Source organism: Paenibacillus qinlingensis (genome assembly GCF_013204845.1).
Taxonomy (GTDB): Bacteria; Bacillota; Bacilli; order Paenibacillales; family NBRC-103111; genus Paenibacillus_E; species Paenibacillus_E qinlingensis.
In genome coordinates this window covers 1-57,671 of the sequence record NZ_JABMKY010000027.1, presented here as the reverse complement: position 1 = coordinate 57,671, position 57,671 = coordinate 1, and the positions used below count along the sequence as shown (strand labels likewise).

50 protein-coding genes (1 of these 50 running past the window's edge) are annotated in these 57,671 nt (G+C 48.7%); 29 read left to right on the top strand and 21 right to left on the bottom strand.

Features of this window, described 5'->3' with window-relative positions:
- Positions 1-423 carry the end of a M23 family metallopeptidase gene (locus HQN88_RS38225; RefSeq protein WP_173119711.1) on the top strand. It extends 1,032 nt beyond the left edge of the window, so only the last 423 of its 1,455 coding nucleotides appear in the window; the start codon falls outside the window, past its left edge; its stop codon occupies positions 421-423.
- A gap of 551 nt (positions 424-974) precedes the next feature.
- Entirely contained in the window at positions 975-3,305 is a 2,331-nt protein-coding gene (locus HQN88_RS31405) for an ATP-dependent DNA helicase (RefSeq protein WP_173119709.1), read from the top strand.
- 61 nt (positions 3,306-3,366) lie between these two features.
- Here HQN88_RS31405 and HQN88_RS31400 read toward each other — a convergent pair whose 3' ends face one another.
- From HQN88_RS31400 to HQN88_RS31375, 6 genes are all read right to left on the bottom strand, one after another.
- Positions 3,367-4,530, bottom strand: a complete 1,164-nt coding sequence (locus HQN88_RS31400; protein WP_173119707.1) for an iron-containing alcohol dehydrogenase — start codon at positions 4,528-4,530, stop codon at positions 3,367-3,369.
- Between the two features lie 189 nt (positions 4,531-4,719).
- The gene (locus tag HQN88_RS31395; RefSeq protein WP_173119705.1) at positions 4,720-5,445 is read right to left on the bottom strand and encodes an SDR family NAD(P)-dependent oxidoreductase; all 726 of its coding nucleotides are present in this window, start codon (positions 5,443-5,445) and stop codon (positions 4,720-4,722) included.
- A gap of 55 nt (positions 5,446-5,500) precedes the next feature.
- A complete protein-coding gene (locus tag HQN88_RS31390) occupies positions 5,501-7,033 on the bottom strand; it encodes an extracellular solute-binding protein (protein ID WP_173119703.1) in 1,533 nt (510 codons plus the stop codon).
- A gap of 71 nt (positions 7,034-7,104) precedes the next feature.
- A complete protein-coding gene (locus HQN88_RS31385; RefSeq protein ID WP_173119701.1) occupies positions 7,105-7,983 on the bottom strand; it encodes a carbohydrate ABC transporter permease in 879 nt (292 codons plus the stop codon).
- Positions 7,984-8,000: 17 nt separating this feature from the next.
- Complete coding sequence (locus HQN88_RS31380) at positions 8,001-8,957, bottom strand: ABC transporter permease (protein ID WP_420794146.1); 957 nt, start codon at positions 8,955-8,957, stop codon at positions 8,001-8,003.
- 238 nt (positions 8,958-9,195) lie between these two features.
- Positions 9,196-11,454 (bottom strand): helix-turn-helix domain-containing protein, encoded by a 2,259-nt coding sequence (locus tag HQN88_RS31375; protein WP_173119699.1) that lies wholly within the window; start codon positions 11,452-11,454, stop codon positions 9,196-9,198.
- A 191-nt stretch (positions 11,455-11,645) separates the two neighbouring features.
- Here HQN88_RS31375 and HQN88_RS31370 point away from each other — a divergent pair, with 191 nt between their 5' ends.
- From HQN88_RS31370 to HQN88_RS31360, 3 genes are all read left to right on the top strand, one after another.
- Positions 11,646-12,698 (top strand): GGDEF domain-containing protein, encoded by a 1,053-nt coding sequence (locus HQN88_RS31370; protein WP_173119697.1) that lies wholly within the window; start codon positions 11,646-11,648, stop codon positions 12,696-12,698.
- 2 nt (positions 12,699-12,700) lie between these two features.
- Positions 12,701-13,096: a VOC family protein gene (locus HQN88_RS31365; RefSeq protein ID WP_173119695.1), complete on the top strand. Its 396-nt coding sequence runs from the start codon at positions 12,701-12,703 to the stop codon at positions 13,094-13,096.
- A 492-nt stretch (positions 13,097-13,588) separates the two neighbouring features.
- A complete protein-coding gene (locus HQN88_RS31360) occupies positions 13,589-15,373 on the top strand; it encodes an ABC transporter ATP-binding protein (protein ID WP_173119823.1) in 1,785 nt (594 codons plus the stop codon).
- 34 nt (positions 15,374-15,407) lie between these two features.
- On the opposite strand, the gene HQN88_RS31355 is transcribed toward HQN88_RS31360, so the two are convergent.
- The gene (locus HQN88_RS31355) at positions 15,408-17,684 is read right to left on the bottom strand and encodes a helix-turn-helix domain-containing protein (RefSeq protein WP_173119693.1); all 2,277 of its coding nucleotides are present in this window, start codon (positions 17,682-17,684) and stop codon (positions 15,408-15,410) included.
- 330 nt (positions 17,685-18,014) lie between these two features.
- Here HQN88_RS31355 and HQN88_RS31350 point away from each other — a divergent pair, with 330 nt between their 5' ends.
- The 6 genes from HQN88_RS31350 to HQN88_RS31325 are packed head-to-tail and all read left to right on the top strand — an operon-like array spanning position 18,015 to position 24,074.
- Positions 18,015-19,541: an extracellular solute-binding protein gene (locus HQN88_RS31350; protein ID WP_173119691.1), complete on the top strand. Its 1,527-nt coding sequence runs from the start codon at positions 18,015-18,017 to the stop codon at positions 19,539-19,541.
- Between the two features lie 48 nt (positions 19,542-19,589).
- Complete coding sequence (locus tag HQN88_RS31345) at positions 19,590-20,555, top strand: ABC transporter permease (protein WP_274318801.1); 966 nt, start codon at positions 19,590-19,592, stop codon at positions 20,553-20,555.
- Between the two features lie 13 nt (positions 20,556-20,568).
- Positions 20,569-21,432, top strand: a complete 864-nt coding sequence (locus HQN88_RS31340; protein ID WP_246320564.1) for a carbohydrate ABC transporter permease — start codon at positions 20,569-20,571, stop codon at positions 21,430-21,432.
- 20 nt (positions 21,433-21,452) lie between these two features.
- Positions 21,453-22,652 (top strand): MFS transporter, encoded by a 1,200-nt coding sequence (locus HQN88_RS31335; RefSeq protein WP_246320563.1) that lies wholly within the window; start codon positions 21,453-21,455, stop codon positions 22,650-22,652.
- A 36-nt stretch (positions 22,653-22,688) separates the two neighbouring features.
- Positions 22,689-23,408: an SDR family NAD(P)-dependent oxidoreductase gene (locus HQN88_RS31330; protein WP_173119689.1), complete on the top strand. Its 720-nt coding sequence runs from the start codon at positions 22,689-22,691 to the stop codon at positions 23,406-23,408.
- A gap of 27 nt (positions 23,409-23,435) precedes the next feature.
- Complete coding sequence (locus HQN88_RS31325) at positions 23,436-24,074, top strand: ThuA domain-containing protein (protein ID WP_173119687.1); 639 nt, start codon at positions 23,436-23,438, stop codon at positions 24,072-24,074.
- Positions 24,075-24,417: 343 nt separating this feature from the next.
- Here HQN88_RS31325 and HQN88_RS31320 read toward each other — a convergent pair whose 3' ends face one another.
- Positions 24,418-25,029, bottom strand: coding sequence for an FMN-binding negative transcriptional regulator (locus HQN88_RS31320; RefSeq protein ID WP_173119685.1), 612 nt, complete (start codon positions 25,027-25,029; stop codon positions 24,418-24,420).
- Between the two features lie 204 nt (positions 25,030-25,233).
- Between HQN88_RS31320 and HQN88_RS31315 the strand changes: the two genes are divergently transcribed.
- Complete coding sequence (locus tag HQN88_RS31315; RefSeq protein WP_173119683.1) at positions 25,234-26,211, top strand: Gfo/Idh/MocA family protein; 978 nt, start codon at positions 25,234-25,236, stop codon at positions 26,209-26,211.
- Positions 26,212-26,278: 67 nt separating this feature from the next.
- On the opposite strand, the gene HQN88_RS31310 is transcribed toward HQN88_RS31315, so the two are convergent.
- Positions 26,279-27,766, bottom strand: a complete 1,488-nt coding sequence (locus HQN88_RS31310) for an MDR family MFS transporter (RefSeq protein WP_246320562.1) — start codon at positions 27,764-27,766, stop codon at positions 26,279-26,281.
- 120 nt (positions 27,767-27,886) lie between these two features.
- Between HQN88_RS31310 and HQN88_RS31305 the strand changes: the two genes are divergently transcribed.
- Entirely contained in the window at positions 27,887-28,426 is a 540-nt protein-coding gene (locus HQN88_RS31305; protein ID WP_246320561.1) for a PadR family transcriptional regulator, read from the top strand.
- A gap of 3 nt (positions 28,427-28,429) precedes the next feature.
- On the opposite strand, the gene HQN88_RS31300 is transcribed toward HQN88_RS31305, so the two are convergent.
- On the bottom strand, positions 28,430-28,915 hold the full coding sequence (locus tag HQN88_RS31300) for a hypothetical protein (RefSeq protein ID WP_173119677.1): 486 nt from the start codon (positions 28,913-28,915) through the stop codon (positions 28,430-28,432).
- Between the two features lie 193 nt (positions 28,916-29,108).
- Here HQN88_RS31300 and HQN88_RS31295 point away from each other — a divergent pair, with 193 nt between their 5' ends.
- Both HQN88_RS31295 and HQN88_RS31290 read left to right on the top strand, forming a co-directional pair.
- Positions 29,109-29,783: a response regulator transcription factor gene (locus HQN88_RS31295; protein ID WP_173119675.1), complete on the top strand. Its 675-nt coding sequence runs from the start codon at positions 29,109-29,111 to the stop codon at positions 29,781-29,783.
- Positions 29,780-30,925, top strand: coding sequence for a HAMP domain-containing sensor histidine kinase (locus tag HQN88_RS31290; RefSeq protein ID WP_246320560.1), 1,146 nt, complete (start codon positions 29,780-29,782; stop codon positions 30,923-30,925). Before HQN88_RS31295 ends, HQN88_RS31290 begins: the two co-directional genes overlap by 4 nt.
- Positions 30,926-31,479: 554 nt before the next feature.
- Here HQN88_RS31290 and HQN88_RS31285 read toward each other — a convergent pair.
- From HQN88_RS31285 to HQN88_RS31275, 3 genes are all read right to left on the bottom strand, one after another.
- Entirely contained in the window at positions 31,480-31,851 is a 372-nt protein-coding gene (locus tag HQN88_RS31285; RefSeq protein WP_274318802.1) for a DUF2500 domain-containing protein, read from the bottom strand.
- 55 nt (positions 31,852-31,906) lie between these two features.
- Positions 31,907-32,350 carry a GNAT family N-acetyltransferase gene (locus tag HQN88_RS31280; protein WP_173119673.1) on the bottom strand — a complete coding sequence of 148 codons (444 nt, stop codon included), beginning with the start codon at positions 32,348-32,350 and terminating at the stop codon, positions 31,907-31,909.
- A 166-nt stretch (positions 32,351-32,516) separates the two neighbouring features.
- Positions 32,517-33,593: a M42 family metallopeptidase gene (locus HQN88_RS31275; protein ID WP_173119671.1), complete on the bottom strand. Its 1,077-nt coding sequence runs from the start codon at positions 33,591-33,593 to the stop codon at positions 32,517-32,519.
- A gap of 159 nt (positions 33,594-33,752) precedes the next feature.
- Between HQN88_RS31275 and HQN88_RS31270 the strand changes: the two genes are divergently transcribed.
- Both HQN88_RS31270 and HQN88_RS31265 read left to right on the top strand, forming a co-directional pair.
- Positions 33,753-34,478 (top strand): MBL fold metallo-hydrolase, encoded by a 726-nt coding sequence (locus HQN88_RS31270; protein ID WP_173119669.1) that lies wholly within the window; start codon positions 33,753-33,755, stop codon positions 34,476-34,478.
- Positions 34,479-34,499: 21 nt separating this feature from the next.
- Positions 34,500-35,063, top strand: coding sequence for a TetR/AcrR family transcriptional regulator (locus tag HQN88_RS31265; RefSeq protein ID WP_173119667.1), 564 nt, complete (start codon positions 34,500-34,502; stop codon positions 35,061-35,063).
- 491 nt (positions 35,064-35,554) lie between these two features.
- Here the strand turns inward: HQN88_RS31265 and HQN88_RS31260 are convergent, their stop codons facing one another.
- Positions 35,555-36,241 carry a DNA-3-methyladenine glycosylase family protein gene (locus HQN88_RS31260; RefSeq protein WP_173119665.1) on the bottom strand — a complete coding sequence of 229 codons (687 nt, stop codon included), beginning with the start codon at positions 36,239-36,241 and terminating at the stop codon, positions 35,555-35,557.
- Positions 36,242-36,391: 150 nt separating this feature from the next.
- Here HQN88_RS31260 and HQN88_RS31255 point away from each other — a divergent pair, with 150 nt between their 5' ends.
- The 6 genes from HQN88_RS31255 (at position 36,392) to HQN88_RS31230 (ending at position 44,699) form a co-directional block, all read left to right on the top strand.
- Positions 36,392-38,392 carry a GTP-binding protein gene (locus HQN88_RS31255; RefSeq protein ID WP_173119811.1) on the top strand — a complete coding sequence of 667 codons (2,001 nt, stop codon included), beginning with the start codon at positions 36,392-36,394 and terminating at the stop codon, positions 38,390-38,392.
- A gap of 188 nt (positions 38,393-38,580) precedes the next feature.
- On the top strand, positions 38,581-39,159 hold the full coding sequence (locus HQN88_RS31250) for a glycerol-3-phosphate responsive antiterminator (protein WP_173119809.1): 579 nt from the start codon (positions 38,581-38,583) through the stop codon (positions 39,157-39,159).
- Entirely contained in the window at positions 39,159-40,667 is a 1,509-nt protein-coding gene (gene glpK / locus HQN88_RS31245) for a glycerol kinase GlpK (protein ID WP_173119808.1), read from the top strand. Before HQN88_RS31250 ends, glpK begins: the two co-directional genes overlap by 1 nt.
- Positions 40,668-40,802: 135 nt before the next feature.
- Positions 40,803-42,548 (top strand): glycerol-3-phosphate dehydrogenase/oxidase, encoded by a 1,746-nt coding sequence (locus HQN88_RS31240; protein WP_274318803.1) that lies wholly within the window; start codon positions 40,803-40,805, stop codon positions 42,546-42,548.
- 585 nt (positions 42,549-43,133) lie between these two features.
- On the top strand, positions 43,134-44,048 hold the full coding sequence (locus HQN88_RS31235; protein ID WP_173119664.1) for a Rossmann-fold NAD(P)-binding domain-containing protein: 915 nt from the start codon (positions 43,134-43,136) through the stop codon (positions 44,046-44,048).
- Between the two features lie 21 nt (positions 44,049-44,069).
- Positions 44,070-44,699: a LysE family translocator gene (locus HQN88_RS31230; RefSeq protein ID WP_246320559.1), complete on the top strand. Its 630-nt coding sequence runs from the start codon at positions 44,070-44,072 to the stop codon at positions 44,697-44,699.
- Positions 44,700-44,741: 42 nt separating this feature from the next.
- Here HQN88_RS31230 and HQN88_RS31225 read toward each other — a convergent pair whose 3' ends face one another.
- Positions 44,742-45,626: a LysR family transcriptional regulator gene (locus HQN88_RS31225; protein WP_173119662.1), complete on the bottom strand. Its 885-nt coding sequence runs from the start codon at positions 45,624-45,626 to the stop codon at positions 44,742-44,744.
- 195 nt (positions 45,627-45,821) lie between these two features.
- Between HQN88_RS31225 and HQN88_RS31220 the strand changes: the two genes are divergently transcribed.
- The 3 genes from HQN88_RS31220 to HQN88_RS31210 all read left to right on the top strand — a co-directional run bounded on the left by HQN88_RS31220 (position 45,822) and on the right by HQN88_RS31210 (position 48,532).
- Complete coding sequence (locus HQN88_RS31220) at positions 45,822-47,045, top strand: MFS transporter (protein WP_274318804.1); 1,224 nt, start codon at positions 45,822-45,824, stop codon at positions 47,043-47,045.
- Between the two features lie 81 nt (positions 47,046-47,126).
- A complete protein-coding gene (locus tag HQN88_RS31215; protein ID WP_173119658.1) occupies positions 47,127-47,780 on the top strand; it encodes a glycosyltransferase in 654 nt (217 codons plus the stop codon).
- 164 nt (positions 47,781-47,944) lie between these two features.
- Positions 47,945-48,532, top strand: coding sequence for a TVP38/TMEM64 family protein (locus tag HQN88_RS31210; protein ID WP_173119656.1), 588 nt, complete (start codon positions 47,945-47,947; stop codon positions 48,530-48,532).
- Between the two features lie 99 nt (positions 48,533-48,631).
- Here the strand turns inward: HQN88_RS31210 and HQN88_RS31205 are convergent, their stop codons facing one another.
- The 3 genes from HQN88_RS31205 to HQN88_RS31195 all read right to left on the bottom strand — a co-directional run bounded on the left by HQN88_RS31205 (position 48,632) and on the right by HQN88_RS31195 (position 51,838).
- A complete protein-coding gene (locus HQN88_RS31205; protein WP_246320558.1) occupies positions 48,632-49,747 on the bottom strand; it encodes an ATP-binding protein in 1,116 nt (371 codons plus the stop codon).
- Positions 49,748-50,149: 402 nt separating this feature from the next.
- The gene (locus tag HQN88_RS31200) at positions 50,150-50,884 is read right to left on the bottom strand and encodes a DUF421 domain-containing protein (protein ID WP_173119654.1); all 735 of its coding nucleotides are present in this window, start codon (positions 50,882-50,884) and stop codon (positions 50,150-50,152) included.
- 102 nt (positions 50,885-50,986) lie between these two features.
- Positions 50,987-51,838 carry an SDR family oxidoreductase gene (locus tag HQN88_RS31195; protein ID WP_173119652.1) on the bottom strand — a complete coding sequence of 284 codons (852 nt, stop codon included), beginning with the start codon at positions 51,836-51,838 and terminating at the stop codon, positions 50,987-50,989.
- A gap of 150 nt (positions 51,839-51,988) precedes the next feature.
- On the opposite strand from HQN88_RS31195, the gene rpiA reads away from it, so the two are divergent.
- The gene (rpiA, locus tag HQN88_RS31190) at positions 51,989-52,651 is read left to right on the top strand and encodes a ribose-5-phosphate isomerase RpiA (RefSeq protein WP_173119650.1); all 663 of its coding nucleotides are present in this window, start codon (positions 51,989-51,991) and stop codon (positions 52,649-52,651) included.
- A 602-nt stretch (positions 52,652-53,253) separates the two neighbouring features.
- Here rpiA and HQN88_RS31185 read toward each other — a convergent pair.
- Both HQN88_RS31185 and HQN88_RS31180 read right to left on the bottom strand, forming a co-directional pair.
- Positions 53,254-53,805 carry a DinB family protein gene (locus HQN88_RS31185; protein WP_338118549.1) on the bottom strand — a complete coding sequence of 184 codons (552 nt, stop codon included), beginning with the start codon at positions 53,803-53,805 and terminating at the stop codon, positions 53,254-53,256.
- A 199-nt stretch (positions 53,806-54,004) separates the two neighbouring features.
- Entirely contained in the window at positions 54,005-54,946 is a 942-nt protein-coding gene (locus HQN88_RS31180) for a helix-turn-helix transcriptional regulator (protein WP_246320557.1), read from the bottom strand.
- A gap of 178 nt (positions 54,947-55,124) precedes the next feature.
- On the opposite strand from HQN88_RS31180, the gene HQN88_RS31175 reads away from it, so the two are divergent.
- Positions 55,125-56,570 carry an amidase family protein gene (locus HQN88_RS31175; protein WP_173119646.1) on the top strand — a complete coding sequence of 482 codons (1,446 nt, stop codon included), beginning with the start codon at positions 55,125-55,127 and terminating at the stop codon, positions 56,568-56,570.
- A 74-nt stretch (positions 56,571-56,644) separates the two neighbouring features.
- Complete coding sequence (locus tag HQN88_RS31170) at positions 56,645-57,511, top strand: hypothetical protein (RefSeq protein ID WP_173119644.1); 867 nt, start codon at positions 56,645-56,647, stop codon at positions 57,509-57,511.
- A 71-nt stretch (positions 57,512-57,582) separates the two neighbouring features.
- Here HQN88_RS31170 and HQN88_RS31165 read toward each other — a convergent pair.
- Positions 57,583-57,671, bottom strand: an 89-nt coding sequence (locus tag HQN88_RS31165; RefSeq protein WP_173116737.1) for an IS3 family transposase, incomplete at its 5' end; no start/stop codon positions are given.

Sequence of the window (57,671 nt, the reverse complement as noted above, 5' to 3'; positions counted from 1 at the left end):
AGCTTTTTGTTTAGCGGGCCGTTCGTGAAGCCGGTCGAGGGGATTTTGACCACGCCGTATGGGTACACCCGTTATGTGAACGGGAAATACGACAGCGCGCATATGGCCCTTGATCTGGCCGCCAAAGAAGGCACGCCGATCAAGGCAACGAACGATGGAGTTGTAGCGTTAGCGGAACTCCTGTATTTGACCGGCAATTCCATTTATATTGACCACGGAATGGGGCTGTTCTCGCAGTACGCGCATCTCTCCGAGCTGCGTGTCAAACCTGGCGACCGCGTCAAGCAGGGCGACATTATCGGGCTTGTCGGCACAACAGGGTTCTCTACGGGGCCGCATCTGCATTTTACTTTCTGGGCGCATAATATTCAGGCCAATCCGGACTTATTTTTTAATACAACCCCGTTTCAGTGGGTCAAATGATCTTGAAGTGAAACAGCAAGAAGACTGTTCACCCCTTCTGCGTATGAGCTAGGCTCGACGTGGAGGGGGTTTTTGGCGCGGGCAATTGTGTATAGCCACATACGTACTCATCTACCACCCCCACCACTTGTTACTCTTTACGTACTCATCTACCACCCCCTACCACACGCTGCCTTCGCACACTCAATTACCTTTAGCCCCACAACACTCAAATAAATGGAAAAAATACAGCTAATTTCCCCGTATTCCTTCGATATTTACTTTTAAGTGGAATATATGTAGTTAATTAGGCGAGTTTTGTTGATTTATTTGAATATGCTCGAATTTAGATGGATATTTTGCAGTTAGTTTGCTGAATCGAGGCTAAGAGACGAAATTAGCTGTACATAATCCAGTTATTTTAGCGTGAAGGGAAGAGGCGGACAATAAGCTGCAAAACAAGCTGCAAAATAGGAAGGAGGAGTTAAGTCAGCTCGCGACATGGGTTAGTAGTGTTTCACCGATGCACATGGTATAATAAGGAACAAATGTTCTAAAAATGGAGACGTGGCATGCTACCTGTTGTTCAGATATCAGTTCGTTCGCTTGTAGAATATGTGTTTAGCAGTGGTAGTATTGATACGGGATTTCGTTCGAGCAAGTCATTAAGTGATGGTACGAAGGCGCATCAAAGACTGCAAAAGCAATACGGAGAATCCGATCAGCGTGAAGTGTATGTGTCAGCGGAGATTGCGTATGAGGGGCTTTCATTTGTCATAGATGGGCGTTGTGACGGGCTGTTAACTGGGACTGATGACGGCGGTACATTAACGGTAGATGAAATCAAATCGACTTCCGGAGATATTGCGCTGATTGAAGAGAATTCATACCCTGTGCACTGGGCACAGGCGATGTGCTATGCCTATATGATTGCCCATGATCGCGGGCTCCATCATATGCGAGTTCAGATGACGTACACACAGGTGGATACGGAGGAGACGCGGCATTTTGTAAGGGGAGCTTCGTACGAAGAGCTCGAACGGTTTGTGCATGAGGTGATTCAGAGCTACTATCCGTACGCACAGGTGAAGATTGACCATGAGAAACGCAGGAATCAGAGCATCAAGGAGCTGCAATTCCCTTTTCCACAGTACCGTGAAGGGCAGCGCAAATTGGTCGGGGCGGTGTACAAAACTATCCAGGATGAGCACAAGCTGTTTGCTAAGGCACCGACAGGCATTGGCAAAACGATGTCGACGCTTTTTCCGTCGGTGAAAGCGATGGGAGAAGGGATGCTTCAGCGTTTTTTTTATTTGACGGCGAAGACGATCACGCGCACGGCGGCTGAGGAAGCATTTTACCTGTTGCAGGACAAGGGCTTGCAGCTACAGGTGGTTACGCTAACCGCAAAGGAGAAAGTGTGCTTAAAGGACGAGGTCAAGTGTACGCCAGCACACTGTGAGTTTGCGGATGGCTACTATGATCGGGTGAATGAGGCGGTGCTGGATCTGCTCAAGCAGGAAACCGTGATGACGCGTACGGTAATTGAAAGGTATGCACGGAAGCATCGGGTGTGTCCGTTTGAGTTTTCGTTGGATGTGGCGTATGCGGCGGATGCGGTGATTTGTGATTATAATTATATTTTCGACCCTAGGGTGAATTTGAAAAGGCTGTTCGAGGAGCAGAAGCGGAAAACAACGCTGCTTATTGATGAGGCACATAATTTGGTGGATCGTGCACGGGAGATGTATGCCAGTGAGCTGCACAAATCGGTATTTCTTACACTACAGCGGGAGTTCAAAGGTGTGAGTAAGGAGGTCCATGACGCAGCGAAGGCGATAAATGCCTATTTCATAGCGCTCCGTAAGCAGGTCGGAGATCGAGAAATGATGGTGGAGTCAGGGCTGCCGGACTCGTTGTTGGTGCAGGTGGAAGCCTTTATAGCGGAAGCTGAAAAGGAATTGGCACGATCGGCCGGTACTGCGAGTGTAAGTGCGGGACTCTTGGATGCGTATTTCGGTGCGCAAAATTTCTTGCGCATCTCGAAGCTATATGACGAGCGGTATGTGACGCTAGCTGTGAATGATCGGAACGAGGTCAGCGTGAAGCTCGTGTGCTTAGATCCATCACATTTGTTGCGGCAAGTGGGGAAAGGGTATCGGGTGCATGTGTTTTTCTCGGCGACGCTGTCCCCATTGTCCTATTTCATGGACATGTTAGGGGCAGGAGAAGACGATTACTCTGTGACGGTGCCGTCGCCTTTTGCTAAGGAGCAGTTGGAGGTTTTCGTGCAGCCGCTTTCGACCCGTTACCAGGATCGGGAACACAGTCGTACGCAGATCGCGCGTTCAATCTATGAGCTGGTCAAGGGACGAGCGGGGAATTATTTCGTGTTTTTCCCTTCGTATGCGTATATGAGCAGTGTGTATGAGGCATTTACGGATCTTGTAGGTGAGTCGGCGGAAGAGTCGCAGCTCAATGTACTCGTTCAGCAGGCCAAAATGACGGAGGAGGAGCGAGAGCACTTCTTATCGGCATTTCAGGCGGGGTCGGAAATGACGTTAGTGGGTTTTGCAGTGATGGGCGGCATCTTCTCCGAGGGCATTGATCTTGTCGGCGACCGTTTAACGGGCGTCGTTGTGGTGGGCGTTGGCTTACCGCAGCTGGGGCCGGAGCGTAATCTGATCAAGGATTACATGGAGCGCACGGGCAAAAACGGCTACGACTACGCCTATGTCTATCCCGGTATGAACAAAGTGCAGCAGGCTGGCGGACGGTTAATCCGCTCCGAAACGGATCACGGTGTGCTGCTGCTGATCGACGATCGTTACTTACAGCCGCGCTATCAGCGCTTGCTGCCGGAAGAATGGCGAGACTATAAGGTGCTGCCTGTGCAGCGCTAGGACGTAAAAAGCCGCACCCCAAGGTTGACCTTGGAGTGCGGCTTCTTCATGCTCGTAATGCCTATAGCGACATTTGGTAAATTTTCACGACATCGGCGCGAGTCAGCTTCTGGAAGTTGCCGAAATCGCCGTAAATCATGGCTTTATCGGCCATAAGCTCCATCGTGGAGTCATCGATGTTGTAATCAGCCAGTCGGCTAGGTGCGCCGATACTGGTGAAGAACGCACGCAATGCCGCGATGCCTTCCTCGGCAACCTGCTTGTCGGATTTGCCTGCGGCATCAATACCGAAGACGCGCTGCGCGAACTGTTTGTAACGTCCCACGTTGGACTCGAGGGTGTGGGTCATCCAGTTCGGGAAGAGGATGGCCAAGCCGCCGCCGTGCGGGATATCATGGACAGCAGAAACCGCATGCTCCAGGTTGTGCGTCGCCCAATCACCGCGGATACCCATGCTTAACGTGCCGTTAAGCGCCATAGTGCCGCTGTATAGAATGGTTGCGCGGTGTTCAAGATTGTTCAGATCCTCTAACAGAAGAGGAGCTGTGTCAATAACCGTACGCAATATCGTTTCGCTGAACCCGTCCTGTATAGGGGAGTTCGTGCCATGATGGAAGTACTGCTCAAAGACGTGAGACATAATATCGACCATGCCGTATACGGTTTGGTTTTCAGGCAAGGATGTCGTATGAGCGGGGTCGAGGATTGAGAATTTCGGGAATGAAAATGGACTTCCCCAGCCTAGTTTATCTTGGGTTTCCCAATTGGTAATAACAGAACCAGAGTTCATTTCGGAGCCAGTCGCAGCGATGGTCAGTACAGTTGCTAATGGAAGTGCGCCTGTAGCTGCTGCTTTACGTGTTGCGATATCCCAGAAATCGCCCTCGAACTTAGCACCAACGGCGATTGCTTTCGCGCAATCGATTACACTGCCGCCGCCTACTGCAAGGATGAGGTCGATGTTATTACTACGGCACAGGGCTACGCCGCGGTGGACAGTCGTTAATCTCGGATTAGGCTCAACGCCGCTCAGTTCTACGATGGTTGCTTCTAGTCCTTGTAGGAGCTGGACAACCTTGTCATAGATGCCATTGGCTTTGATACTGCCTCCACCATAGACAAGTAAAATATTTTTCCCATACTTCGGTACTTCGGTCGTTAGTTTGTCTAATTGTCCCTGACCGAAATGTAGGGTAGTTGGATTGTGGAATGTGAAATTATTCATGATCATACCTCCTCGAACATAACTAGGGAATGATTCCCCTCTTACTATTGTATAGTAACCCTCAGATAAATACAAAACTAGCGAGAGATGCGAACTCACGGAAGCATATCGTCTTGTAACCAAGCCGCGTACTCTCCGTAATGCCTTAAACTCTTCTTCTAAACTGCCCAGAAGCAGGCTGAAATACGCCTACCAAGGCAATTCTTCCCCCGTATCGGCAGCCAGATAAAGCGGTTGTTCATGGATGTGATCCTTATTTAGTTTGATTATATGCCGAATATTGGCTGCAGCCTCTTCTGGCGTATAGGTACCTGCATCACTCCATGACCCGTTCATAGCACTTTTTACCCAGCCAGGGTGTATCAAAAGAACACGCCCACCTTGTTTGCGAATCGTAGTGTGAATCATGGTTGATCCCATATTTAAAGCCGCTTTTGCCATACTGTACCCGAACCATGACTCTCGATGGCTTTGCCGAATACTGCCTGCTTCTGATGAAATGTTCACGATGAGCTGGCCACCTTGCATGACCGGTTCAATTAAGTAATTCGTTAGGCGGATAGCACCGAGGGCCGTGATATTATATACCCGCTGAATCTCATCGAAATCGATAACATCCGTAACGGTTTGCTTCATATCCCCCAGAATGGCTGCATTATTAATGAGCAGCTCAAGTTTGTCGGTCTTGCTTGCGATGAACGCGGCGAACGCCTGCACACTCGCGTCGCTGCCCACATCTAGGAAGGAAGTGTGTAGGTGATCTGGAAATTGACTGCTAAGCTGAATGAATGCTTCATTCTCTGTCGTAATACCTCCAGCAAAAACAGTATACCCTTCCAACAGATAATCCTTCACGAGTGCTAGGCCGATGCCTCTGTCTGTGCCGGAAATACATATGGATCGCTGAACTGTCATATCGACTCTCTCCTTCAAAGAAAAGAGAGGCAAATTTGCCCCTCCTGTTCTAAACTTATTTACCATTCTTGGCGTATTGCGCACTGAATTCTTCGATGACTTTGTCGCCGCCTGCTTTTCTCCATTGCTCAATCGCTTGCTTCCAACCGGCTTCATCCAGCTTGCCTAGGATAAATTTCGTGCGAGCATCGTCAATGATTGGTTTCAATTCTGTGCCTTTCGTTGTTTGAGTTTCGGACACGAGCGGGTTCGTCGGATTGTTAACCGCGATCGTTTCGTTTTCTTTGATCATTTTGCCGTACTTCTCCATCAGAGGTGTTTCTTTACCTGTTGTTTTGGCTGTATATTTGGCGATCTGTAATTGCAGGTAGCTGGAGCCTACTTCGGTGTCTTGCAGCTTTTGATCAATAAATACGGGCTTGCTGTCTTCGGTCTTATAATGCTTGCCTTCAATACCCCAGCCTAGCAAATCGAGCATCTTCTGATCGGAAAGCTTGTCGTAGAAGCCAAGGATTTGTTTCAATTCGGCCTCTGTTTTCACACTTGATTTCGGGAACATGAACACGCTGTTATAGCCTACGCCGCCAGGCAGTCTTTCGCCTTTAGGACCTTGAATTCGACTTACAACGTCCACATCTGAGCCAGGGAAGGATTTGGCAAGAGTTGCTTGATAGCCTGCGCCGTCAATCATATTCGAGATCACAGCTCCAGCCTTGCCTTGGTTGATATCATCCTTCTTCTGTTGGTTGTTCAGCACAGGGAAGTCTTGTTTAATCAACTTTTCATCATACAATTTTTTATAAAATTTCATGGCTTCAAAGTACTCTGGCGCTAAGAAATCCGGGCTTAATTTGCCGTCTTTCACTTCCCAGCTGTTCGGTGCGCCCATGATTGAAGCTACGACACCAAATCCATCCATGGTTTTCTCTTCGGTCAAGCCCACTGTATCTGCTTTGCCGTTCTTATCGGGGTCGTTCAATGTGAACGCTTTAAATACATTGTACAAATCATCTATGGTTTTCGGTGCGCTAAGCCCGACATTTTTCAACCAGTCGCTGCGGAAAATAACACCGTACGTCGCCAAATCGCGGGCACGATATAAGCCGTATATTTTGCCGTCAACTTTAATGTTGTCGAAGACAGAAGGGTTCATTTTCGATAGATTCGGGTAGTCCTTCAAATAAGGACCGACTTCCCAGAATACACCCGCACGTACAGCGCTCAAAATATTGGAATCCTTATTGTTTTGTACAAGCAGCGCTTTGGGCAGCTCACCAGAAGCAATCGTAACATTCACCTTTTCCTTGTAGGAGGAGTTGGGGACCCAGGAGATGTCCAATTTGGTATTCGTGTAGGCTTCGATCTGTTTCTGTACTTCACTGTCCGCTTTCGGCGGCTCGGCATACATGAGGGTCATGACACTCAGTTTCAGCGGCTCTTTGGTGGCAGGTGAACTTGCTGCGCTTGTACTCGTGCCTCCTGTTGCAGGACTTGCGTCGTTTCCACAGCCAGTAAGCAGTGCAGCAGCGCCTACCATCATACCCATCGTTGCAATTCCGGCTTTTCTCATTCCTGCATGTGTTCTCATCGTGGTATTGCCTCCCCATATTCTTATTGTATATGAATGCATCCCAATCACAATAGCTTTCGGGAGCCTTTTCAACCTTTCACAGAACCGAGCATGACACCTTTGGCAAAATGCTTTTGCAGAAATGGATACACGATCAAAATAGGCACCGTGGAAATGACAATGACCGCCATTTTAATGATTTGAGACGGAGGTGCGATGTAGTTCTGATCGAACTGCGTAGAGTCACCGATTCCGCCTTGTGATAGGATGACGATTTGCCTTAGCCAGACCTGGATAGGCCACATTTTGGAATCGTTGATGTACAAAATGGCGTTGAAGAAGGTGTTCCAGTGTCCAACGGAATAGAATAAGGCGAATGTAGCCAGAACCGGTGCTGATAAGGGTAAAACGATGCGAAAGAGCAGTCCTACATCACTGCAGCCGTCAATCTTCGCCGCTTCCTCCAGTCCTTCAGGCAGCTGTCTAAAAAAGCTAACGACGACGATCAAATTGAATGCGCTGATCGCATTCGGGATGAGCAGGGACCAGTAGCTATTGAGCATCCCAAGCGATTTGACAACCAGAAAAGTGGGTAGAATCCCGCCGTGGAACAGCATCGTGAATACAATCATCATCATGAAGAGCTTTCTGCCGGCGAAATCCTGTCTAGATAGCGGGTAGGCGAGCAGCGTGGTGAACAATAGATTGATGAATGTCCCGACAACCGTAATCCCGATGGTAACGAATAAGCTGTTAACGATGATGTGTGTGGAGAAAATATAGCGATACCCTTCCAAGGAGAAGGAGGTTGGGAATAGAATGAAGCCGCGTTTGAGTACTTCTGCCGGCTCTGCGAACGAGACGGACACAATGTAGATGAACGGAAGTAAGGTAATTAAGGCGAATACGGTTAAAAAAGTATAATTGAAGCCGTCAAAGATGCGGCTGCCTAAGCTCTTATTGATCATTTTGCTGAATTCCCTCCTTAATACAGACCGCTTTCGCCCATTTTTTTGGCCATCCGGTTAGCACCAACGACCAACGCTAGTCCGATAATGGATTTGAATAAGCCGACGGCTGTGCTATAGCTGAATTGCCCTTGCTGAATACCGACATTGTAGACATACGTATCAAATACCTCGCCTACGTCGCGGTTCATGGCGTTCAGCATGAGGAAGATTTGTTCAAAGCCTGTATCCAGGAATGAACCTAGTCGCAAAATAAACAGAATCACGATGACACTTCGTATGGCTGGGAGTGTGATGTGCCACAACTGCCGGAAACGGCCAGCTCCGTCAATTTTAGCTGCCTCATATAATTGAGGATCAACGCCTGCTAATGCGGCGAGAAAGATGATGGTTCCCCAACCGGTTTCTTTCCAAATGACCTGTGAAATGATCATTGTTCGGAACCACTCACTGGAGATTAGGAATTCGATTTTGGGAAGTCCGATGGAGGCTAGCACATCATTTACAATGCCGCCTTCTGTCGTGAAGAAAATGTAGGAAATACCTACGACGACGACCCACGATACAAAATGAGGAATATACACAATCGTTTGGATCGTTCGTTTAAAGACTTCTCGGCGAATTTCGTTCAATAACAGGGCCAAGATAATGGGAAGCGGGAAGAAGAATACCAAATTATAGACAGCCATAATAATCGTATTCTTAAATAACATGGCGAAGGAGGCATCGAAAAAGAAGCGCTCGAAATGCTTTAGACCCACCCATTTGCTATGAAGCATCCCTAATGCTGGTTGGTAATCCTGAAAAGCAATTAACAGCCCCCACATTGGAAAGTAGCGAAAAATAATGAAGTAGAGCATGCCGGGTAACGCCATCAGATACAGCCATTTGTTTTTCAACAGGCGGTTTAACCTGAGACGTGCCTTGCTCTTAGCAACCGCATCTGATCTTAACGGTTTGGAAGTCAGTTCCACGAGTCATCGTCCTCCTTGATTGTTTGACAGCGTTAGCATATCGAAGCCCAGAATTGCCTTCAATAATCAGCAGCGCTCCACATGCAAGACGGTTCGAAAATAAGCGCAATTACGCGGTTTATAATCATTAGCGACCTCTGCCATAATCATTTGAAATCGATTCTATGCTGCACCACAACACAAAAAAACCTGGCGAGTGGCCAGGTTCTTGTCTACTTATAACGTATGGAAAGAGTGATTACTGCGAAGTCTTTTTGAGCTCTCTGTACTGACCAGGTGTCATACCTTCCAGCTTTCGGAAGTTGCGGATGAAATTTTGCGCATTCGTGTATTGCAAGCGTTCAGCAATCTCTGTGATTTTCATTTCCGTTCCACTGAGCCAGCTGATGGCCATGTCATGGCGGTAGCTGGCTAGATAATCACTGAAGTTCATCCCGGTTTCTTTCCGGAACATGCGGCGAATATAATGCGTGCTGTAATTCATCCGCAAGGCACACTGATCAAGTGTCAGGTCGCTGTCATAATACGCATGGACCAAATCCATGACCGAGCGGGAAATGCTTTTGCCTGACGATTCATGACGCTTGCGGACCAGCTCCATCATCGGATGAATGATGTGTGATTTGAACCATCCTTCAATTTCTTGCGGCGTTTTGAGGCTGAACAGCTGCTCATATTCATTGCGTCCATCGTGAGAGAAGAGCTCCCCGGTATCCCCCATGTCATATACAATACGAGCTAGATCGGTCAACAGCATCGCGAAGGAGATGCGATACAGGTTAGGATCGGTTTCCACGCGGAGCACCTCTTGAATGAACTGCTGGAGCAGCTCGCCAGCCTTGTCCTTTTCCAAAAAGGTAATGGCCTGCGTTAGCTCCGAAACGAGATGATGCGGATAATAATGACGTGACGCTTGCTGCGGCTTCAGGTCATCTAGATGCAGAATGGCTTTCTCCCCGAGACGAATCCGATATTGCAGCGCTTCTTTAGCCTCAAGAAACGCATGCGGCGTTTCATCTATGGCTTCATACGGGCGACTGATCCCGACGCTCACTTTAAGTTCCAGGAAATCGGCAGCCGCTTTCTGCACGGACTCGGCAAATTCACTCAACTGGCTAAGCAAATCCCGATGATTGTCCATTTCACTGCCCACCAGCGTCACTTGATAGTTACCAATCGGCATGGCGTGAATGCGGTGGGGATGCGGGATGAGCTCTGAGGCGATATTGTTGATCGCAAACAAGAGTAAATCCTGTTCACCGGGCTTGTAGCGCGTGTGCTCCAAGGTATCAATCTGCAAAACCATGACGGCATAGCGCCGCCAAACGGGAATATGAAACTGACTTGCCTTTTCCTGCAGCTCCCCGCGATGCATCTCACCTTGAAACAGTTTTAACATGAAATAATCAACAAGTTGGCCGAATTGGCTCTTCATTTGACCTTCCAGCTGTTCCTTGGATTGATGCAGAGATGCGAATTGAGTCCCAACCCACTGTAATTCATCCTTAACAACCGTTCCGCCGTTAGCTGGCTTACTGTGACGCATTGTAAACTCTACTAAGCTGCGTATAGGAACTGACATCCGTCTGGAACCCCAATAAGCTAGCAATGCTGTAAAAAGAAGCAGAAGCAGACAAGCTGTTAATGTAGCCCAGCCGATCGAGGCAGATTCCTTTTTCGCTTCTTCCAAAGGAATAATGGATACATAGGTCCAGTTGTTATATCGGGATTGATTATAGATCACACTATACTCTTTACCTTGCAGCGTACTGTTGAAATAGCCCTGCATGCTGCCCGTATTCAGCAATTCCTGTGACCAAGACTCGGAGCGAACGCTTTGACCCGTTTTATTAGGATTACTGTCGATGATGACATTCATTTTGTCATCTAGAATCATGGTCTCGCGCGTCGAAAAACCGCCGGTCAACAACTTAGCCAGCTCTGAGTTGGATACATGGACGGACAAATAGCCCTTTTGTTCCGATCCTGTAGATGGAATGCTCTTGACTAGCTTAATACCAGAGAAGGTTGGTCCGGCATCCGGCACCCAACGTGAGTTATAAGCGGCGTTCACATTGCTAGTTTCCTTGGTCTTATCCGTCCCAAAGTAAAAGCCGCCGTCTTTGATATACCAGCCATTCTGAAGACTGTGCAATTCAACGGTTTTAACGCCTAGCTCATACGTTTGTACACCCAACAGTCCTTTGACGAGCAAATCAATGTCCTGGAAATCTTCAATGGCCAGTCGCTTCGCCACCGAATTAACAACTAACGGTGTTTCCGCGTAGCGCCCGGATACTTGATCAATGACTTTAAGAATCTGTTCAACGCGGTTTTGGGACTGCTGCAAAATGAAAACGTTTGCTTCATTCACTTTGGTTTGGACCTTCGAGGTCGATTGGAAGAAAGAGTAGATACCCAATGATAGTAAGGGAATCGTACTGACCAATGTCGTGAATATCATCAATTTTAAGAAAAAAGAGTATCGCGGGAGCATAGCTTCCTCCGTACGTTGATATAATGCCTCCCATTGTAACATAATCGGGGACTATTCAGGAAATGCTTTTTAGGATAAAATTACCACTTGATCTCGAAGTGGATGAAAGGCGCAAGACCCATAAGAAGGACATGGAAACAATTTATAGAATCAATAAGGAGAATGTCATGTGGTAGGGATGTGATTGCAGCATGGTGAAAATAAGAAAGTCTGACCATATCTTAGAAATTGCATATAGCTGTGTACGTTGGTTTCTTCTTGTTACCACATCTTATGTGTATTTGAACTATTACTATAGCGCCTCGCAGAGCCTATCTCTTTTTTGGAGCATGCTGGCAGTCGCTATTCTCTATATGGCAACTACGGAAGTGGCGCTGCATTTTACGCCTATCGCTTCACGCTTTTATCGCACGGTGACGCGCTTGGGTGTCGTTATGGATTACTTCTCGTTTATCGTCATTATTGCGCTCACAGATGGCACACATAGTCCACTTCTCCCAATAGCTTACTTGGTCATTCTTCATGCTTCGTTATACTGGAGTTTCCGTGGATCCATGGTGGCGACGGGGATGATCATCATCGGATATTGTTTCATAGTTGATCTGGTGGATGGTGGATTTCAGCTAGACGACTATCCCCGACACTTTTTTAATTTTGCCTTCCTGTTAATGTTTGGTTTCATTGGGGGCATCCTTGTAGCAAGGGAGCGAAAGCATTTTGTCGAGAAAGGTATTTTTGAAAATTTAGCGAAGCAGGATTACTTAACTGGACTATATAACCATCGAAGCTTTCAAGAACACATGCGAGAAGCTATCGCAGGCAAACAACCCATTACACTTCTGATGGGGGATATTGACTATTTTAAGCAAATTAATGATCGCTATGGTCATCAAGCAGGAGATATGGTTTTGAGGGAGATCGGCAGCCTATTGGAGACGTCCATCCCACATACTCAAGGTAGGGCTTTCCGTTATGGTGGTGAAGAATTTGCGGTTATTTTTTATACAGATAGTCAGCCTAGAGCGACGGAACTATATGAAATATTTCTGGAGAGGCTCCGAGGCAAGGTATTTGAGCATGGCAAAGATGCGTTTCAAGTTACGATGAGCTTCGGGGCTGCACGCCGTGATCGGGGACAAGGGAAATCGGAATTGGTCGCCGCGGCCGATCAGTTACTGTATGAAGCCAAGACACATGGCAAAAACCAACTGCTATGGGGTCATGTAGAAGGGATGAAGAAATAGCGATGGCAACCTTATCTCCTTATATTTATAGTACTGATGCGAGAAGGCAGGCAGATTTTTATGTAGGCGTGTTTGGCGGTGAAATTATTAGCATCCAGTCTTACGGGGATCTTCCTGGGATGGAAGAGTCGAAGAAGCACTTGGTTATGCACTTGGAACTGCAGGCGCTGGGCTTGCGATTTTTCATGGCAGATGCAGGCACAGATGCCAATGATCGAGGGATGGCCATGGATCTAGCGCTCACCTTCAAGGATGAGGAGGAGGCGCGCACGATTTATGATGGTCTAGCAGTTGATGGCGAAGTTATCATGCCATTTGAACGCATGTTCTGGGGCACGATGCTAGGTCGTGTGCGAGATCGTTACGGAGTCATGTGGCAGGTGGCCACCGAATCCTAAATAGAAACAAGAGAGCTCCTTTGTGAGAAGCCGTATGGCTTTCGTGAGGGAGCTTTTTATTACCCTCTCCGATACTCCTCTCCACTAACTCTCGATTTATCGCACTCTCCCACGACTGGTATAATTTTAATGGACATAGCCGCTGCTATTGGGACAAATTCAGAGGGATTCCACATTTAACGGACACAGGCGCCGCTATTAGCGTGTTTGTAGGCAAAGTTGGACCCTAATTAGAAGAATAACGGCCGTGTTGTCCGTTAGGACATGCAAATCCAGCTCAATGACCGATTAACGTCATCTGTGTCCGTTAGGCGTGGAAGGGAGGTGAATATTGGGGGATTCGCCCCCCCAGAGCTATCATTCCGCCCGCAGACCGATTCGAACGCGTTTATATTCTGTTTAAAATAGGGGAGTATGATCATATCCATTGGTAGATAACAACGTACACACGGAATCACATCCGATCGGGTAAAGGAGTAGAGATAGATGGCTATGAAGACAAAGAACGAACAACCGAAACAAAAAAGCAATTGGCGGGGATTTTTCCGCTTGATGATGAGTGCGAATCCACCTAAGCTTTTATTAAGTATTGCACTGGGGTTAAGTGTGATTGCCACGCTGGTGTCGTTGGTGATCCCGCTATTTACGAAAAACGTGGTTGATAATTTCTCGATCTCATCCCTAAATTGGTGGCAAATTAGCGGGATGGCTCTTGCGTTCATCGCATCAGCGGTAGCTTCAGGTGTAGCTACGTATCTCCTTAACTATTCGGGACAGCGCGTAGTGGCTGGTATCCGAGATCGCTTATGGAAGAAGCTGCTCGTGCTGCCGGTCCGCTACTATGATAATCATCAAACAGGAGACACCATCTCCCGAATGACGAACGACACCGCAATTATTAAAGGGCTCATTGCTGAGCATATGGCTGGTTTTATCACAGGGACCATCTCTATTATCGGTTCGATCATCGTGCTCTTATATATGGATTGGAAAATGACGCTGATCATGTTTAGCATATTCCCGATTGCGTTTCTTATCCTTTTTCCATTGGGGATGCAAATGTACAAAATTTCTAAAGGCATGCAAGCCGAAACGGCCAACTTCACGTCTGTGTTGAATCGGGTTTTATCAGAAATTCGCTTAGTGAAGGCTGCTAATGCAGAGCCTGTGGAGTACAAAGAAGGTAGCACAGGGATCCAGACGTTGTTCAAATTTGGGTTAAAAGAAGGCAAAATTCAAGCGCTGATGTCCCCGCTAATTATGTTTGTCATGCTGATGATGTTCGTCGTCCTCTTCGGTTATGGTGGCACACGGGTAGCATCAGGAGCGATCTCAGCTGGCCAGTTGGTAGCTTTCATGCTGTATTTATTCCAAATCGTAATGCCTATTACGCAAATTACACAATTTTTCACGCAAACGCAGAAAGCGATGGGCGCAACAGATACCATTCTCAAGGTCCTGGATCATGAAGAGGAGGATCCACACGCAGGTTTAGCCGTCAAGGATGCTTCCCAATCCCTGAATTTCGAGAACGTATCGTTTGGTTATAAAGAGGGCGAATCGGTTCTCAAGGACGTTAGCTTTACGATGGAAGCGGGGAAGGTTACCGCGATTGTAGGACCAAGCGGAAGCGGGAAGACGACGATGTTCTCGTTGCTGGAGCGTTTTTATTCGCAGCAGGAAGGTAACATCTCGTTAGGCGACGCTAGTATTGGTCAGTACTCACTCGTGTCCTGGCGCAGCCAGATCGGCTATGTATCACAGGAAAGTCCGCTTATTGCGGGGACGATTCGGGACAATATCTGTTATGGCTTGCAGCATGAAGTGACGGAAGAAGCGCTGAAGCGAGCTTCCGAAATGGCCTATGCAGATGGTTTCATTGAAGAGCTTCCGCAGAAGTATGACACGGAAGTCGGAGAGCGCGGGATTAAGCTATCAGGCGGACAGCGCCAACGGATTGCTATTGCCAGAGCGCTGTTGCGCGATCCGAAGATTCTCATGCTGGACGAAGCCACGTCGAGTCTGGACAGCAAGTCGGAGGTCGTGGTGCAGCAAGCGCTGCAGAATTTGATGCAAGGACGTACAACGCTAGTCATTGCCCATCGGTTATCCACGGTTGTGGACGCCGATCAGATCGTGTTCCTCGATAAAGGTGTCGTCACAGGCCGCGGCACGCACCAGGAGCTCATCGAGTCGCATGAGATGTATCGCGAATTTGCAACGCAGCAGTTGCAGATACAAGAGCAGCTAATCGCGGAGCATTCCCCTATGGCATAAGGAAAGTGAATAGAAACGAGCAGAACGACTTTACTTAGTCGCTCTGCTCGTTTTTCATTTCTTTGCGATATTGGCCAGGGGGTATGCCGACCACCTTTTTAAAAATTCGTGAGAAGTTCTGAGCGTTACTATATTGCAGCCGCGATGCGATTTCTTCAATATTCATTTCCGTGTGCTTCAGCCAGTTTTGTGCTTTATCGATTCGGCTAATAAGCACAAGATCAGAGTAAGTGGCCTCATGCACTTCCTTTAGTGCTTGTCTGACGATGGAGGCGGGGACATTCGCTATTTTACATAAATCTTCAAGCCTAGGATCCTCCTCATTATGCGCTTCTATATACGCGATCGTTTGCTGGGCGACCCTCTGCATATGCTCGTTATGCGTAAGCTTAAGGCTTTCGATTAACAGGGCGATGACATCGAACTTCAAGCACGCAATCCAATCTTCTAGTGTGGCTAATTGAGATAATTTGTTCATAAATAGCTCGGTGGAGGCGTGACGCTTGGTTTTGTTAATCGTCCAGTAAATAGATAGAATCATTTCTGTCAGTTTATTATGCAACCAGTGATAGTTCAGTGTCCTGATCCCTTGCAGCATGTTCAACCGATCCGCATAAGAATAAGCCAATTCGAGATCCCAAGCCTGAATCGCGTATATAATATCGTTCTCTAGCTCGCGAAACAACACCGGCAGCGGTTCAGCGTCGAGGCTTCCAGTTTCGGGTTCACCACGATAGGCTTCGAAAGGAATAACTTCATTAGCGCCTGCCACAAGCTTATGTTTGAGCGTTGCTTCCGCTTCTTCGGAAGCAATCCCTAGATAGGCGTAGTCCTTTCTTACCAAACTAATCCCAATCGATACAGTGAAGGGGAAATACTGTTTAATAAAATCCCGCATGATTTCCGCGTAATGAAGGAACTGCTGCTGTGCCTCCCCGATGACAGACTCCTCTAACGAAAATAGTGCTAGGAACCGGCCCTCTCCATGCTCCGTGACGACACCAGTGCCATGTTCGTCCATCACCTCTTTGATCACCTTAGAAATCCCGTAACGGAAATAATAGAGATCGACGTCCGTGTACAAATCCATCATGCTCTTGTATTGATCGATTTCTATACAAAAACAGCTGTAAGCGCCCTGATACAATTGGATGTGATATTGCTCCAGTCGGTTCCTATCCTCTTGCGATCGCAAACCCTTGCGGAGCATATTGCGAATAAACAAGTCTCGAACCTCCGGCCGCCATGCATTGACCTGCACATTTAATTCGTCGCGTGATTCCTTGATTTGATGCATTTTTTCGTAAATCGCACCAAACTCATCAAGTTGTTCCCCTGGATGCCGTTGGACATCCTTACGCTCCGTTGTGCTGGAGGTGTCGTTGACCAGCTTAACAATGTCGCTCCAGCCTCTCCATAAGCGATTGGTTGTCAAAAAGGCGCCGATAGCAGCAACCGCAAGTAAGCATCCAGCAAGTAGGAAAGCGAGATTGCGAATCCGATTTATTTTAGTGAAGAACTCGTCATTCATAATAGCAAACCCAAAAACCCATCCATTATTGGAGGCTTTTAATTGAGTAATAAACAAGTGGGATGAAGCGAAGCTCTCGTCTTGACGAGAGGGTGACAACCCCGCCAACAGTTGTTCTTTCGAAAGCTTGCCGCGGTTCTGCATCAATACCCCATCTTGATCGAGAATGAAATAGTTTCCCTTCACATTGTCATAGGTACCCAGAATATGGTCGAAGAATCGTTGGTTAATATGAAATAAAATATAAGCCGTCTTCTCCTCTTGAAAAATCGGCAGCTTTCGCACATACACACTGGTCGGAGATTGATTGACCGGAATTGTGAAAAAAGCCTTCTCGGTATGGAGACTCTCGAATTTGGCGATAACCTCGGCATATTCGTCCTGCGCGGCAGTGACCTGCTGGCTGGTGCCGATCAGCTTTTTATCCCCAACACTATACAGGGCTACATTATCCACATCATCAATAGAGGAATACATCCGTACGATCGTATCTCGGAGCGTCACCAGGTCGAGCTTCTGATTCAGTCCATTTAGTTTAGAAAAGGTTTCTAAGGCAGGCAGTTTTTCGAACTGTAGAACGGCTTGATCCATTTGTTTGAAATAGCTTTCTACCCGATCCTGCGTACGCAGTAAGGACACCTTGTATGCGTTTTGCGCTTCTTCCGTCAAGGTGCCCGTCGCCACGCGGTACATGACAAATCCCATGACTGTCATACATATGGAAGCTACAAGCAGCATCATGATGAGGGTCTGAGCTTTCTTAGAGCGTTGCAGCCGCATGGTGGAATGACTCCTTTCTACTAGTGAACATATCTTTGGTGCCGATAAGCAATCTTAATAAAATCATTATATAGAAGGCAGGCCGGAAGTGAATTAATCATTTCTCGAAATCTTCGTTTTTGCAAAATGACACCCTCGCGGAATCAGCATAGTGGGCGTCATTTATTCGATACGGCAATGGTCTTTTCCTAAAAATTCGGACTCCGCAACTGATTATTGATGCATCTCAAGCAGCAGGCCTATACTGTGGGAGTGCACAGCTTCACCAGATCTGCGTTATCATGAACATCCATTACACATGGCTATAGGAATGAAGGGAGTCTGAAATAAATGATGACTAAGAAGAAGCTTCATTGGAAAACAGCGACGAGCTTGTTGCTCATCGTGGCGCTGAGTGCGGTTGCTACCGCTTGTGGAGAAGGAACAGAAGCTACGCCGACGAAAGAGGCAAGCAAAGGACCTGTAAAGTTAAATATGATGTACGAAACAGGTTTTAGCGTGCCTAGTACCTCCGCAGACAGCAACGCTGCCGTTAAATATTTGCAAGATAAGCTAGGTGTCCAGCTCGAATATAACATCTATACAAGCGACACGTATAAAGAAAAGCTGCGCGTTCAGGTTGCTTCCGGCGACATTCCAGACATTTTCTCGTGGAATAGTATGGACGGTTTCATCGTGGGGATGATCAAGTCAGGGCAACTCGTGCCGGTTGATGAGTTGCTCGACAAATATCCGAATTTGAAAAAGCATAAAGATTACGAATTTGCCAAATACGAGGGCAAGACCTGGGCTTTCGCCAATGTGCGTAATCCCATGACGACAGCAGTTCCGCTGATTCGCAAGGACTGGCTGGATAATCTCGGACTTAAAGTGCCCACAACGACTGACGAGCTCTATGAAGTTGCGAAAGCTTTTACGAACAATGACCCAGACAAAGACGGCAAAAAAGATACCTATGGCATCCAGATTAGCTATGCTAACAACGATTTCGGTAACCTGTGGGGCTTTCAACAGGCTTACGGGATTCAAGATTCGTGGATTAAACAGGATGGTAAGTATGTTCCTAACTTTGCAACACCGGTCTACAAAGAGTATTTAACTTGGCTCGCCAAAGCATTCAAGGAAGGGCTAATTGATCCTGACTTTGCGGTGACTGACGGGAAAACGGCTAATGCCAAAGTGACGAATAAAAATCAAGCTGGTATTTATGTCAGCGATATGGACCGTATTAATGAGTTCGAAGCGTATGCGCAAGCAAATCCGAAGGCGGCTTTGGTTCCATTTGAACCGGTGAAAGGCCCTCATGGCGATCAAGGGATTGGTGCGCGCGTCAATTACGGCGGTCTGTACATTCCGAAGAAAACTGCGGAGGATAAGGCTAAGCTGGATAAGTTGATGGAGTGGCTCGATTGGGGAGCAGGACCAGAAGGTATGAACTTCTATACGTATGGTGTTGAAGGTGTTCATTATACGATGAAGGATAACAAGCCAAGCCCAATTAGCGGTATGTTCAACCGCGATGTGCCTGCAGCCTTCTTATACGCGAAACAAATTCAGCCGACGGAAGAGACTTACTTACGCAGAGAGCGTTCCGAGACTACCCAACAAATCATTATCGACGGCAATAAAAGACTTGAAAGGTACTTGAAGATGCCGAATGCATCGGCAACCGTATACTCGCCAACAGGCTCGAAATATAGCGCAGAAGCGAATACGTTTATTAATACGAATATCGTAAAAGTCATCATGGGCACGATTGATGTGAAAGATTGGGATGGCATTGTGAAGCAATGGTATGACCGATTTGAAGGAAGTAAATGGCAGGAAGAAATCAATGCGGGTACGGGCGGCAAATAAGCCGTCCTTTCCCCCGTACTGCCCGTGCAACGATAAGGAGGGGTTGTTGTGTTATCACAGGTGGGAAAGGGCATCGTTTCAGAAGTACAGTCGGACTCGGTCAGATCACGAGGAAGCAGATTGAGGAGAAAGCTATGGTCTGACCGCTACATGTACTTACTGGCCCTGCCCGGTATATTGTTTATCCTACTATTCGATTACGTACCTATGTACGGCATTCTGATGGCTTTTCAGGATTATAATCCGTTTAGCGGTATTTCTCACAGTGAATGGGTGGGTTTCGAGCACTTTGAACGATTGTTTCATCATCCTGATTTTTGGATGGTGCTGCGCAATACGCTGGTGATCAGCCTACTCAATCTGGTACTGTATTTCCCAGCGCCGGTTGTGATTGCGTTGCTGCTGAACGAAGTGCGTGGAACACTCTATAAAAAGCTTATTCAAACCGTTATCTATTTACCTCATTTCGTCTCTTGGGTTGTCGTGTGTTCATTGACTGTGACGTTGATGAATTCGCAAGGCATCGTGACCAAGCTGCTGCATGCGATCGGAATCACGAATGTTCAGCTTCTACTGGATGAGCGCTTATTTTGGGGGATCATTACCCTCCAAAGCATCTGGAAAGATGCAGGTTGGGGAACAATCATTTTCTTGGCTGCACTTGCTGGGATTAATCCAGAGCTGTATGAAGCGGCACGGGTTGATGGTGCTAATCGCTGGCAGCAGATGAAAGCCATTACGATTCCAGCGCTAATGGGGACGATTGTCGTGCTCCTGCTGCTCCGGATGGGCAGTATCATGAATTTATCTTTTGACCAATTGTTTATTATGGGTAACCCCATGGTCAACAATGTAGCTGAAGTGTTCGACACGTATGTGTTTAAAGTCGGGGTTCTGCAAGGCAATTTCAGCTTTGCGGCCGCGGTTGGGTTATTCAAATCGCTGGTAGGTCTTGTTCTGATCTTAGGATCTAACTTCTTGGCCAGAAAAACCAGCGATAACTATTTGTTCTAGGAGGGAATGTCCCTTGAAATTACGTAAAGGCTTCAACTGGTTCGAAGGGCTTAACTGGCTCATGCTCGGGTTGCTGGCTTTGCTGATGGTCTTTCCGTTCTGGAGTGTGCTCGCCATGTCCTTCTCAAAACCGGAAGCCGTCTATGAAGGCTTGTTCCTGTTATGGCCTAAGGGCTTGACGAGTGTGGCTTATTCCGCTGTGTTTTCCAATACGTTATTCCTTCGTGCACTTAAGAACTCAATTATTGTAACGGTTGCGGGCACTGCGTTGAGTATGCTATTGACCATCTCACTTGCGTATCCACTATCGAAAAAAGCGATCATCGGCAGCTCAACTATGCTCTTTCTTGCGTTCTTCACAATGCTGTTCAGCGGGGGGATTATACCGACCTATATGCTGGTGAAGGAGCTGGGCATGCTTAACTCACTATGGTCCTTGATTGTGCCTAGTGCGCTTAGTGTGTTCAATCTGATGATAATGGTCAGCTTCTTCCGGTCGGTGCCGGCGGAATTAGAGGAATCAGCCAAAATTGACGGGTCTAATGATATCGGCATTCTAGCACGCATTATTATCCCCATTTCGCTTCCTGTTATCGCCACACTGACCTTGTTCTATGCTGTCTCGAAATGGAATATTTTTTTCCAGGCAGTCATGTTCAATGGAAATCCCGAGCAGATAACACTGCAGGTGCTCCTGCGCCAAATGTTGCTGCAAACGACTAGCGAAGCTGTAGATGCATCAAGTAATATTCCCAATATTGGCGCTTCCATTAAAATGGCTATGATTATTATCGCGACAGTACCGATTCTCGTCATCTATCCATTTTTGCAAAAGTACTTTGCCAAAGGCGCCATGATCGGTTCTATTAAAGGCTAGTGAAAGGAGCCGATCTTAACATGCCTGCACCACAAAATACCACCAAATCAGCCATGTTTGGTGTGTTGTTAGCTATTAGTCTTGTTCACTTATTCAACGATGCCCTACAGGCTGTGATTCCAGCAAGCTTCCCGATCTTAAAGGGAAGCTTGCAGCTTTCTTTTGCCCAACTGGGCTTTATCACCTTGATGTTAAATCTGACTTCCTCTGTTTTGCAGCCGTTCGTCGGCTTGTACACAGATAAATATCCAAAGCCCTATTTATTGCCGCTGTCTATGGTGGCTTCTCTTAGTGGCATGATCGCACTTGCCTTTGCACCTTCTTATCTGTGGGTTTTATTTTCAGTTGCACTTGTCGGTCTAGGTTCGGCAGTTTTCCACCCGGGGGCATCAAGGGTAGCTCATATGGCGGCAGGACCTCGCCGTGGCTTGGCGCAGTCGATTTATCAAGTCGGTGGCAATGGTGGTCAGGCGCTTGCACCTATATTGGCGTTGATTACGATCTACCCCTTTGGGCAGCGAGGCTCGCTATGGTTTACCTTGGCAGCTGCTGCTGGCTTCGTTGTACTCTTATACATTACTGGAAAGTTCAAGAATCAACTGGTTATTGGCAGAACGAAGGCAACCCCAGAGAAAACTTCGATGTTGTCTGGACAACGTCGGAAGATCGTTACGGCAGTTACTTTGGTTGTTCTATTAATCTTCGGCCGCTCTTGGTATGGTGCGGGGATTACCAACTATTTTATCTTCTATTTGACAGAGACCTATCATCTTAGTGCCAGCTCGGCTCAAGTGTACATATTCGTTTATTTGGGCGCGGGGGCTGTAGGGACATTTCTTGGCGGGCCAGTAGCAGATCGTTTCGGACGTACAACGGTCCTGTGCGCACTACTTGTTTCGCTGCCATTTACACTTATTCTTCCTTATGCTGGCCCGATATGGTCCTATCCACTGCTCGCAATCATTGGCATGATCCAAATGTCGAGCTTTTCCGTCGCTGTTGTGTATGTGCTGGAGTTAATTCCTGGCCGTGTCGGGACGATGTCAGGTCTTATCACCGGTCTTGCCTTCGGTATGGGCGGCCTTGGTTCCGTTGCCTTAGGCGGGTTAATCGATGCTACCAGTTTATCGTCTGTTATTAAATTAACATCCTTTTTACCCCTACTGGGCTTGCTTGCTCTAGCACTACCATCAAATCGCAAAAGAAGCTTAACGCTTTAATCTATCTTGCGTGTATATCTAAGGAGGATCTCTACGATGCCTGAATATGCTTTCGTCACTGGTGCAGAAAGAGGGATTGGCGCGGCATTGGTGAGGCAGTTGCTGCTCCATGACTTTACGGTCATTGCCGGCACCTATTTAAAGGAATATGATGAGATATCAATCCTGAAACAAACGTATCCCGATCGTTTATATCAAGTCGAATTGGACGTTTCTTGCGAGGATAGCGTTCGAAACGCCAGTAACTTCGTATCGGGAATAACTGATTCGTTGGATATTTTGATCAATAATGCAGCTATTATTGGCAACAAAACGGCAACTATTACGGATGCCATTGATTTTGAGGGTATTCAGCAGGTATACAACGTTAATGTGCTGGGCGCGCTACGCATGTCGAATCAATTGATTGAACCGCTGATGAACAGCGGGCATAAGCTTATTGTTAACATTTCCTCGGAAGCTGGGAGTATCGGTCAGTGCCATAGGACGGGATGGTTCGCCTATGCGATGTCTAAGTCTGCGCTCAACATGCAGTCTGCCTTAATTCATAACCAGATCAAAGTCGAAGGGGGCCAAGTGCTCATTCTTCACCCCGGCGCTGTCCAAGGGCGTTTAAGTGGGGCTCTGAATGCCAAATCGCCACTAACGCCGGACGATTCAGCAGTCAACATGATCAAGCTGATTCTGGGTCATGCCGATTACATGGATCAGCATCCTGCTTATCTTAATTATTTGGGTGAGCGGCAGCTGTGGTAGAAAGAAAAGAAAGGGATAAAGATCACTATGCCATCTAACTTACTCGTACTTGGCCATTATACGAATCCTAAGCACCATCCGCTGTACGATGTTGACATCGAATTGCAAGACATTCTCGGCCGTGATTGGCATGTCGTTTGTACAGAGGACTACGATGTTCTCTTGCCGGAGCGCATCGCTGCCTTTGATGTCGTCATCTCGTACACGGACTGCTGGAGAACCAGCATTACAGATGATCAGGCGGAAGGCCTGCTTGGCTTCGTTACGAGCGGTGGCGGACTGTTGGCCTTGCATAACGGCATTTCTTTACAGCACCGGTTCGATCTTTGTCAGTTAATCGGGGGCTTTTTTACAGGACACCCGCCGTTTCGGGATATCACCATCCGTCCAGCCTCCAGTGCTTCGGAGCATCCGATCACTCAGGGCATTGGGGCTTTTACCATTGCGGACGAGCCGTATCAGTTTAGGTTCATTCCACATCATGATAAGACTGTCTTGCTCGAATACGACCAAGAGGATCAAGTTGTCCCGGCAGCTTGGGCCCATCGCTTCGGTTTTGGGCGTGTCGTTTACCTGATGCCCGGGCATCAGGCGGAATCGTTCAGACACCCTGTGTATCGGGAGATCATTCGAAACAGCAGTCAGTGGTTGGTTGGTGCGAGGTAGGATCAATAAACAAAGAGGCTGTCCCATAAGTAGATTCGTCTACTCAAGGACGGCTTATTTGTGTAGCGTACAGGATGGCCACCGTTTCCATCGTTGATCAAATAGTTAATGACTTTGCGCAAGAGGAACCTGGATGCCTTATTTGGTTGAAATCGGCTGAAATCGAATCCAGAGAGAACGTAGATGCGCTAATTGGCCGATTTTCGTTATTTATTGCTTTTTTTGGCAAAATAGCGCCTTGTAGTTCCCCTCCCATGATGATTTGGCCTATTATTCAACAATTAGGACATCCTCGTTCCCTTTCGAGGGAGGACGTAGGGGACGGTCCTTTTGTCCATTCAACTCATTCTTTGTGTAGGTTCCCCTTCATTAGCACAGCGATCTGCTGCTCCAAGTCTCCCTTGCGCTCAAGCTCTCGAATAATGCGCTCCTGGCGCTCGATCGGCTGATTCTGGCTGAGTTTGGCCTTGCCTTCGATGCTGGAAATCGGAAGCTTGAAGGTTTGTATCCCTTTGCTCAGCCCAGCAATAAAGTGAGGATCAACGCTAGGCAAGTCGTATGAGCTGTCTGTGCGCTCGTACTTGCTGGTTAGCTGCTGCAAGACACATAGAACTTCATCATCGTCATGTATGAGCTCGACCTTGCCATAGACGTGAACAGCCGTATAATTCCACGTGGGTACAGCGGCAGGCGTTCCATACCAAGAAGGCGAGATATAGCAGTGGGGACCTTGGAAAATCACCAAAATCTCTTGTCCCTCGATATCCATCCACTGTGAATTGGAGCGAGCGAAATGCCCATATAGGCAATGCTCCTCTGAACGCAAAAGTAAGGGGATATGGGTCGCGAAGGGACGCCACTGATGATGCGAAACGATCGTAGCGAAGCTATGCGCTTCTATGAGGTCGTACATTTTCGACAAGTCTTCTATTTTAAAATGGGAGGGTGTGTACATGGCTGCACCTGCTTTGTTTTAGCTTTGTAGCAATAGTATAGCAATCACTATGGTACATAAAAAGTGCCAATTTTGTTTGTTTTGATTAGACCACTTGAACGATTTTATTTATTGGTTTATGTTGCTTACGAATCGTGTACAGGAGGTCACAGCCATCACGTCGAATACCTACCTAACTAAGCATGTAAAAGGAGGCAACAACAGATGGAAAAGGTTCGTTGGGGAATTATCGGCTGCGGAGACGTTACGGAGGTCAAAAGCGGTCCGGCCTTGCAGAAGGCTGAAGGTTCGGAACTGGTCGCTGTTATGCGTCGCAATGGGGCACTAGCAGAGGATTATGCGAAGCGGCATGGTGTGGCAAAATGGTACGATGACGCCGCGGCGCTAGTGAACGATCCAGATGTAAATGCGGTCTACGTTGCAACGCCGCCAGGATTTCATCATGAATATATGTTACTCGCTGCCCAAGCAGGGAAGCCTGTCTACGTGGAGAAGCCGATGGCTAGGAATCACGCAGAGTGTCAAGAAATGATCGCGGCTTGCGTAGAAGCGGGTGTGCCTTTGTATGTGGCGTACTATCGCAGAGGGCTTCCTAAATTCGTGGAGATCAAGCGTCTAATTGATAGTGGGGTCATTGGGGATGTTCGCTTCGTGCAGTCGACATATCTGCAACCAATGAGAGATTATGAAGAGGGACTAGAACCATGGCGCATTCAGCCGGAACTGTCAGGTGGCGGCTTATTTGTGGATTTGGCAAGCCATGCATTGGATATTCTAGATTATTTGTTGGGACCCATCGGAGAGGTCAAGGGCTTCGCAAGAAATCAAACGGGTAAGCAACAGGTCGAAGATATCGTGACAACGAGCTATGCATTCGAATCCGGTGTGATGGGTACAGGGGTATGGAGTTTCAACTCATACACTCGCCTAGATTTGAATGAGATTGTGGGTAGTCTTGGCAAACTTTCGTTCTCAACATTCAGTGGTGATCTACGCATTGAAACCGCTGATGGTGAGGTTCAAGAACTGACGATACCCAACCCTCCGCACGTGCAACAGCCGCTGATTCAGAAGGTTGTCGACGATCTTCGAGGTATCGGACAAAGCCCAAGCACTGGCGTCACAGCCGCACGTACCAATCGTGTGATGGACGAGTTGTTGCGCGATTTCTACCGCGCTTAACCAAATAAACGAAAACCCCAGCCTAATGTGAATGCCGTCACATCAGACTGGGGTTTTCATTTATGCATTAGGCTTTCGGGCTAGGCGTTGCTACAATAGGAGCAGGTGCCGACGCTGAAGGATTGTCCGGTGCTAAGGAACGCTTGTTAAGGAACAAGCTGAGCGGTAAAGCGACCAGTACAATAAATGTGGCAAGCAAGTATACATCATTAACACTCATCGTGAATGCATGAGTACCAATTTGCACTTTGTCCGTCATCCCGCCAGTAGCAAGATCCTTGCTATGTGTTACGGTTTGGGACGATAAAACGGAAGTGAATAGGGCGATCGCGAAAGATCCGAATACGTTACGAACCCAGTTATTGATAGATGTTGCATGGCCAGAAAGAGTTCGCGGAATTTGCTCCATTCCTGCATTACTTGCAGGCATCGTAGCGAAGGCAATCCCGACGTTTCGAACGATCATCCAGAACACAATATAGCCGCGTGATACGTCTGTACTTAACCAACTAAGTGTGAGCGTACCAACCGCGATTAAAGAAATGCCGATAAAAATTAGAATACGAGGCCCGACACTGCTATACAGCTTGCCTACGATTGGCATACAAAGTGCCATGACGAGGGAAGCAGGTAACAGAATTAATCCTGTATCCAATGGCGTTACATGCTGAATGTTTTGCAAGAAAATCGGCGTCAGGAAGGTACCTGAGTACAAGCTTATCGTAACAATACTGGAAATAATGAGAGATAGCGTGTAACGCGAGTTTTTCAATACACGGATGTTCAATAATGGGGAGTCAGCCTTAAGTTCCCTCCAAATGAATAGCAGAAGAACTAGGAAGCCTGTTGCAAATAGACTGATAACACGGCCTGATGACCATCCCCAAGCATGGCCTTGCGAGAAACCGACGAGCAAGGCAAGAGAGCTGACAACGACAGTCAGTAAGCCGATTAAATCGAATCTTTTTGGAACAGAAAGACGGTAATAAGGAATTAATTTGAAAACGAGAAAAATTGCAACAAGCCCGACAGGTACGTTCATGAGGAACAACCAGTGCCAGCTCCAATTTTGCAATAACCAGCCGCTCAATGTAGGTCCGATTGCAGGAGCCATCATCGCAGATAAAGACCAGAGGGAAATCGCGATTGGTTGCTTGTCACGCGGGATAACCTGATACACAATAGTCATAGTAGCCGGCATAATCAAACCGCTGAAAGCTCCTTGAATAATACGGAAAGCAATCAGTGATGAAGCATCCCATGCTAAAGCGCATAGGAGTGAAAAGATGGTAAAACCAATCAACGCAATAGCATATAATCGTTTGTAGCTGAATTTCTCCCCGAAATACCCTGTAATCGGAGCGATTGTACCGCTGGCGAGCATGAAACCAGTAATCGTCCATTGGATTTTGCTCAAATCTGTATGGAAATGATCACTAAGAATCGGTATTGCGATATTAATTGTGCTCATACTTAGAATCGAAACGAACGATCCGAAGAAGATAGCAATCATAATTGGCCAGAAGCGTACTTGTTGTAACTCATCCTTACTCAAAATAATGCCCTCCACTCTATCCATTGATATTAATGATAGTATTCTCTATAATTTTGAATGAAAATCATCATACTACCGAACTGTTTATATGTCAATAATGACATAAAGGAGGAATGCTATTTGAATACCCTTTCATATGGATTACTAAGCCTTTTAACCAAAAACTCCCGCTCGGGGTATGAGCTTATGCAGCATATTCAGCCTTTTTGGTCAGCCAAACATAGCCAGATCTACCCACTCTTAGCACAATTAGAGCAAAAGGGGCACGTGGCTTTCGTACATGTTGCTCAATCAGATAAGCCGGATAAAAAAGTTTACTCCATTACGGAGCAAGGGAAAGATGCCTTGCGGGAATGGATTGCTATGCCTACGGATGAGCCTGTGACGAGGGATGAGCTTTCATTGAAGGTTTATTGCATTGGTCTCGTGGATAAAGAACAGGCGAGGATGATGCTTGCGGTACGAGAAGTATATTATAAGAAGAAAAAAGAGCGATTCAACCTCCTGATGGATAAGCTCCAACAAGCAAGTGAGAAACCGCTCGATCAATTAGAAATTGGTGATGATGCATTCGGCATGTACGTCCTCGTGCATAAAGCCACAATGAAGGTGGATACAGATTTAATTTGGTGTGAGTGGATGAAGAAAAAACTGACGTAACAGTTAACCGCCAATTTCCTGAATGACCGTTTGGATTTTCTGCAGACGAATGTACTCGGACTTCTCTAATTGCGGTCGGAAGTAAGCGTAGAGATAGGCCGCATCCTCGAATGTCAATGCAGGGTAGCAGACGACCTCTTGCACCACGAGTGGATTATCCATGATAACCTGCCATTCACCGGCTCTCTCCGCATGTGAGATGTTCGCAAAAATGTGTTTCTTGGCAGCTATCGTACTTTCGAGCTCAGGCCAAATCTTTTCCCAGGATGGGCTGAAGTCAACGGGTTCTGGAAAAAGTCGCTTTGCTTTCGCAACCGACTGTTCTACGATGTCCATTTCTGTGTCCCCCGCGGCTTTGATTGCATTCGTGAGACTGTCGAGTAACCGCCTGAAACCTGCGAATCCTTCTGATAGTACCTCGCGCCTAAACAGGGCTTCCGCTTCCGCGGTAGTCAGCTTGTTGAAATCCGCCAATGTGTTATTTGTCATACAGGCCACAACCCCCTAGACTAGACTGTTCCTTCCCCAAATTTATCATAAAACATTTTCCAAATAAAGCCCTTTCATTTCATAAAATAAGCTTCTGGTTTAAATTGAGTTTATATTGCTCCTTTATACTGATTTCTATCATAAACACATTCTATATGCAGACAATAACATCAAGAATCGAGGCTGAACATACATGGCACCTATTATGATCGTAGATGATGATCCGTATATTCGTGAGCTTGTCCGTGTTTTCATGCTGAATGAGGGCTTCGATGTGGTCGAGGCCGAGGATGGCGCCCAAGCACTCAAGAAGCTGCAAACCGTCCAAGTCGATATGGTTATCTTAGATGTGATGATGCCGAACATGGACGGATGGCAGCTGTGCAAGGAGCTCAGAGAGCATTATGATTTACCGATCCTCATGCTAACGGCCAAAGGAGAAACGGCACAAAAGGTCAAAGGCTTCGAGCTCGGCGCCGACGACTACCTCACCAAGCCCTTCGAGCCGCTTGAATTGGCGATGCGAGTAAGAGCGCTGTTGAAGCGCTACCGGATTGCTTCCTCGCAAACCATTCAGGCCGGCGATTTAAGTATGAATCGCAAAACCTATGAAGTCACCGTTGGCGCAGAGAGCATCACGCTGCCGCTTAAAGAATTCGAGCTGCTCTATAAGCTCGCGAGCTATCCTGGCAAAACGTTCTCGCGCGATCAATTGATCGAGCAGATTTGGGGATTTGACTACGAAGGCAATGAACGCACGGTTGATGTGCATATTAATCGGCTGCGTGAGCGATTTCCTGAGGAGCGGCATGCTTTTCGCATCGCTACAATTCGAGGCTTGGGCTATCGGCTGGAGGTGCTGAAATGAATCATCAGCACAGAGCAGATAGAAAAGAACGGAGAGAAAGACAGAAGAAGCGGAGAATGAGCCAGAATAATAAGCAGTCCATTCTCCAACGAATAGGCGGCTTTTTCTTTGGTTTAGGGATATTTATTCTTATTATCGTGTATTGGTTAGCTGCCTTCTATGGCACGGAGTATCTCTACGAGCATCTGGGGAAACGCCCCCCGGAAGTCATCGTGCAATTGATCAACTGCATCGGAGGCATGTTCTTCTGGGGTATTACTATGGCCATTCTTGGCCAATTTATGAGGAAGCATCAGTTAATTTTCTTCCAAAGTTTGAATCAAGCGATCCGAAGCATGTCGAGAGGGGACTTCAATGTGTTGGTGGATGATAATCCTCGGAATGGACCCTTCGTGGAATTAGCGGAGTCCATCAATCAAATGGCGACCGATTTGGGGCAATTGGAGCGAATGAGGCAGGAGTTTATTTCGAACGTCTCCCACGAAATTCAGTCGCCTCTAACGTCCATTAGCGGATTTTCCCGCGCACTGCAGAATGATCAGCTGTCACCGGAGGAGCGTAAGCATTACTTGACCATTATTGAAACGGAAAGTGTACGCTTATCCAAACTCAGCGAAAATTTGCTGAAACTGACTTCCCTGGAGTCGCAGAATCATCCTTTTGAACCGAAGAGCTATCGTTTGGATAAACAGTTGCGCAATCATATCCTCGCTTGTGAGCCGCAGTGGGTAGATAAAGATATTGAAATGGACATCGAACTGGATCCTGTAACTGTTGATGCCGATGAGGATCTGCTCAGCCAGGTATGGACGAACCTCATCCACAACGCAGTGAAATTTGTACCTGTTGGCGGGACGATTCGTGTTCGAGTGGTCAGTAATGGGGAAGAGGCAGTCACGCGGATATCGAATAATGGGCCTAACATTCCGGAAGAGGATCAGACGCATATATTTGAACGCTTCTACAAAGCGGATAAATCCAGAAATCGTATGGCGGGCGGCAATGGGTTGGGCTTGTCGATCGCGAAGAAAATCGTGGAGATGCATCACGGATCGATTACAGTGGAAAGCGGGGTGGAAGAACTGACTTCCTTCATCGTCCGATTACCAATTGTTCAGAAGGCTCAGTTGCCCAACATATAACATCGTGTGAACGCAAATAGAGGCCCCCGCTTATCCATGATAACCGGAGGTCTCTATGAGTCATTTTGCCTATTCAATTGTTCTTCCACACACTCCATTCCCCGAAAATTCGCAAGTCCGTTGTTGCAATCGATACGTTCTCCTCAAAGTAAAAGTGTCCTTTCCTCTTAGTTAACTACCCATCTGATCAATCATACGACAAGTCCTCACTTCGGTTCCTTTCCTAGAATGATGACCTGCCTGATCTACTGATCTTGATTTCCCGCATGCTGGATGAACGAGTGGGACGTTCCTGTACTTGGCTCCTGTCGTTTAGAGCGCAAGTGAGTAGCATGCTTCGCTAACGTGGTCCAATGGACTATCCCCTCTCCTAAAAGTTGTAAGGCTCTTCGTTGTTACTGCACCGTATGGTGCGGGTTGTCCTCCCTGTCTGCCTTGGCTTTATAATAGCCTATTATTAAAATATTGTAAATATTCAGATTATTCAAATATCTAACTAAATATGCCTGTTATTTTGTTTTTTCTTGTAAATGCTTACGTATTCGTGGAATTGCTCATATTGCTTTTTGACGTTCAAATTCTTTGAACCGAGTGCCTTGAAAAGTTAAATATCCTATATCACCCTCGACCATATAGCCAAACTGCTGTCGGCCAATCCACAGTTCCATTCTGCTTCGGTCCTCAAATTCAAAGGTAACAAAGTAGGAGGTGTTCGAATTTAAATTACTGGAGTTTCCGGAGAGTTGTATTCGTTTGGCAACAACCTTACAGAATCGATCTTGAATGGGTGCATTGTTATTGGATGTCCAGACCGAAAGAGATTTAATAATAAGGGATAAAAAGATGCCAACCGCGAGAATAAGGATGAGGATGAAGAGGATAAGGACAAGGGTACTTAAAGCTCCTTCATTTAATCCAGCTAGCACATGTAAGCACTCCTTCGCAGTAGTAATAGAATAGGGAGAATCGAATTCTTCCTAGTTAGAGGAAACGTTTGACAAAACGGTAGCCTGTTTCATGAAAGCCGATAGGCGACTGGGCGGAACGGGATTTATCTGTGGATTCTATGTCAGTAAGCCACATCATGCCAGAGCAGTTATGATCGCTTGCAAGCTGTTCGGCATAGCTTCTCAATTGCTCCAAAGGTGCTTGGTTACTGTCAGGATCTTCATTAAAGGAAATAACCGAAATTTCACTAAATGTTACATTGTGTGCTGTCTGATCTCTGCGGATACGAAAGCTTAACGTACCAAGAATCCGATTCTTTTCTTCATAGACATATAGCAATTCGTCCGGATTATCGCGCATGTTATGCAGCCTATTTTCAATATGTAAAGGGGAAATCATTTTGCCAGTAAGATGAGAAACGAGTGAACTAATCGCTGATGTATCCTGGGGTGTTGCTTCACGAATGCATGTAGTCATGGGTATCCTTCTTTCTAAGAACAAGTTATATTGCTAATTGTACCATATATTGGAACATTAGTTCTATATTTATGAAAAAAATGTCAATTTTTTACGTATTTAAATAAAATGCCAAAAAGCGCAGCAAGAGTTCATCTTGTTGCGCTTTTTTAGTTCAAATCACCACTTAGGCTTGAGCAAGAATGGTGTTTAATGTCGTGCGGTCGCTGGCTTGCACCAGTTTGATCAGCAGCTCCTTCGCCGCGGCGTAATCGTCCACGTGAAGAATCGACGTGGACGTGTGAATGTAGCGGGCGCACACCCCGATTACAGCGGATGGAATCCCGCTGCCTTGTAGGTGCACTTGCCCAGCATCCGTACCACCTTGCGAGATGAAGTATTGATAGGGGATCTTATGCGTCTCCGCCATATCCAGAATGAACTCGACCATCCCACGGTGGGTAATCATCGTGGGATCGAAAATCCGCAGCAGCGCTCCGCGCCCTAGCTGCCCGAAAGCTTGACGGTCGCCGGTCATATCCCCGGCGGCACTTGCATCTAGCGCGTAAAACAAGTCCGGCTGAATCATATTCGCAGCCGTTCTTGCGCCGCGCAGGCCAACCTCTTCCTGTACGGTTGCACCGGCGTACAGGATGTTCGGGAGCTTCGGCCCGCCGTGAAGCTCCTTCAAGAGCTCAATCGCGAGGCCGACGCCGTAGCGATTGTCCCATGCTTTGGCCATAATCCGCTTCGGATTGGCCATGGGTGTGAACGGGCAGATCGGCACGATCTGCTGCCCGAGCTTAATGCCGATGGCGATGGCATCGGCTCGATCTTCGGCGCCGATGTCAATGTACATCGTCTTGATGTCTGCGGGCTTGCTGCGCGCAGCTTCGTCCAGCAAGTGCACCGGCACGGAGCCGATCACACCGATGATCGGTCCGTTCGCTGTCATGATCTGCACGCGCTGCGCGGGCAGCACTTGACTAAACCAGCCGCCGAGCGGCTGGAACTTGACTGTGCCGTGCTCGGTGATGCCGGTCACGAGGAAGCCTACCTCGTCGAAGTGGCCCGCCACCATGATGCGCGGTCCTGTCTCGTCGCCGCGCACAACCCCAAAGAGGCTGCCGAGCGCGTCCTGCACGAACTCATCGGTATATTTGGCTAACTCGCCGCGTACAAATGCACGGATCTCTCGCTCAAAGCCAGGTGCAGCTTGCATTTCGGTTAACGTTTTAAAAAGTGCTAAAGTTTCAGTATTCATGAAGTAACCTCACTCACTTATATGGACTGTAGGACAAATATGAGAACTATTTTACCACAGTCTAATAAAGAACACTCAGACAAATGCAATAAGCCTATTTACAAAACTAATGACATTAGTTATTATACTAATATAAATAGTTAACAGGAGGCGTTGAACATGAAAATAACGCGAATCGGATATCTATATCAGCTGGCTTTTATGCCGAGGTTTTTTCCAGTGAATTGTTACTTGGTGGAGGAAGAATCCGAATTAACCTTGATTGATGCCGCGTTACCCTTTAGTGTGAAAGGTATTTTGCAGGCGGCGAAGCAAATTGGAAAGCCAATTACACGTATCGTTCTAACACATGCCCATGGCGATCATATTGGTGCATTGGACGGTTTGAAGAAAGAATTGCCTCATGCACAAGTTTACATCTCCAGAAGGGATGCGAAGCTGTTGGCAGGCAACGTGGAGCTGGAGGCAGATGAGCTTCAAACGCCGATTAAAGGCGGCATCCCCAAAGGGATTCAGACGAAACCTGATGTACTATTGGCAGACGGGGATCGGATTGGTTCGTTGCAAGCCTATGCTGCACCTGGCCATACCCCTGGTTCCATGGCTTTCCTCGATGTGCGGAGTCGTGCGTTGATCGCCGGGGATGCTTTCCAAGTGCGAGGCGGAGTAGCGGTATCCGGTGTGGTCAAATGGAAGTTCCCGTTTCCAGCGATGGCGACGTGGAGTAAGGAAGCTTCCTTAGCGAGTGGGCGCAGATTGAGGGAGCTAGCGCCAAGCTTATTGGCAATCGGACATGGACGCATGATTGAGCAGCCAGGAGTGGTGCTGGACGCAGCACTGGAAGAAGCAACAGCGAAATTTCAAGGCGCATCAGCGACAATTTAATTTAGTAAAAAGGAGCATATCATGGCTACTCGACAAGGATTAGATGCAGAAACGGTCCTGCAGGCGGCGATAGATCTCGCAGATCAACAAGGGATTGAGCAGCTTTCGCTTGCTGCGCTAGCGACTAAATTAACTATCAAAACACCTTCCCTTTACAATCATATCAAGGGCTTGCCTGATCTGCGAAAACAGCTTTCTAAGCGTGGCCTTCTCCTCGTGAAAGAAGCGATGGTCGAAGCCGTGATTGGTAAAGCAGAGGATGAAGCCTTGTTGGCTGCGGGCATGGCATATGTGGATTTCGCTCGGAAGCAGCCAGGTTTGTACGAAGCGATCTCGGCGTTGCCCGATTATGAAGATCCCGAGCTGAAAGAGGTCGGTGCTGGTGTTGTGAGCTTCCTGTTGCGCATCCTTGCACCTTACGGACTCAGTGAGGAGGATGCGCTGCACGTGGTGCGCGGTTTTCGGAGCATGGTGCATGGATTCGCCTCACTCGAGCATCGGAATGGCTTCCGTATGGGGCTAGATCGGGATGAGAGTTTGCGGCGATTGTTGCAGACGTATTTGCGGGGGCTGCGCGTGAGGTAGAGATAGAGGTTGAGGTTGAGGTAGCTGATTTAGGCGATTGAAGTAGAGTGAGAAGTGTAGTTAAAGTAGCTAATGTTAACAATTTGCAGTAAGCAAATGCGAGTTGGTGAGGGTTAATGTGAGTGCGAGTGTGTCCTGTTGGACTGCTTGCGCTTTTTTGCGTGTAGGGGTCTTGGAGAGGCTGGGGAGGCGAGTTTTGGCCGCGTTACTCCCCCGAACCACAGTTTATGTACCGAATAAGCCATCAAAAAGTGCTTAATTGTCTAAAATCCCTTGTAGGGATGCAAATAAGCAAGGTTAGCGTGCTTATTTGTCACAAACGCGCCCGAAATTTATGGATAGGCGCAGAATAAGCACGATTTGAGGTCTTATTAGTAGAGATTGCTCATGGCAGACGGAATAAGCAAAGTTAGCTTGCCTATTTTCCTGAAGATGCCGTAATCGGTCGGAAATGAAGTTCCTGCTCATTCGGCAGCAGGTGTTGAGTTTCACTAAGCCTGCATCGGCTTCTCACATGCTTCCACCGGCAGGCCGGAATCAACAAGTCCCGTGTCAATGGCGCGCCATAAATAAAGCGAACCATAGCTGCGATAAGGAGCCCAGCCTTCGGCGGCGACGCCTAAGTAGTTTTTGTCGGGGCGCTCGGGAAGCCCATGCAGCCAGCGGGCTGCACGCTGCAAACCAGCATCGCCGAGCGATAGAATGTCGGGTCGGCCTAAGGTGAAGAGGAGAAACATTTCAGCAGTCCAGACGCCGATGCCTTTGACACTCGTTAGCTGCTTCAGTAGGTCTGTGGTATCTACATCTTGGAGCTGGTCCAACATGACTTCACCGCTGAGTACCTTGGTGCTAAGGTCGCGGATGTAGCGGATTTTGGGATAAGAGACTCCGCATTGGCGGATGGCTTCCTCATCCGTGGCTAGAACATCCTCTGGCGTAATGGCGGGGATGAGCTGTTTAACCCTCGTTTTGATCGTTAATGCAGCTTTAGCTGATAGTTGTTGGGAAATAATCGACATGACGAGAGACTCATAGGGGCGAAAGCTCGGTGTAAGTGTGAGTTCACCGATGAGCTCGATCAACCTTGCTAATTTCGGGTCAGCTTGAGATAGCGCGATGATGGCAGGGTGCTGGTTATGAAGTTGAATGGTTGTAGTTGGCACAGCGGGCGGGTGCATGACAATTCCTCCTCAGCAAAATCATTTCCAAACGGCGGCACATTCTCCTTAAATCTTTACGCAGAAAGAGTGGATTGGCAGGCTTATCCAAACGAACTCTCTTTGAGTATAATAGAAGAAAGAATGAAAGCCAAAGGGGTACGGAACAGCATGACGGATGTTAAAGACATAAGATCGAGAAGAAACGTGGGGATTTTTGCGCACGTGGATGCGGGGAAAACGACAACTACGGAGCATTTGCTATATCTAAGCGGGCGTATTCGCGCACTAGGCAGTGTAGATAGCGGGACGGCACAGACGGATTCTCTGGACGTGGAGCGTGAGCGGGGAATTTCGGTTCGGAGTGCAACGACAAGTCTAGTGTGGCAAAATACATGGATCAATCTGGTGGATACGCCAGGTCACGTCGATTTCTTGTCGGAGGTAGAGCGCTCCTTACGCGTGATGGATGGAGCGATTCTCATTATTTCTGCGGTGGAGGGCGTACAGTCGCAGACAGAAATGATTTGGCATGCGCTGCAAGCGCTTAAAATCCCAACGCTGCTATATATGAATAAATTGGACCGTGTCGGGGCTGACCCCGAACGCGTCCTGCAAGAGATTCATAAGCAGCTTACGGGGATGGCGGTGCCAATCTATGCACCGCTGGGCCTTGAGGACACGTTCCGCGGCGCGCGGAACGTACTGGATGACGCGCCGCCCGCAGTCGGCGCGCTCCATGGATTCGACCTCGCAGCCGCGGTCGAAAAGCTCTCCGAGCTCGATGAGCCGCTGCTCACGAGCTACATTGAAGGTGCGCCCATCGCGGCGCACGAGGTCAAGGTAGCCCTGCAGCGTTACGCGCGGCAGGGTGAGGCTTTCCCTTTGCTGGTCGGAGCCTCCAGCAAAGCAATAGGTATCGAGGAACTGCTCGCAGCGATCCTCGATTACTTGCCTGAGCCGCGCGGCGACGCAGAGCAGCCGCTGTCGGCTGTGGTCTTCAAGGTCGAGCGCGACAAGACCATGGGGCGCATGGCGTACGTCCGCCTCTACGAGGGGACGATGCGTAACCGGGACACCGTCGTCAATGCCACGCAAGGCGTGGAGGAGAAGGTGACCCAGATTCGCCGCATCGACGGGCGCAAAGCCGAGGATCTAGGCGTGGTGGCGGCGGGCGACATCGCGGCCGTCTGCGGCTTGACGCAGGTTCGGATCGGCGATGTGCTCGGCCGGCCGGACAGCGTGCCGCCTGCGCCGCGCATGGCGGTGCCGCTGCTGACCGTGCAGGTGCACGCCGCGAGCGAGGCGCAGTATCCGGCGCTCGTCGCCGCGCTGCAGGAGCTCACGGACGAAGATCCGCTGCTCGACCTGCAGTGGCTGCAAGATGAGCGCGAGCTGCACGTCAAGGTCATGGGCGCGATCCAGCTCGAGATTCTGACGAGTCTCTTGAGCTCGCGCTTCGGCCTCGCGGTAAGGTTCGATCAACCTTCAGTTATTTATAAAGAAACGCCTTCACAAGTAGGCGAAGGCTTTATAGCTTATACGATGCCCAAGCCGTGCTGGGCGATCTTACGGTTTCGCATCGAGCCGGGTGCGCCAGGCAGCGGGCTCGTGTATGAGTCACAGGTACGCGGCGAGCAGCTGCTCGTACAGTACCAGAACGAAGTTGCGCGCCGCGTGCCGGAGGCGCTGCAGCAGGGGCTGCTCGGTTGGGAAGTCACCGATGTGAAGGTGACTCTTCTAGAGGGTGAGCATCACGTGTGGCACACGCACCCGCTAGATTTTGCGGTTGCGACGCCGATGGGCATTATGCAAGGTCTCGCACAGACAGGCACGACGCTGCTGGAGCCGATGCTGCAGGTGCGTATTACCGTGCCAGAAGAGTTCGGCGGCAAGGTACTTAGCGATCTTGTGCAAATGAGGGCAACCTTTGATGCGCCAAGCATCGCGGGTGGCCGGTTCGTCCTAGAGGGGCGGCTGCCAGTAGCGACGTCGCTTGAATATCCCGTGAAGCTTAGCGCAATGTCGGGCGGGCGCGGCGTGATTACGTCCTCTTTTGCAGGGTATCAGCCAAGTCCGACAGATGTCCATGCAGAGCGCAAACGGCGCGGCGTTAATCCGCTCGATCAGTCAAAATATATTTTGGCTGTACGAAAGGCCCTATCTAATTAAGCGCAGGGTCCAGCCATCGACCATTGACATGGCGTCCCTCCTTTGAGTAAAATACAGATAAGTTAATAACATGTGACGGAGAACAGGAGACTCACTCGGATTGCCCTTTGAATATTGGAGGCAAATCTTGGTGAGTCTTTTTGTCATGGCGGTCATGTCCAGAAGTTCAGAAAATCGAGGTGAAGCGCATGTCGCTGCAGGATCAGTGTATTTTACCAGCCATCCGTAAGATGAAGGATTTAGAGAAGCTCATGAAGTCGTCTTACACGTATATCGTGCTGCTCGACAGTCATATTGGCCAGCTCAAAAGCATTGTCGACCTAGGCCGAGCCCATGGGAAAAAGATGCTGCTTCATGCGGATCTCATCGAGGGACTGAAAAACGACGAGTTCGCAGCTGAATTTCTATGCCAAAGCATTCGCCCTGCGGGTATCATATCGACACGTGGCAATGTGATTACGAAGACAAGACAGAATGGCTTGCTCGCGATTCAACGGCTTTTTCTGCTGGATAGCTCGGCGCTGGACAAAAGTTACACCCTGCTCGAACGTACGCAGCCGGATTACATCGAGGTGATGCCAGGTGTCATTCCGCACATTATCAAAGAGGTGAAGGAGCGTTCGGGTATTCCGATTTTTGCAGGCGGACTGATCCGTTCCATTGATGATGTGGAGGGGGCGCTTGCGGCAGGTGCAACGGCGGTGACGACCTCGAACCACGAGCTTTGGAAGCATTACGATGGCGTAACAAGGAGGCATAATCAATGATGACAACAACGGGATCCAAGCCCTCATATATCCTTTCCCTTGATCAGGGGACAACGAGTTCTAGAGCGATTTTATTTGATCAAAAAGGAAGTATCGTGCACACCTCTCAGCAGGAATTTAAGCAGTATTTTCCGAAACCAGGCTGGGTGGAACATGATGCGAACGAAATTTGGCTGTCGATTCAGAGCGTGATCGCGACGTTATTGTCCGAGTCTGAGGTGCAGCCTACGGAGATTGCGGGAATCGGGATTACGAACCAGCGAGAGACGGCTGTCGTGTGGGATAAGCATACGGGGATGCCGGTGTACCATGCGATTGTATGGCAGTCTCGCCAGACGGCAGATATTTGTGAAGAGCTTAAGGCGCAGGGGCTTAACGACCTGTTTCGGGAGCGAACGGGACTTCTGATTGATGCGTATTTCTCGGCGACCAAAATCAAATGGATCCTCGATCACGTCGAGGGAGCGAGGGCAAGGGCCGAGCAGGGAGATTTGCTTTTTGGCACGATGGATACCTGGATCATCTGGAAGCTAACGGGTGGCAAGGCTCATGTCACCGATTATTCAAACGCTTCGCGGACGCTCATTTACAACATTCACGAGCTGAAGTGGGACGAGGAGCTGATGGGGCATTTGGACATTCCCGCGGCAATGCTGCCGGAGGTTCGTTCGTCGTCCGAGGTGTATGGGCATACGCAGGAAAACCTATTCTTTGGAGCGGCGATTCCGATTGCAGGTGCGGCTGGCGATCAGCAGGCGGCTTTGTTCGGTCAGGCGTGTTTTGAAAAAGGGATGGCCAAAAACACCTATGGCACGGGCTGCTTCATGCTGATGAACACAGGGAATCATGCGATTCCGTCGCGCAGCGGCCTTTTGACTACCATTGCATGGGGATTGAACGGGAAGGTTGAGTATGCGCTGGAGGGAAGTATTTTCGTGGCGGGCTCGGCGATCCAATGGTTGCGAGACGGGCTGCGCATGATCAAATCCGCGAAGGATTCCGAGGAATATGCGAAAAGAGTCGTGTCCACCGAGGGTGTGTACGTGGTTCCCGCCTTTGTGGGGCTTGGGACGCCTTATTGGGATAGTGATGTGCGGGGCGCGGTTTTTGGCCTGACACGGGGGACGTCGAAGGAGCATTTTATCCGGGCAACCTTAGAATCCCTTGCGTATCAGACGAAAGACGTGCTGAAAGCCATGGAAGATGATTCAGGCATTGAGCTAACGAAGCTGCGAGTTGACGGCGGTGTGGTGAAAAATGACTTCCTCATGCAGTTCCAAAGCGACATGCTGGGTGTCACGGTTGAGCGTCCGGTCATCAATGAAACGACAGCGTTAGGGGCGGCTTATTTGGCTGGTCTCGCGGTTGGTTTCTGGCAAGATCAGGCGGAAATTGCCGCGCAGTGGCAGGTGGATCGGGCTTTTGAACAGGAAATGGCAGCGGACTTGCAAGAAAAGTTATATAACGGATGGAAAAAGGCGGTAAATGCCGCAATTGCTTTTAAATAAAGGCATATCGTGATATACTACACCTAACAAGTTCATATTCGGTTGGAGACCAGGAGAAACCACAGCGGACCTAAACGTGCAAACGTGATAGGTAGGTTGTGGTTTTTTCATATTCATAAAAAGGGAGAGATTCGCATGACAACAGGACAAATGGAAGCTGGACAACATAAAAACGTAGCAGATAAAACATTTAGCGGGTTGAAAAGAAAAGAGACGCTTGAAGCGATGGCGCAGCAACAATTCGATGTGATTGTAATTGGCGGGGGGATTACCGGCGCGGGTATTGCGCTGGATGCGCAGAGTCGCGGGCTTCGCACGGCGTTGATTGAGATGCAGGACTTTGCTTCAGGGACGTCGAGTCGTTCGACAAAATTGGTGCATGGTGGACTGCGATATTTGAAGCAGCTGGACGTGAAGGTTGTAGCCGAGGTCGGGAAAGAACGGGCGATTGTGTATGAAAATGGCCCTCATGTGACGACGCCGGAGTGGATGCTGTTGCCTTTTTATAAAGGCGGGACGTTCGGCAAGTTATCTACTTCGCTCGGGCTGCGCGTTTATGATTTCTTGGCGGGGGTCAAGCGTTCGGAACGGCGTAAGATGTTCAGCCCTGACGTGACTTTGCAGCACGAGCCTTTGCTCAAAAAGAAGGATCTTAGAGGCGGCGGTTACTATGTGGAGTATCGTACGGATGATGCGCGATTAACGATTGAGGTTATGAAAAAAGCGGTGGAACTCGGCGCGATGGCGGTGAATTATGCCAAAGTTGAGGAATTGATCGTGAAGGATGGCACCTTGGTTGGGGTGCGGGTTATGGATCAGCTCTCTGGCGGCATAGAAGGGAAAGATTCGAGTGATCAATCAGCTTCGTACGCGCTGTTTGCGAGTAAAATCGTCAATGCGGCGGGGCCGTGGGTGGATACCCTTCGCGAAATGGACCGTTCGAAGCAGGGCAAAACGTTGCATTTGACCAAAGGGGTGCACTTGGTTTTTGATCAGAGCCGGTTTCCGTTGGGGCAGGCGATCTATTTCGATACGCCGGACGGGCGGATGGTGTTTGCGATCCCACGCGATGGCAAAACCTATGTCGGCACGACCGACACGAACTACAAAGGGGATATTGCGAATCCCCGTATTACTTTGGCTGATCGCGCCTACGTGCTGCGTGCCGCGAATGAGATGTTTCCGTCCCTCGGGTTGACGGAGGCTGACGTCGAATCGAGCTGGACCGGGCTGCGCCCGCTGATCCATCAGGAGGGCAAGGATCCTTCCGAGATTTCGCGTCGCGACGAAATCTTCATCTCTAGCTCCGGCCTCATTTCGATGGCCGGGGGTAAGCTGACCGGCTACCGCAAAATGGCGGAGTCGGTCGTGAACCAGATCGCCGCCATGCTGGTGGCGGAGGGTAAGGTCTCGGCGGCGCTCCCGCCGAGCCGTACGAAGACGCTGCCGATATCCGGCGGCGATGTGGGCGGCTCCGCGCAGCTGGCGCCGTTCTTGCGCGGCAAGGTCAGCCAAGGCTTGCGGCTGGGGCTGACCGAGCCTGAGGCGATGCTGCTCGCGCAGCGATACGGGTCCAACGTGGACACCGTATTCGCGCTGCTGGAGCAGCACAGGGGTGAGGCCGCGCGGCTGGGCATGCCTGCCGCGGTGCTCGCTGCGCTCGTGTACGCGGTGGAGCGCGAGATGGTCGTAAAGCCGGCGGATTTCTTCATCCGCCGTACGGGCGCCCTCTTCTTCGATATCGCGTGGGCAAGGCAGTGGAAGGCGCCTGCGACGGCCTTCCTGGCAGAGCGCTTCGGCTGGAGTGAAGCGCAGACAGCGGCATATACCGCCGAGCTGGAGCAGATGCTCCATGAGGCGGTTCATCCGCTGGAGGCTTAAGCCGTAGATATAGGCTTTCCATCACACAAACCTGTTCCATATCATTTATGCGATCTGCAAATGAAATAACTGGATTTCCTGTAGCTAATTTAGCCTAAATAGTTCTTTTTGCGAAATTAACTGGAGTTTCTACAGCTAATATGAGCCATATTCCGCGCAATGGGGATTTTCGGCAGATATAGATGGAGGTTTTCCAGTTAATCTGCCATATGGAGGAATTGATCGGGATTTAACTGGAGGTTTTCCATCTATTGCGCTTGCCTCTTCGAGAATAGCTTCTTCGCAACGCCTTCAAGTCTCATTCCAACCAAATAAGTCGTCCCGCAATTCCTCAAGGAATTGGGGGGCGACTTATTTGGTTAGGGTTGCTCGTTCCCTCAGGGTTGCTGCGTATGTATCGGCTGCCTTCCCTCTACGGAAATAGTCCTCTCCTCGCTATGCTAGAAGGTTTGATAGTCCACATGTTAAGTTTCGTTTTGTGAAGGGTTACCAATTTCCCCACTGCCTATTGACACCTAACCCTACTCCGCCTAAAATGTATAAAAATACATAAGTATGAATAAATATACGAAAGTGGTGACGGAGTTGCAACACCTTTTATCTTTACAAGAGCTCGACAAAGCTGCCTTGTTGTCTATTATTCGCACAGGTATAGTGATCAAAAACAATCCAAAGACCTACTACAACCACTGCGAGCGCAAAGGGCTGCTCATGCTTTTTCAGAAATCATCGACCCGAACGGCGCTTTCCTTTCATTCAGGTATTCATCAACTGGGCGGCTATGCGGTAAATATGGATTGGGATGCCAGCAATTTCAGTATCTCTCCAATACAATATGAAGCTCGTTATGCATCAAGGAACTGCGATGTGATCATGGCAAGACTCAAAAAACATGCCGATTTATTAGAATTAGCTGCGTTTTCACAGGTGCCGGTGATCAATGGCTGCTGCGATATGTACCATCCCTGCCAAGCGCTGGCCGATTTAATGACGATTTATGAAGTCAGAGGAACTTTTGAAGGCGTAACGCTAGCCTATGTTGGCATCCATAATAATGTTGTGAATTCCTTAGTTGCAGGTTGTATGACTTTGGGTATCAAACTATTGCTGGTAACTCCAATCGTCAATGAAGCTTCGTGGGATGAAGAACTCATGCAGCGAGCCTACGTAAGTGGATACGTTGAGGAAGTTGAAGTACTGTCTGTGGCGATGAAAAGGGCTGACTTTATCTATACAGATACATGGGTCGATATGGAGTTTTTCTCGGACGCGGCTTACCAAGAGGAGAAAGAGAGAAGAATTGACATCATGATGCCTTTTCAGATTAACAAGCGCAGTCTAGGGAAATATTCACCGTATATCATGCATGATATGCCTATTCATCCCGGCTTCGAAATCGCAGAAGATGTGATTGAATCGGAGCAATCGATCATTTATCAGCAAGCGGAGAATCGGATGCATGTTCAAAAAAGCTTGCTCCTACACCTATTAAACCTATAGCTGAAGGGAGAACATCTCGACATGACTTTCACGACGCTTCTGGCTGTTGCCATAGTTTCACTCGGAATGGTGTGCACGCCAGGACCTAATATGATCTACTTAATTTCACGCTCGGTCACGCAGGGGAGGATGGCGGGGATCATCTCACTGCTCGGCATTATACTCGCCTTCCTGGTCTACATCGTGACTACGATGTTAGGGCTGTCAGCGCTGTTTCTGGCAGCACCGTATGTGTTCGACGCTGTAAAGCTAGCCGGAGCTGCTTACTTACTTTGGCTGGCTTGGCAAGCTGTAAAGCCGGGTGCTAGGTCCGCGCTGACTACACGGGATCTCCCCGTTGACCCGCCCAAGAAGCTTTTCTTGATGGGTTTCATGACCAACCTGCTCAATCCGAAAGCTGCGGTCCTGTACGTGTCGCTTTTGCCTCAATTTGAGGACCCTGCTCGGGGCTCTCTACTGCTGCAAAGCGCGGCGCTAGGACTCACGCAAATCACGGTGAGCTTCACGGTGAACCTCGTGATCGTGCTAACGGCAAGCCGAATCGCTGGATGGTTCGGCACACGTCCGAAGTGGCTGCAAATCCAGCGGTGGCTGATGGGAAGCGTGTTGACGGGGTTAGCTGTTCGTCTTGCTTTTGAGCGGAGACCATAATGAAGAGACCCGCAGCAGATCGCTGAGGGTCTTTATTCATAGCTAACCTTGCTTAAAAAAAGCAATCACAAACTCACGGAAATGAATGGCCGCCTGTGAGAGGTAGTGCTTGCGATTCCAGGCGATGCCGAAGGTACGGTGACAGTAGGGTTCTGTTATTTTTAACTGAACGGTGTCAGGATTGGAAGCTCTTCTCCCTAGGGAGAGTGGTAGGGTGAAAGTAATGCCGAGCCCCATTTCGACTAGCGTTTGAATCGCACTGACTTCCTCAAGCTCGAACGCGATGCGCGGTTCGAACCCCGCTTGTCGGCAGAAACCATCTGTAATTTCCCGAAAATTCGCTTGAGAGGACAGAGAGATGAAGGGTTCATTAGCTGCTTCTATTAAGCGTATGCTGTCTCTGGACGCAAAACGGTGTCCCTGCGGGACGGTCAAATACAGCTCTTCTTCAACGAGCGTAAGCCATTCAATATCTGGTCCGATTACCGGTGTGGAAGAAATGCAGAAATCAATTTCGGCATTCTCGAGATCGTTTCTCATTTCCAAGGCAGAAGCCAGCTGACGTTGGATGACTCTGACATGGGGGTGGATCGTCAAGAATTCTTTGAGAAGAGTCGGCAGCACGTAAGGAAGGGACACAAAAAGGGAAACGACGCCATGGTCGAGTCCAGCCATATCCTTGATCTCCCGCTCACCTTCTTTCAACTCCAGAAAAGCTTGCTCAACGCGGCGGAGATACGTCTTCCCGAAGGCATTTAATTTCACATGCCGGCCTTGACGCTCGAACAAAGGGAGACCTAACTTTTTCTCCAGCCGCTGGATGGAGTTGCTGAGTGAAGGTTGTGAGACATTGAGTTCTTTGGCAGCTTGGGTCATATGCTCAAGGCGTGCGACGGTCTGAAAATAATGAAGCTGTAGGAATTCCATATGTGGATCCTCGCTTTCTGATTGGCGATAAAATGTACATCTAAACGCGGTCGCTCATCTTTGAATGGCCTCGATAGAAATTTTCTCATAACTTTGATGTGATCATTCTATCATATAATATGTATTATACTTTATTGATTATCCCTCTTATACTAGTTCAACAGACAGAAAACCTTTGTGGAGAATGGAGCACATATGTTGACTAGAGAGAGAATTTGGACGAAAAATTTTGTTGTCGTATGTATGAGCAGTTTTTTCATGTTTCTTACCTTTTATATTTTAGCTACGGCATTTCCCCTATATGTAAAGGATAGTTTGCACGGTGATCAACAGCAGATGGGATTGTCGATTACGATTTATGTCATCGGCGGGGTGTTGATTAGGCCATTCTCAGGGCAATGGGTAGATCGATATGGTAAGAAGAAAATGGCCATCATCGGAATGGTCATTTTCTTATTGGCTTGCATCAGCTATTTCGGTGCGAAGGGGATGTTCATGTTTCTGGTAATTCGCCTCATTCACGGCATGAGCTATGCGATCGCTTCGACAGCGACGAGTACGATTGCATCGTCACTCGTTCCCAATTCACGTCAAGGTACGGGAATGGGCTATTTCAGCATGTTCATGAGTGTCGGGATGGTTATCGGGCCTGCGCTGGGTCTATTTTTATGGAAAGATAAGGACATCCATGTATTGCTCTTGGCGATTTGCGTGATTGCTGCGCTCTCACTCCTCTTCACGCTGGGTATGAGAGTGCCGAAGGAAAGCCAAGAAGCGTTGCAGTCTGTGGAGCCTAAAAAACGGGAGAAACGACGCTTGCAATGGAGTGATTTTATCGAACCCAAAGCGCTGCCTATTTCGGTAGTGGGATATATTCTAGCTTTTGCCTATAGCTCTTTATCTGGCTTTATGTCCTCGTTTACGGTAGAAATTCATCAATCTCAAGTTGCTGGTACGTTCTTTGTCGTGTTTGCGCTGATGATCGTGGTTTTCCGGCCGCTGATTGGGAAAATATTCGACTCATATAACGAGCATTATCTGTATTATCCCGGAATTATCTTGTTTGCAGTAGGTATGCTCCTGTTAAGCCAAGCGCACTCGGCAACGATGGTTTTGGTAGCGGGAGTCATCATGGGCGTAGGTTATGGTGCGCTTTTACCGTGTTTCCAAGCTTTAGCGATGAAACTGGCCCCTGAACACCGCAGAGGGAGTGCAACAGGGACTTTTTTCTTGCTGTTTGACCTTGGGTATGGCTTAGGGTCTTATGTCATGGGAATGATCGCTACCGTGTCGGATTATCGCATGATGTATGTCGTCGCAGGGCTCGTTCCGTTGCTATCCGCGGCTTTGTACTATGTGCTGCACCACCGTCCACGAGCGAAGATACAACTCCATAATCAGAATGCCAAGTTAGTCTAAATGAGAGAACGGGCATAAAAACGTAAGCTTTTCCTCAAAATAAACCATGTTCGAGAATTGTTTGCAGAGGAGAAGGTTTTTATGAAACGAAGGTTCTTAGTAGTAACGCTGCTTGTAACGATGGTTCTGTCTTTCACTTTACTTCCGATTGGCGCACATGCTGCTGGGAAAGAGCCTGGTTCTGCACTTTGTATAACTCCTTCGAAGGTCAAGCTTAATCAAGACTTGCGGAGACTTTGGGTCGATCATGTGGGCTGGACAAGGAGCTACACCATTAGTGCGATTGCTGGGGTTGAGGATCAGAAAGACGTGTTGGATAGGCTGCTGAAGAATCAGCAGGACATCGGTGATGCAGTGAAGCCTTTTTATGGAGAGGCGGCCGGGAATAAGTTAGCTGAACTGTTGAGGGAGCACATCCAATTAGCAGGAGGCGTAATAGATGCGGCTAAGGCTGGTAATCAAGCTGAACTAGCCAAATTTAATAAAGAGTGGTACCGGAATGCGGATGATATCGCCAAATTTCTAAGCGCCGCTAACCCGAACTGGTCACAGAAAGAACAGCAGGACATGCTGTACGCACACTTGCAGTTCGTTACGGATCAAGTCACCGCGAGGCTGAAAAAGGATTGGAAAGCGGATATTCTTGCCTTCGACAAAGGGGAAGATCATATGATTATGTATGCCGACATGTTGTCGAATGGGATTATCAAGCAGTTCCCAGATAAGTTCAAATAAGTCCCACAACTTCACATAAGTACGTACCCCAAGCTGATACTGGTTGCATCCAGTGTCGGCTTGTTTTGTGCTTAATCGTGCGCAGATTGGGGCCGTCGTGCTATAATCGTGCCATATGAACGAGAGGAGAGGAAACGTCGAAACTTGTCGACTTTTCACGCCATATGGATATCAAAGAGCTCTTATCCTATTTAACCGAAGAGAATCTAATGCTAGTTCTGGACAAATACCGTTCATTCGGTCCGTTGCCCGGGCTGCTGCTCCCTTTTATGAAATCTTTCATTCCACCGCTCCCAACACTGGTGATCATTAGTGTAAATGCGGCTGTGTACGGATTATGGCTCGGTTTTTTGTACTCCTGGATCGGTATTGTGTGCGGTTGCTTAGTAACGTTTGCGATTGTGAAAAAGGTGGCGGGCCACCCGTATCTCGTGCGCTGGTCGCAGAAACCAAACGTCCAAAAAAGCCTCAACTGGGCGCGGCGCCAAGCGTTCAATTACGTCTTTATCCTTAGTTTATTTCCTTTGGGACCCTTCGTGGTCATTAATATGGCGGCGGGGCTGGTGCGGATGCGGTTCCGCTCCTTCCTAGTGGCGGTTGCTGCGGGGAAAGCGGTGATGGTTATGTCCGTTAGCTTTATTGGTTACGATCTGAAGCGGTTCATGGATCATCCCTATCAGCTTATTTACGTGGCGTTATTCATTGCGATTTCTCTGTTTATTAGCAAAAAAGTAGAAAAACGATTTATGTGATTAGATACCGTAAAATACCCCGCCTTGCAGCAGGGCTCGTTTCCCGTTTTAAAGGGAGCGAAGCCTGAGCAGAGGCGGGGTATTTTTGCATAGTAAGATTTATACGCTGGAGTCGCTCCACACCCTGATAGTTAAGTTCGGATAGTTAAGTGCCAGCTCATCGCTTTCCTTTTGGATTAAACTGAAGTCAAACGGCTGGTGAAATATATCGCGATCTGGCAAAAAAGTCACACTCGTTCCTGTTTCCTTGGTCACTCCTACCGTTTGAACCACACTCTGAGGGATACCATGCTTATAGTGTTGCTGAAAAATGCAACCATCCCGCTTGATCGTGACAGCAAGTTTGCTGGACAGTGCGTTGACGACGGGCATGCTGATACCTTTTTCACTGCCTGGGGCGAAGAACTGGGCACTCCCGCGCAGGTGGCTCATATCCGTCAGAACAGATTGAACACGAGGTAATTCTACACCAGGCAAGGCATCAACAGGGATGCCACGGCCATTGTCCGAGACAGTTATACTGCCATCCTCATGTAAAATGAGACTAGTCTCCGTACATGTGCCATGCTGATGCTCCAATAGGGAGTTCTCCACGACAGCCCATAGCAGCAGGTGCGGGTTATAGACATCATCGGCCCCGCCTAGGTAGGCAGGGGCATTCGTTCGTACCTCTGTCATTGCGATGTAGTCTGTTGTATCCATTAGATCTGAAGTCGCGGCCAGGAGTAAAAGCAGAGGAAGTACGCGATGTCCTGGAATCGCATACGTTCCGCCTCGCTCTTCTTGGACGAGCAAATCCGCGCCAACTAAGGCTTTCATATGATGATAAAGCTGGCCCGTTGTTCCCATATTCAAGCGTTCCACAAGCTCGGGTCCGTTTAGAGGCTCTTGTAATACTAATCGTAAAATATCCAATCTTTGCTTATGCGCAAGCGCTACTAACACTTTGGCCGATTTATCGCCATCGAGTTGGAGCAACTGGCTGACTTGTTTGTCCTGCAGCTCCCAACGGTAGCTCGCATTCTCTCCCCGATACTGCCCAGAATAAAATAAACGGCCTAGCTCAGCCGAAGCGAAGGTCTCTTGGGTGTGTGTCATAGGAGGGGGGGATTCCTGTGCATCCCGTTTCAGTAATTGCTGAACTAACTGTCCCAGTTGGTTCATTTGTGTTTGCAAAGCATCTAACTCATTGCCATAATCTCGTGTTGTGGTCAAACAGATCACCTCTTCTGAATTCTAATATTATTTAATTACGTAATTACATAATAACATAATAAGGTTATCCAAGGGAAGGGGGGAGGGTCACGGCACGGGCAGAAATTATAAAATAAATGGATTTCATGCAGCTAATTTTGCTGTGCATGCCACTTTGAGGCGATTAACAGGAAAAAGTACAGCTAAATGGGCACATTTAAGCGGAATGAGGGGAATAGAGAGGAATTAGATGGAGTTTTTCCATCTAGATTAGGAAAACGGTTATATACGAAGAAATTAGCTGTAAGAAATCCATCTAAAGTTGGGTAGGGAGCTCCAGTTGGCCCCTAGAGGGGGCGGAACAATGGAACAGCCATATAACCTGCACAGCTAAAAAGCCAAAAGAAAAAGACGATTCAACGCTTAATGCAGCGTCAATTCGCCTTTTTCTTGCGTGTCCATCTCCGTGTACACGCGGACTTGGTCTTGGTCGTCTATCGTAGCGAGCACGACGTGCCCCATATCAACCTGTAAAGCTTGCATTTGCGCCTCCAGCCAAGCTAGATCTTTCCCCTGCTGTGCGAGCAGCTTTTTATCATAGGCGCCTTGTATGATCAGTGGCTTCACGAGGGAGAAAGCATCGCTGGGGATGGCCATATCTTTGGCGGTCACCGTTTGATGCTGCGGCTCAAGGAATACGGAAACCATTCCGCCTGGCTCCCACAAAGCGAGCGCCACTTTCTCGATATCCTCCACTTGTTGCTTGCGAAGCTCAGAGAAGAGGTGGTCGACCGAGATTTTGGCTTTGCGCAGGCCACCCATGCGAAGCTTTCCGTGTTCAATAAGCGTCAGGGGTGACGGTTCAAAGAGATGTTTGAGGAAGTTCCATTTGAGACTCAGCCAAGAGGTTATGAGATAGAGCACTACGAGCGCAACGGTCGTGATCATGGATCCTATTAAACCTAGATGCTCATCAGAGAGCGGGTGTGCCATGATATTACCTAGAATGAGAGCAATGACGAAGTCGAGAAAACGCAGCTGAGAGATCGAGCGTTGGCCTAAGGCTTTGGCGGTGATGAGCAGAAAAAAGTAGCCTACGACTGCACGTAAAATCCACTGCATGATAGTCAGTGATTCTTGACTGTGAAAGAAGTCCAAGGGGCGTCACACTCCGAAGATAAGGTAAATGCTCCCTATAACGTACCCTTATAAAGGAGCAGCTATCCGCAGTTAGCAAGGGTGCATCCCCCAATGCGGCTCTTACGCGCCGCTGGTGAGTCCGACCTGCTCCTCGCTCCAAGCCCAAAGTTGACGAGCTAGCGCGTCGTCTTTGGCTCGGGCGGAAACAGGCGCAATCGCCCGTCTGTAGAAGTACTCGCCGCTGACCGTCTGCACGTCCGGGCTTGAGGCCAGAAACACCGCCGTGTCCGCGCCCTGCGCCGCCGTCAAGAAAAACGGCCGCATCATCGCATGCACGGCCTTTCCAAACCCGGTGTCGCGATCGACACCGATGTTCGTGGCCACGGCTCCCGGATGGAGCGAGTTGGCCGTGGCTGAAGTGCCTGCGAGCCGCTTCGCGAGCTCGCGGGTGAACAAGATATTCGCCAGCTTCGACTGGGCGTATCCGTTCCAGACCCGGAACCCTCGCTGAAGGTGAGGGTTCGCCCAATCGATGCGCCCGATTTTGTGGGCGCCGGAAGAGACATTGACGATCCGCCCCTGCGGAGCGCGGATGATAGCGTCCAGCAGAAGCTGGGTCAGCAGAAAGTGGCCGAGATGGTTGACACCCATCATGGACTCGAAGCCATCTGCTGTGGTTTTCCGCTTCACGGTGACGACACCAGCGTTGTTTACGAGCACATCCAACACGTCGTATTTGGCAAGAAACGCCGCCGCAAAAGCGCGAATGCTCGCCAGTGACGCGAGGTCACAGAGCATCAGCTCAATGCGCTCGGAGCCGCTCTGGCGACGTGCTTCGGTGAGCGCCTGCTCGCCTCTTTGCTTGCTGCGGCAGAGCATAATGACGTTGGCGCCTAGCTTAGCCAATGCCACTGTTGTGGCAAGGCCCATGCCGGAGTTAGCTCCGGTGATGAGTACCGTTTTATTATGCATCGCGGATCGCCTCCTTTTTTTCCAGTATAGCCCATGAGAAGAATCTTCGCATACCATCTTGCTTGAACGATGCTCGTTCGTTGAGTTTTCTTTTTATGTGTTAAACTAGTTGCAAAGAATTCAATCAGTAGATGTGAGGAGCGTGTACAAGTGGAAGCGAAAAGAGCAGCAGCAGAGCTAGCAATTACGGAGATTCGAGATGGGATGATCGTCGGTTTGGGGACGGGATCAACGGCCTATTGGGCGATTCAAGGGCTTGGTGTACGGGTGCAAAATGGTCTGCACATTCAGGCCGTAGCTACCTCAGTAGCCTCTGAGAACTTGGCTAAGGAGTTGGGGATCCCGCTTATTCCTTTTGCAGATATCTCAGAAATCGATGTCACGATAGATGGGGCCGACGAAGTCGACACGGCTTGGCACTTAATCAAAGGCGGGGGAGGCGCGCTCCTGCGGGAGAAAATCGTCGCATTTTCAAGTAAAAAGCTGATAATCGTGGTGGATGAAAGTAAAGTTGTGCCGCAGCTCGGCGCATTTCCATTACCTGTTGAAGTTGTAAAGTTTGGCTATGAACTGACGATTCGGAAGCTCCAAGCACTAGGCTGCGAGCCGAAAGTTAGAACTGCTGACCATCAGCCATTTGTGACGGATAACGGGAATTATATTATCGATTGTCATTTCGGAAGCATCCCTAACCCCGCTGAGCTGCATCAGGTAATCAACGGGATTCCGGGTGTTGTGGAGAATGGGCTTTTTATCGGGATGGCTAGTCAGGTAATCGTCGGGTATAAGGATGGTTCGGTGGGTAGGCTGTAGGAGAATAACATACCTAATAAGCGAAAAAGAGTTGCTCCACCATTCCGTTAAGGAATTGAGGGGCAACTCTTTCTATGTTTGAACGAGATTTATTTAGATGACTTGATTCGATCAGACGTCACCCAATAATAACTGGAAAATGTACAGCTAATGTCGTCGTATTTCAACCAATTCGCAGATTAACTGGAAAAACTCCTGCTATTTCGGCTGTTAGGTGCCATTCTGGATCAAATGCTTCAGATTAGCTGTAGGAAATCCAGATATTCGTCTCAAAAGGCTCATTCCGCTAAATTTAACTACAGAAAATCCATCTATTCCACAGGAGCTCCACCGCTAGAGCGGAGGAGGTGTTAGATTGGTTGCAGTCTGCTTGTAGCTCCGCCGCTAGGGTGGAGGAGGTGTTAGATTGGTTGCAGTCTACTTGTAGCTCCACCGCTAGAGCGGAGGAGGTGTTAGATTGGTTGCAGTCTGCTTGTAGCTCCGCCACTAGGGCGGAGGTGTGTGCGAATGGGTGTACGCTACCTGTCACTCTGCCGTTGGGCAGAGGACGAATAGGCGTAAGCAGGTGTACATGGTGGTGTTGAACCTGCAAGAGGCACCGCCTACACCAAAGGTTGCATCCCCATCTCAACCCAGCTTTCTCTCGTCGGACCATAAATATCAGGAACGCGCAATCCAGCTTGGCGCATCAAGACGATCATTTCACCGCGGTGGTGAATTTCATGGGAGATGAGGACGCGCAGTGTAAGCCCGTTCGGCCACTGATCGCCGTACATATCGCTTGTCTCGAACAACTTTGCGTCGGTCCACTGCGTCTGAATCGCGTCGATGGCTGCGGCAGCAGAGGTACGGTAGGTGTCAGCGATGGTTTGGGCAGAAGCGGGAGCAATCTCTTCGCCTTCAGGTGCAGCGAATGTCAGTCCCGTGCGGGATAGCATCTCGTGAACCGTTGTGGCGATGTGCCAAGCAATTTGTCCAAGCGAACGGAGTTCAGGTGTGATTTTCTGAGCAAGGGAAGCATCCGTTAGGGCGTCCATAACGCGCTGGGTGCCTTGCGCTTCGCGGGTATATTCGGTTGCAAAATCTTCAATCATTTTAATCATGGGGGTTGTCCTCCTCAAAGTTTTCGCCAGGAAACCTGGCATCACTAGCATGGGTTTTGTTTTTTTCTCCAGTAAACTGGCATCTTTAGCATGGTCTTGGTATTTTCGCCAAAGAACCTAGCATCACTGGCATGGCATTCCACTATGGATACGTTGTCAGCAGGGGCAGAGTTTCATATCGGTGCATGTTCTTAGTTGATACGCACACCTCATTTTCCCAGTATAGACATACAATACTGACAACTGATTGTCAGTGATTCGAATAGAGGGCGACTATTTTTTCGGCCTTTTCTTTGATGATGGCAGCGATATTCGCAGGTTCTAGAATGCGCAGGCTTGGGCCATAGCTGAGCAGCATGCCATGCAGCCAAGGTTCATCGGGCTGCGTCGCTCTAATCATGAGTGTTCCATCGGGCTGCATGGTCACATCCTCAGGTTGGAAGTAGTCTTCGATCTGCGCCCTAACATTCGGTTGCGCGTGCAGCACGAGCGTAATGAGGGTGGAAGGGTCTCGTTGGCCTCGACGATAATCAAGCTTTTCCAACGTTTCTTGTTTGCGTTCGAATGTTTGGGAAAGCACGTCGATGCCATTCATGCGGGATAAGCGAAAAACCCGGAAATCCTCGCGCAGCAAACAGTAGCCGTACAGATACCAGCCGAAGCCTTTGATCACGATGCCCATAGGCTCTACGGTTCGCACGGACGGTTCGCTTTGGGATGAAAGATAGGAAAAGGTAACGAGTCTTGTTTCCTTAATTGCGGTGCGAAGAGCTGTCAGCTGCTCTGTGTTTTGATGCCCACTGCTCCATGGATTCATATCAAGAATAAGCTGGTTGCCCAGTCTAGCTGCATCGGGTTGCTCGGATTTGGCGACGAGTGCGCCGACCTTATCCAGCAGATTGCTGATTTCCTGATCGGGGACGGAAGCACGAATTCCTTTGAGGCCGATGATGATCGATTGCAGCTCTTCCAAGGAAAGAAACTGACGATCCAGCCGGTATTGGTCCATAATTTCATAACCACCGCTGAGTCCTGCATAGGAAACTACCGGAATGCCTGCTTGGTTAATGGCCTCCACATCCCGATAAATCGTGCGCATAGACACCTCGAACCGCTCGGAAAGCTCTTTGGCACTAATACGGCGACGATTAAGCAACAGCATGGTGATGGCGAGTAAACGATCTATTTTCAAAAGGAACACCTCATTAATTCTGGTCGTATATTCTTTATTCATTATTCGATTATACAGATGTAAATCCTTTGTTGCCTACTTTGCCGGAAGCAGCTAGGGAATCGCTGCCTTTAAGAAGGGAAACCCGAAAGCTTAGGGAATTAGTTTAGCATGAATAGTGGAGAGGCGGCGGTTGTTGATGGCGCATATTTCGGACGAATGGATGGCAAATGCGGATATTGTCACACTTCAACTTGCGATGGAACGGCAGGAAATCAGCTCTGTAGATTTGGTTGTTTACTATACGGAACGAATACACACCTATAATGGCAAAATTAATGCAGTGCTAGAGTTGAATCCAGATGCAGGAGCAATCGCGGAAGAACTAGATCGAGAACGTGGAGAAAGTGGGAGCCGGGGGCCATTGCATGGGATTCCGATTTTGCTAAAGGACAACATTCAGACTGCTGACCGGATGCATACGAGTGCTGGGTCGATTAGTTTGGCGGAGCATATGGCGACAGAAGATGCTTTCGTCGCTGCCAAACTGCGTGAGGCTGGTGCGGTACTGCTGGGCAAAGTGAATATGACAGAGTGGGCCAATTTCATGGCCGTTGCGATGCCATCCGGATATAGCTCAAGAGGCGGACAGGTGGTCAATCCGTATGGACCTGGCATTTACGAAGTTGGAGGCTCCAGCTCGGGGTCTGGTGCGGCGGTTGCGGCGCATTTTGCAGTGGGAGCTATCGGTACTGAAACGTCTGGATCTATCGTCAATCCAGCGGGGCATAACAGTCTTGTCGGCTTGAAGCCAACGGTGGGCCTGTTAAGTCGCTCGGGCATTATTCCGCTTGCCAGCAGCCAGGATACGCCGGGTCCAATGACGAGAACTGTGTGTGATGCGGCTGTGCTGCTCAGCGTCATGACGGGTGTAGACGCAGCGGATGCACATAGTATAGCTAGCGATGGTCGGGGCCATGGGGATTATACGCCTTATCTTGATCGCCGAGGGCTCCAACAAGCCAGAATAGGGATTCCCCGTTGGTATTATGGGCAGTTGGATGAGGAAGAACGTCAGATCGCGGAGCAGGCTATTCAAGTTTTGCGTGACGAAGGTGCGATTATCATAGATGATGTGGCGCTTCCTTGCCAAGATGCCCTCTGGAACTACGATGTGCTGCTCTATGAATTCAAAAGAGATCTCAACGCCTATCTGGCCAAGCTAGATCCGTCCAAGACGCCTGTACATTCCTTACAAGAGGTTATTGCGTTCAATGAACGGCATGCTGATCAGGCGCTGGTCTACGGGCAGGATACGTTGATTTGGTCAGAGGATGCGAACGGTACGCTTACGGAAGAGGCGTATTTGACGAGTCTCCATAGGTATCAAGAGCTCACACGAGCACAAGGGATTGATCATGCCCTTCAGACGTATCAACTCGATGCGTTGTTTTTTCCCAAAGATGAAGGCGAGGATATTGCCGCCAGGGCAGGCTATCCACTGTTGATTGTACCCGCTGGTTACACAAGTAAAGGGCCAATGGGTGTCATGTTTGCAGCCGGAGCATTCAGTGAACCGACGCTGATTAAGCTTGCGTATGCCTTCGAGCAGGCGACACTTTATCGCAGACCGCCCCTTTTGTAATTGGTTTCCGCATACCTTATTGAAAAATTTGGAATAATAAACCGAATTTAATTCGATGATGGGAAGTGCGAACGATGTCTCGGTTTAGAAAAGGTTTTATGATCCCACTGCGCGTAGCAGCGATGGGTATGCTCTTGAGCGGCGCTTTAAGCTTTGGTGGGTCGGCAGAGGCCTTCACCTTCACGCAAGAGGTACCCTCGCCCCCCTCACAACTAGCGCCTCCACAGAGTGGGCAAGGTCAGCTCATCCAGACGCGTGAGATTGATGTCACAGGCGACGGCAAATTAGATATGGTCTCCCTTGTCGGTCTGAAATCAGACCTGAATAGCCCCTATTATGACAAGCTGTTTATCTCCGTCACTGGACAAGGCCAGGCACAGGTCGTGATTCCGCTGGAAGGCGGGTATAATCCGAAGATGGATTTTTGTGATTTTATCCATGACAAGCTGCCTCAGATTTATGTGACATCCGATACCGGCGGCAGTGGCGGGTTTACCTCAAATTACATTTATTCGCTCAAAAATAACGTGCCCACCGCAATCCCGATGCCGGAACCGCTGCATGTCAAAGCGACCTTTAAGAATAATTATAAGGTGAAGATGAAAATCGAGGAGACCGGCAAATCCTTTACCCTCGATATTGCAGATCGGAAGGAAGCTTACGATCAATTCGGCATCTATAAGCAAGGGAAGCTTGTCAAACCCTTCATTGTAAATGTAGATGCGTACAGCTTGCTGAAGCCTATCGATGTGGATCGGGATGGCTACTGTGAGCTGAAAGGTGTTCAGCGCATCACAGGTATCGCCAACGCTGACACACTAGGCTATGTCACATCAGTGTGGAGATGGCACAAAGGCCAATGGAAGCTGAAGGAAGCGGCGGTTACGCAAACCTTGGCGACCAGCATGGTGCGTGCCCCGAGTCCAGAAGACGAGGACTAGATACGACAAAGACCGCTCTTACACGGAAAAAATCCATGTATGAACTGACCCCCAAAAGTTAGACATTTATGTTATGCAGCCTGTGAGGCATGAGTTCGGTACTGTACCGGGCTCATGCCTTTTAGTTTTTTCTTGATGCGCTCGTGATTGTAATAGTTCA

Coding starts and splice junctions, on each gene's coding strand:
- HQN88_RS31335 (WP_246320563.1), top strand. CDS start 21,453: ATGCCTGCACCACAAAATACCACCAAATCAGCCATGTTTGGTGTGTTG.
- HQN88_RS31295 (WP_173119675.1), top strand. CDS start 29,109: ATGGCACCTATTATGATCGTAGATGATGATCCGTATATTCGTGAGCTT.
- HQN88_RS31260 (WP_173119665.1), bottom strand. CDS start 36,241: ATGCACCCGCCCGCTGTGCCAACTACAACCATTCAACTTCATAACCAG.
- HQN88_RS31400 (WP_173119707.1), bottom strand. CDS start 4,530: ATGAATAATTTCACATTCCACAATCCAACTACCCTACATTTCGGTCAG.
- HQN88_RS31355 (WP_173119693.1), bottom strand. CDS start 17,684: ATGCGGCTGCAACGCTCTAAGAAAGCTCAGACCCTCATCATGATGCTG.
- HQN88_RS31265 (WP_173119667.1), top strand. CDS start 34,500: ATGGCTACTCGACAAGGATTAGATGCAGAAACGGTCCTGCAGGCGGCG.
- HQN88_RS31330 (WP_173119689.1), top strand. CDS start 22,689: ATGCCTGAATATGCTTTCGTCACTGGTGCAGAAAGAGGGATTGGCGCG.
- HQN88_RS31395 (WP_173119705.1), bottom strand. CDS start 5,445: ATGACAGTTCAGCGATCCATATGTATTTCCGGCACAGACAGAGGCATC.
- HQN88_RS31360 (WP_173119823.1), top strand. CDS start 13,589: ATGAAGACAAAGAACGAACAACCGAAACAAAAAAGCAATTGGCGGGGA.
- HQN88_RS31300 (WP_173119677.1), bottom strand. CDS start 28,915: ATGACAAATAACACATTGGCGGATTTCAACAAGCTGACTACCGCGGAA.
- HQN88_RS31315 (WP_173119683.1), top strand. CDS start 25,234: ATGGAAAAGGTTCGTTGGGGAATTATCGGCTGCGGAGACGTTACGGAG.
- HQN88_RS31325 (WP_173119687.1), top strand. CDS start 23,436: ATGCCATCTAACTTACTCGTACTTGGCCATTATACGAATCCTAAGCAC.
- HQN88_RS31385 (WP_173119701.1), bottom strand. CDS start 7,983: ATGATCAATAAGAGCTTAGGCAGCCGCATCTTTGACGGCTTCAATTAT.
- HQN88_RS31250 (WP_173119809.1), top strand. CDS start 38,581: ATGTCGCTGCAGGATCAGTGTATTTTACCAGCCATCCGTAAGATGAAG.
- HQN88_RS31390 (WP_173119703.1), bottom strand. CDS start 7,033: ATGAGAACACATGCAGGAATGAGAAAAGCCGGAATTGCAACGATGGGT.
- HQN88_RS31350 (WP_173119691.1), top strand. CDS start 18,015: ATGATGACTAAGAAGAAGCTTCATTGGAAAACAGCGACGAGCTTGTTG.
- HQN88_RS31275 (WP_173119671.1), bottom strand. CDS start 33,593: ATGAATACTGAAACTTTAGCACTTTTTAAAACGTTAACCGAAATGCAA.
- HQN88_RS31290 (WP_246320560.1), top strand. CDS start 29,780: ATGAATCATCAGCACAGAGCAGATAGAAAAGAACGGAGAGAAAGACAG.
- HQN88_RS31185 (WP_338118549.1), bottom strand. CDS start 53,805: ATGCTAGTGATGCCAGGTTTCCTGGCGAAAACTTTGAGGAGGACAACC.
- HQN88_RS31215 (WP_173119658.1), top strand. CDS start 47,127: ATGAAACGAAGGTTCTTAGTAGTAACGCTGCTTGTAACGATGGTTCTG.
- HQN88_RS31405 (WP_173119709.1), top strand. CDS start 975: ATGCTACCTGTTGTTCAGATATCAGTTCGTTCGCTTGTAGAATATGTG.
- HQN88_RS31375 (WP_173119699.1), bottom strand. CDS start 11,454: ATGCTCCCGCGATACTCTTTTTTCTTAAAATTGATGATATTCACGACA.
- HQN88_RS31280 (WP_173119673.1), bottom strand. CDS start 32,350: ATGACTACATGCATTCGTGAAGCAACACCCCAGGATACATCAGCGATT.
- HQN88_RS31210 (WP_173119656.1), top strand. CDS start 47,945: ATGGATATCAAAGAGCTCTTATCCTATTTAACCGAAGAGAATCTAATG.
- glpK (WP_173119808.1), top strand. CDS start 39,159: ATGACAACAACGGGATCCAAGCCCTCATATATCCTTTCCCTTGATCAG.
- HQN88_RS31365 (WP_173119695.1), top strand. CDS start 12,701: ATGGCAACCTTATCTCCTTATATTTATAGTACTGATGCGAGAAGGCAG.
- HQN88_RS31170 (WP_173119644.1), top strand. CDS start 56,645: ATGTCTCGGTTTAGAAAAGGTTTTATGATCCCACTGCGCGTAGCAGCG.
- HQN88_RS31225 (WP_173119662.1), bottom strand. CDS start 45,626: ATGGAATTCCTACAGCTTCATTATTTTCAGACCGTCGCACGCCTTGAG.
- HQN88_RS31370 (WP_173119697.1), top strand. CDS start 11,646: ATGGTGAAAATAAGAAAGTCTGACCATATCTTAGAAATTGCATATAGC.
- HQN88_RS31255 (WP_173119811.1), top strand. CDS start 36,392: ATGACGGATGTTAAAGACATAAGATCGAGAAGAAACGTGGGGATTTTT.
- HQN88_RS31320 (WP_173119685.1), bottom strand. CDS start 25,029: ATGTACACACCCTCCCATTTTAAAATAGAAGACTTGTCGAAAATGTAC.
- HQN88_RS31240 (WP_274318803.1), top strand. CDS start 40,803: ATGACAACAGGACAAATGGAAGCTGGACAACATAAAAACGTAGCAGAT.
- HQN88_RS31270 (WP_173119669.1), top strand. CDS start 33,753: ATGAAAATAACGCGAATCGGATATCTATATCAGCTGGCTTTTATGCCG.
- HQN88_RS31175 (WP_173119646.1), top strand. CDS start 55,125: ATGGCGCATATTTCGGACGAATGGATGGCAAATGCGGATATTGTCACA.
- HQN88_RS31230 (WP_246320559.1), top strand. CDS start 44,070: ATGACTTTCACGACGCTTCTGGCTGTTGCCATAGTTTCACTCGGAATG.
- HQN88_RS31220 (WP_274318804.1), top strand. CDS start 45,822: ATGTTGACTAGAGAGAGAATTTGGACGAAAAATTTTGTTGTCGTATGT.
- HQN88_RS31195 (WP_173119652.1), bottom strand. CDS start 51,838: ATGCATAATAAAACGGTACTCATCACCGGAGCTAACTCCGGCATGGGC.